44 protein-coding genes (1 of these 44 cut by a window edge) are annotated in these 43,898 nt (G+C 40.6%); 15 read left to right on the top strand and 29 right to left on the bottom strand.

Annotated elements, in window-relative coordinates; translation table 11 throughout:
- On the top strand, nt 1-612 hold the final stretch of the coding sequence (rsmF, locus tag L2735_RS09145) for a 16S rRNA (cytosine(1407)-C(5))-methyltransferase RsmF (protein WP_248984406.1). 840 nt of this gene lie to the left of the window's left edge; 612 of the gene's 1,452 nt are visible here — the last part of the coding sequence; its start codon lies off the left edge, out of view; the stop codon is at nt 610-612.
- 386 nt (nt 613-998) lie between these two features.
- Here the strand turns inward: rsmF and L2735_RS09150 are convergent, their stop codons facing one another.
- The 8 genes from L2735_RS09150 to apbC all read right to left on the bottom strand — a co-directional run bounded on the left by L2735_RS09150 (nt 999) and on the right by apbC (nt 7,683).
- Nucleotides 999-1,787: a TatD family hydrolase gene (locus L2735_RS09150; protein WP_248984407.1), complete on the bottom strand. Its 789-nt coding sequence runs from the start codon at nt 1,785-1,787 to the stop codon at nt 999-1,001.
- A gap of 44 nt (nt 1,788-1,831) precedes the next feature.
- Nucleotides 1,832-2,158, bottom strand: coding sequence for a PilZ domain-containing protein (locus L2735_RS09155; protein WP_055024454.1), 327 nt, complete (start codon nt 2,156-2,158; stop codon nt 1,832-1,834).
- A gap of 12 nt (nt 2,159-2,170) precedes the next feature.
- Nucleotides 2,171-3,130 (bottom strand): DNA polymerase III subunit delta', encoded by a 960-nt coding sequence (gene holB / locus L2735_RS09160; RefSeq protein WP_248984408.1) that lies wholly within the window; start codon nt 3,128-3,130, stop codon nt 2,171-2,173.
- 35 nt (nt 3,131-3,165) lie between these two features.
- Complete coding sequence (gene tmk, locus L2735_RS09165; RefSeq protein WP_248984409.1) at nt 3,166-3,795, bottom strand: dTMP kinase; 630 nt, start codon at nt 3,793-3,795, stop codon at nt 3,166-3,168.
- On the bottom strand, nt 3,792-4,802 hold the full coding sequence (gene mltG, locus L2735_RS09170) for an endolytic transglycosylase MltG (protein WP_248984410.1): 1,011 nt from the start codon (nt 4,800-4,802) through the stop codon (nt 3,792-3,794). Before mltG ends, tmk begins: the two co-directional genes overlap by 4 nt.
- 19 nt (nt 4,803-4,821) lie before the next feature.
- Nucleotides 4,822-5,667 carry an aminodeoxychorismate lyase gene (gene pabC / locus L2735_RS09175; RefSeq protein ID WP_248984411.1) on the bottom strand — a complete coding sequence of 282 codons (846 nt, stop codon included), beginning with the start codon at nt 5,665-5,667 and terminating at the stop codon, nt 4,822-4,824.
- Between the two features lie 252 nt (nt 5,668-5,919).
- Nucleotides 5,920-6,558, bottom strand: coding sequence for a uridine kinase (udk, locus tag L2735_RS09180; RefSeq protein WP_248984412.1), 639 nt, complete (start codon nt 6,556-6,558; stop codon nt 5,920-5,922).
- Nucleotides 6,559-6,567: 9 nt separating this feature from the next.
- The gene (gene apbC, locus L2735_RS09185) at nt 6,568-7,683 is read right to left on the bottom strand and encodes an iron-sulfur cluster carrier protein ApbC (protein ID WP_248984413.1); all 1,116 of its coding nucleotides are present in this window, start codon (nt 7,681-7,683) and stop codon (nt 6,568-6,570) included.
- Between the two features lie 155 nt (nt 7,684-7,838).
- Between apbC and metG the strand changes: the two genes are divergently transcribed.
- A complete protein-coding gene (metG, locus tag L2735_RS09190) occupies nt 7,839-9,881 on the top strand; it encodes a methionine--tRNA ligase (protein ID WP_248984414.1) in 2,043 nt (680 codons plus the stop codon).
- A gap of 70 nt (nt 9,882-9,951) precedes the next feature.
- Here metG and L2735_RS09195 read toward each other — a convergent pair whose 3' ends face one another.
- Entirely contained in the window at nt 9,952-11,910 is a 1,959-nt protein-coding gene (locus tag L2735_RS09195; protein WP_248984415.1) for a monovalent cation:proton antiporter-2 (CPA2) family protein, read from the bottom strand.
- 29 nt (nt 11,911-11,939) lie between these two features.
- The gene (locus L2735_RS09200) at nt 11,940-12,707 is read right to left on the bottom strand and encodes a Nif3-like dinuclear metal center hexameric protein (RefSeq protein WP_248984416.1); all 768 of its coding nucleotides are present in this window, start codon (nt 12,705-12,707) and stop codon (nt 11,940-11,942) included.
- A gap of 197 nt (nt 12,708-12,904) precedes the next feature.
- Here L2735_RS09200 and L2735_RS09205 point away from each other — a divergent pair, with 197 nt between their 5' ends.
- Nucleotides 12,905-13,270, top strand: a complete 366-nt coding sequence (locus L2735_RS09205; RefSeq protein WP_248984417.1) for a hypothetical protein — start codon at nt 12,905-12,907, stop codon at nt 13,268-13,270.
- Between the two features lie 95 nt (nt 13,271-13,365).
- Here L2735_RS09205 and L2735_RS09210 read toward each other — a convergent pair whose 3' ends face one another.
- On the bottom strand, nt 13,366-13,800 hold the full coding sequence (locus L2735_RS09210; protein ID WP_248984445.1) for an outer membrane lipoprotein: 435 nt from the start codon (nt 13,798-13,800) through the stop codon (nt 13,366-13,368).
- Between the two features lie 110 nt (nt 13,801-13,910).
- On the opposite strand from L2735_RS09210, the gene aat reads away from it, so the two are divergent.
- The 3 genes from aat (at nt 13,911) to infA (ending at nt 15,624) form a co-directional block, all read left to right on the top strand.
- Nucleotides 13,911-14,618 (top strand): leucyl/phenylalanyl-tRNA--protein transferase, encoded by a 708-nt coding sequence (aat, locus tag L2735_RS09215; protein ID WP_248984418.1) that lies wholly within the window; start codon nt 13,911-13,913, stop codon nt 14,616-14,618.
- Complete coding sequence (locus tag L2735_RS09220; RefSeq protein WP_248984419.1) at nt 14,608-15,321, top strand: arginyltransferase; 714 nt, start codon at nt 14,608-14,610, stop codon at nt 15,319-15,321. Before aat ends, L2735_RS09220 begins: the two co-directional genes overlap by 11 nt.
- 84 nt (nt 15,322-15,405) lie before the next feature.
- Complete coding sequence (gene infA / locus L2735_RS09225) at nt 15,406-15,624, top strand: translation initiation factor IF-1 (protein WP_011496276.1); 219 nt, start codon at nt 15,406-15,408, stop codon at nt 15,622-15,624.
- 144 nt (nt 15,625-15,768) lie between these two features.
- On the opposite strand, the gene clpA is transcribed toward infA, so the two are convergent.
- Both clpA and clpS read right to left on the bottom strand, forming a co-directional pair.
- Nucleotides 15,769-18,027 carry an ATP-dependent Clp protease ATP-binding subunit ClpA gene (gene clpA, locus L2735_RS09230; RefSeq protein ID WP_248984420.1) on the bottom strand — a complete coding sequence of 753 codons (2,259 nt, stop codon included), beginning with the start codon at nt 18,025-18,027 and terminating at the stop codon, nt 15,769-15,771.
- Nucleotides 18,028-18,087: 60 nt separating this feature from the next.
- Nucleotides 18,088-18,396 carry an ATP-dependent Clp protease adapter ClpS gene (gene clpS, locus L2735_RS09235; protein WP_102528713.1) on the bottom strand — a complete coding sequence of 103 codons (309 nt, stop codon included), beginning with the start codon at nt 18,394-18,396 and terminating at the stop codon, nt 18,088-18,090.
- A 195-nt stretch (nt 18,397-18,591) separates the two neighbouring features.
- Between clpS and cspD the strand changes: the two genes are divergently transcribed.
- A complete protein-coding gene (cspD, locus tag L2735_RS09240) occupies nt 18,592-18,798 on the top strand; it encodes a cold shock domain-containing protein CspD (protein ID WP_055024439.1) in 207 nt (68 codons plus the stop codon).
- Between the two features lie 239 nt (nt 18,799-19,037).
- On the opposite strand, the gene L2735_RS09245 is transcribed toward cspD, so the two are convergent.
- Nucleotides 19,038-21,263: an NADP-dependent isocitrate dehydrogenase gene (locus L2735_RS09245; protein ID WP_248984421.1), complete on the bottom strand. Its 2,226-nt coding sequence runs from the start codon at nt 21,261-21,263 to the stop codon at nt 19,038-19,040.
- Nucleotides 21,264-21,547: 284 nt separating this feature from the next.
- On the opposite strand from L2735_RS09245, the gene L2735_RS09250 reads away from it, so the two are divergent.
- The 6 genes from L2735_RS09250 to L2735_RS09275 all read left to right on the top strand — a co-directional run bounded on the left by L2735_RS09250 (nt 21,548) and on the right by L2735_RS09275 (nt 27,335).
- Nucleotides 21,548-22,207, top strand: coding sequence for an rRNA large subunit pseudouridine synthase E (locus tag L2735_RS09250; RefSeq protein ID WP_248984422.1), 660 nt, complete (start codon nt 21,548-21,550; stop codon nt 22,205-22,207).
- Nucleotides 22,208-22,298: 91 nt separating this feature from the next.
- Entirely contained in the window at nt 22,299-22,778 is a 480-nt protein-coding gene (locus L2735_RS09255) for an NUDIX hydrolase (protein ID WP_248984423.1), read from the top strand.
- A gap of 180 nt (nt 22,779-22,958) precedes the next feature.
- On the top strand, nt 22,959-24,077 hold the full coding sequence (gene mnmA / locus L2735_RS09260; RefSeq protein ID WP_248984424.1) for a tRNA 2-thiouridine(34) synthase MnmA: 1,119 nt from the start codon (nt 22,959-22,961) through the stop codon (nt 24,075-24,077).
- Between the two features lie 3 nt (nt 24,078-24,080).
- Entirely contained in the window at nt 24,081-24,701 is a 621-nt protein-coding gene (gene hflD / locus L2735_RS09265) for a high frequency lysogenization protein HflD (protein ID WP_248984425.1), read from the top strand.
- Nucleotides 24,702-24,741: 40 nt separating this feature from the next.
- Nucleotides 24,742-26,112: an adenylosuccinate lyase gene (purB, locus tag L2735_RS09270; RefSeq protein WP_248984426.1), complete on the top strand. Its 1,371-nt coding sequence runs from the start codon at nt 24,742-24,744 to the stop codon at nt 26,110-26,112.
- 92 nt (nt 26,113-26,204) lie between these two features.
- On the top strand, nt 26,205-27,335 hold the full coding sequence (locus L2735_RS09275) for a ribosomal protein uL16 3-hydroxylase (protein WP_248984427.1): 1,131 nt from the start codon (nt 26,205-26,207) through the stop codon (nt 27,333-27,335).
- Nucleotides 27,336-27,504: 169 nt separating this feature from the next.
- Here L2735_RS09275 and lpxM read toward each other — a convergent pair whose 3' ends face one another.
- From lpxM to pheS, 4 genes are all read right to left on the bottom strand, one after another.
- Nucleotides 27,505-28,440, bottom strand: a complete 936-nt coding sequence (lpxM, locus tag L2735_RS09280) for a lauroyl-Kdo(2)-lipid IV(A) myristoyltransferase (protein WP_248984428.1) — start codon at nt 28,438-28,440, stop codon at nt 27,505-27,507.
- A 181-nt stretch (nt 28,441-28,621) separates the two neighbouring features.
- Nucleotides 28,622-28,921, bottom strand: coding sequence for an integration host factor subunit alpha (ihfA, locus tag L2735_RS09285; protein ID WP_055024430.1), 300 nt, complete (start codon nt 28,919-28,921; stop codon nt 28,622-28,624).
- A 4-nt stretch (nt 28,922-28,925) separates the two neighbouring features.
- On the bottom strand, nt 28,926-31,313 hold the full coding sequence (gene pheT / locus L2735_RS09290; RefSeq protein ID WP_248984429.1) for a phenylalanine--tRNA ligase subunit beta: 2,388 nt from the start codon (nt 31,311-31,313) through the stop codon (nt 28,926-28,928).
- Between the two features lie 15 nt (nt 31,314-31,328).
- Nucleotides 31,329-32,312, bottom strand: a complete 984-nt coding sequence (gene pheS / locus L2735_RS09295) for a phenylalanine--tRNA ligase subunit alpha (protein ID WP_248955343.1) — start codon at nt 32,310-32,312, stop codon at nt 31,329-31,331.
- 382 nt (nt 32,313-32,694) lie between these two features.
- Between pheS and L2735_RS09300 the strand changes: the two genes are divergently transcribed.
- Nucleotides 32,695-34,203: a methyl-accepting chemotaxis protein gene (locus tag L2735_RS09300; protein ID WP_248984430.1), complete on the top strand. Its 1,509-nt coding sequence runs from the start codon at nt 32,695-32,697 to the stop codon at nt 34,201-34,203.
- Between the two features lie 141 nt (nt 34,204-34,344).
- Here L2735_RS09300 and L2735_RS09305 read toward each other — a convergent pair whose 3' ends face one another.
- From L2735_RS09305 to yceD, 10 genes are all read right to left on the bottom strand, one after another.
- Nucleotides 34,345-35,217 (bottom strand): NAD(P)-dependent oxidoreductase, encoded by an 873-nt coding sequence (locus tag L2735_RS09305; RefSeq protein WP_248984431.1) that lies wholly within the window; start codon nt 35,215-35,217, stop codon nt 34,345-34,347.
- A 139-nt stretch (nt 35,218-35,356) separates the two neighbouring features.
- On the bottom strand, nt 35,357-35,842 hold the full coding sequence (locus tag L2735_RS09310) for an acyl-CoA thioesterase (RefSeq protein WP_248984432.1): 486 nt from the start codon (nt 35,840-35,842) through the stop codon (nt 35,357-35,359).
- Between the two features lie 287 nt (nt 35,843-36,129).
- Complete coding sequence (gene fabF / locus L2735_RS09315; RefSeq protein WP_248984433.1) at nt 36,130-37,374, bottom strand: beta-ketoacyl-ACP synthase II; 1,245 nt, start codon at nt 37,372-37,374, stop codon at nt 36,130-36,132.
- 198 nt (nt 37,375-37,572) lie between these two features.
- Nucleotides 37,573-37,806, bottom strand: a complete 234-nt coding sequence (gene acpP, locus L2735_RS09320) for an acyl carrier protein (RefSeq protein WP_011496723.1) — start codon at nt 37,804-37,806, stop codon at nt 37,573-37,575.
- A 160-nt stretch (nt 37,807-37,966) separates the two neighbouring features.
- Nucleotides 37,967-38,713, bottom strand: coding sequence for a 3-oxoacyl-ACP reductase FabG (gene fabG, locus L2735_RS09325; protein ID WP_248984434.1), 747 nt, complete (start codon nt 38,711-38,713; stop codon nt 37,967-37,969).
- A gap of 9 nt (nt 38,714-38,722) precedes the next feature.
- Nucleotides 38,723-39,649 carry an ACP S-malonyltransferase gene (gene fabD / locus L2735_RS09330; RefSeq protein ID WP_248984435.1) on the bottom strand — a complete coding sequence of 309 codons (927 nt, stop codon included), beginning with the start codon at nt 39,647-39,649 and terminating at the stop codon, nt 38,723-38,725.
- Nucleotides 39,650-39,810: 161 nt separating this feature from the next.
- A complete protein-coding gene (locus tag L2735_RS09335) occupies nt 39,811-40,770 on the bottom strand; it encodes a beta-ketoacyl-ACP synthase III (protein ID WP_248984436.1) in 960 nt (319 codons plus the stop codon).
- A gap of 9 nt (nt 40,771-40,779) precedes the next feature.
- Nucleotides 40,780-41,808: a phosphate acyltransferase PlsX gene (gene plsX / locus L2735_RS09340; protein ID WP_248984437.1), complete on the bottom strand. Its 1,029-nt coding sequence runs from the start codon at nt 41,806-41,808 to the stop codon at nt 40,780-40,782.
- Between the two features lie 15 nt (nt 41,809-41,823).
- Nucleotides 41,824-41,994 carry a 50S ribosomal protein L32 gene (rpmF, locus tag L2735_RS09345; RefSeq protein WP_011496728.1) on the bottom strand — a complete coding sequence of 57 codons (171 nt, stop codon included), beginning with the start codon at nt 41,992-41,994 and terminating at the stop codon, nt 41,824-41,826.
- Nucleotides 41,995-42,011: 17 nt separating this feature from the next.
- The gene (gene yceD / locus L2735_RS09350) at nt 42,012-42,536 is read right to left on the bottom strand and encodes a 23S rRNA accumulation protein YceD (RefSeq protein WP_248984438.1); all 525 of its coding nucleotides are present in this window, start codon (nt 42,534-42,536) and stop codon (nt 42,012-42,014) included.
- A 240-nt stretch (nt 42,537-42,776) separates the two neighbouring features.
- Between yceD and L2735_RS09355 the strand changes: the two genes are divergently transcribed.
- Nucleotides 42,777-43,439, top strand: a complete 663-nt coding sequence (locus L2735_RS09355) for a Maf family protein (RefSeq protein WP_248984439.1) — start codon at nt 42,777-42,779, stop codon at nt 43,437-43,439.
- A gap of 80 nt (nt 43,440-43,519) precedes the next feature.
- Here the strand turns inward: L2735_RS09355 and L2735_RS09360 are convergent.
- Nucleotides 43,520-43,898: integrase core domain-containing protein (locus L2735_RS09360; protein WP_248984440.1), on the bottom strand; the 379-nt coding region annotated here is incomplete at its 5' end.

Below are 43,898 nucleotides of genomic sequence, written 5' to 3' on the forward strand. Positions count from 1 at the left end.
GAAAAAGTCTGTACGTCAGAAGGTTTCTTGCATGTTTGGCCTCAAATATTTGATAGTGAAGGTTTCTTTGTCGCTAAAATTCATAAGAAAACCTCTGTGCCACGATTAAAGAAGTGCCCTAAACAACAACGCAACTTTCCTTTTGTTTCAGCCAATGAAAAGCAAACTAGTGCTGTCGCTGAATATTTACTCAAAACTTTCAATATAACGATACCCGAACAGTTTAACGTTATGATCCGTGACGAGGAATATTGGTTATTTCCAAAAACATTCAGTCAATTCATAGGACTAATGCGCTTTCAGCGGATAGGTTTCAAACTCGCTGACGTGCTTAAAAAAGGCTTTAAGGTCAAACATGAAGCCATCATTGCATTGAGTGATTCCATTGAGGATCAAGACAGAGTTATTGAGCTGAGTCGTCAGCAAGCGATTGAGTTTTTAATGGGCCGTGACATACCAACCAATGAGATTGTAGGTTTAGATGTGAAACCTGCAGGTGAAATGATTGTGAGCTTTCACAATAAGCCACTTGGCGTCGTAAAACACCTTGGGCATCGCCTTAAAAACAACCTTCCAAGGGAATTGGTAAAAGATAAAATTGAAACGAAATAACAAATTAATACGAAAGTTGAACCTAAGATAAGTTACTAAGTTAAGTCACTAAAATAAGTCTCTAATATAAGTCACTTAGTTTGTTAAATATTTAGCACGAAAAACTTAAGCTAGAACAGCCAACAAGCTTTAAACACCAGTTGCCGAGCATTAAATGATCGATAAATGTGCAATTTTTCAATTGACAACTATAATTTGTGCAGACGATTTAGTTTCGAGAATAAAGCCCTGTGACGCTTTATTCTCATTCATGTTTACTGAGAATAGCCTCTCAACAGTAGCGCAGGGCTCTTTTTATTAAGAGCCATTCCCCTAGACCCAGAACAATTGGATAGTTTTGGGTCTTTTTTTGGCTTTAATAAGGGGAATTAAATATTTTACAGGCTCTATCGACCTATCAGTTTGGCTGCATCAGTGAATAAATTAAAGAAGTTTTCTGAAGTGTAATGTGCCAAATCTTCATACTTTTCGCCGCGTAACTCAGCCACAAACTCAGCAACATCACGAACGTAGGCAGGTTGGTTTTCTTTACCCCGGTGCGGCACTGGCGCTAAATATGGCGAGTCTGTTTCAACCAATAGTCTGTCTTGCGGAACTTGACGAATAACGCTGCGAAGCTCCCCTGCATTTTTAAAAGTGACAATGCCCGATACTGAAATGTAAAAACCTAAATCAATCGCTGCTTTAGCCATTTCCCAGTTTTCAGTAAAACAATGTAATACCCCACCGACTTTATCTGCACCGCCGGCTTTTAGCATTGCTATGGTGTCTTCACGAGCATCACGAGTATGCACAATTAACGGTTTGTTCACTTCAACAGCTAACGCTATTTGTTGTTCAAAACATTGTTGCTGTAGGGTTTTAGTTTCTGGGGCGTAAAAATAATCAAGGCCTGTTTCGCCAATGGCTACCACTTTGCGGTCAGTAGCAAATTGTTTTATTTCATCAACATTTAAACCGTCTTGAACATCTAACGGGTGAACACCAGAAGAAAGGAACACATTATCAAACTGCGCCATTTTCTCACGCATAGATTCGAAACCTTGCTGGCGTACATTGACGCACAGCAGGTAATCTACACCACGAGATTTAGCGCCATCAATAATGGCTTGTAAGCTAGGTTGATCAGGAGCCGCTTTTAAACGGTCTAAATGGCAATGAGAGTCGATTAACATTGGAATTCTATCTAAAGCTAAAATAAGCCAGCAAGAATACCTAGCTACATTGTGCAGGTCAAATCACTTGAAGAAAGTTCACTCGAAAGTAATTTTTCTATGTGATGTTTATGACTCTCAGGATCGGTTTTAATTTTAACCCCAATACCAGCGGGTCTGCCACCAGAAGCACCTAGTGGATTAATCCAAACAACGACACCTTTAAAGTCTGTCATTTGCGACGTACCTGGTAACTTATATGATATCGACAGCTCTTGACCTAAAAAATGGCTTTCTGTAGTCGAGATAAATAAACCTGCAGGTTTAATAAATGGCATATAAGCTCTGTACAATTGGTGCAGAGTATCAAAATTTACAACAAGATCGGTCATAATCTCAGTCTATTATTTAAGATGAATAAGTTGTCTAAATTCAAGTATATAATCTTGGCATAAAGCCGGAGCATTAATACTCGCCATTGTTGCTAGTCGTTGACACATTTGTGCCACTTTCGAAGACAAACCAATAATGTTACCTATAGCTAAAGCATCTAGCTCTTTACTTTTTAACACATATTGTCTTAAGTACAAATATAAAACATTAAGCGCATCAACAATTTGATGTTCAGAAACCTTAATTAAACTACCGGTCAAATGGCCTGATTTTATACTCAACGCCCAATCCGTACGAAACTGTATTAACTGCTGATAATGATTACTGCTGAGGCTTTCGGCTAATTTCAGCGGCCCCCCAATCATACTCAAACACCAAGTGACATCATGGGGCTTTTCACCTGGATTAACAGTCGGCAACATCTGGTATGTTTGCAGCCAGTCATACACTTGTCTTCTATCTGGTGTATGAAAAGCCACTTGTTGGCAGCGACTTTTAATCGTTGCTAATAATCGAGACGGAACATCTGTCTGTAAAATGATTAAAATATTATTGCCAGGTTCTTCTAATGTTTTTAGTAACGCATTGGCTGATGCTAAATTAAACTGCTCACAATTTAAAATAATAGCAACTCGTTGACCACCTTGCTGAGCGGTAACGGTAAGCTTTTGGCATAAATCACGAATTTGATCAACTTTAATTTGAGTGCCATCGGCCTTAACCACATGACAATCAGGATGCGTGCCCGCCTTAAATAGCAAACAACTTTTACATTGGCCACAAGCACCCACAGGGGTTAACACTGTGCACATTGCCGCTTCAGCCATTTCATTCGCTAAAATTTGACCACCTAAGCCTTGGTCAATACTGACAAGTTGAGCATGAGCACTGTGGCCACTATTGCGCTCATTGATAAAGCGCTCAAATGGCGCTTGTAACCAAGGTAATTGATGTAAACCAAATGCTTGCATTATAAGCTCGCTCTAATCATCTGTATTAACATGGCTTAGCCTAACCTAGCCGTTAATTCATGAGTAATTTGCGCATGCACTTGCTCAATGGTTTTACTGGCATCTATAACGATAATTGTGTCGTCTTCTGCTGCAAAAGATAAAAATGTCGCTCTCGCACGCTCAAAAAACGCTATCTTTTGCGTTTCAATTCTATCTAATTCACCACGATTAGCTGCTCGTGTCAGCCCTATTTGCGGGTCAATATCAAGATACAATGTCAAGTCAGGTTTAAACCCTTTCAAGGTAATATCACTGATTGATTTAACCAAAGGCATTAAGCCTCTGCCACCACCTTGATAGGCTAATGAAGATAAGTTGTGACGATCGCCCAATACCCAAGTGCCTTTCGCTAAGGCTGGTTTAATCACATTGGCAATCAACTGAGCTCTAGCCGCATAAAATAATAAGCATTCGGCTTCATCACAAAGCGGGTCCGTTTCATCGGCTACCTTTACTAAATCACGCATTTTTTCAGCGAGGGGCGTACCGCCAGGTTCTCGAGTACATACTGGTGCTTGATGAATATGTTGAGTAATGATTGCTTTAACTAATTCAATAGCGCTTGATTTACCTGCGCCTTCTAATCCTTCAATAACAATAAACTTAGCTTGTTCTTGGGTCATTTTCTATTTCTCTGGTATTCGTTCACTGCGCGGTTATGTTGCGCTAATGTCTCTGAAAACACATGACTGCCATCGTTACGTGAGACAAAATATAAGTAATTTACATCTGCAGGTTGTGCTGCGGCAAAAATAGCCGCTTTACTTGGCGCAGCAATGGGAGTTGGCGGTAAGCCATTTATTCGATATGTATTAAACGCAGTATGTTCACGTAAATCGCTACGGGTAATATTACCTTGGTATCGGTCACCCATTCCGTAAATAACCGTTGGGTCTGTCTGCAAACGCATACCTAACTTCAATCGGTTGTTAAATACAGCCGCCACCCAATCACGCTCAGAAGGTTTACCGGTCTCTTTTTCAATAATCGACGCTATGGTGAGTAATTCATAAGGTGTTTTTAACTTAAGATCGGTATCTCGCTCACTCCAAGCGGCTTCTAGTGTTTTTTGCATCATTAGATAGCTACGATTTAAAATCGATTCAAGAGTGTCATTTGCTTGATATTGATAAGTCTCTGGGAAAAATTTGCCTTCTGGCAAGCCTGATTTATCACCATTTTTAAGCAACACCCGGTTAAAAACTTCTGCATCAAAAGTTAAATGAGGTAAATCCACTAACGATTCATGCCACTCTTTAATCGTCTTACCTTCAATTAAGGTGACTGAGAATGTCATTTCGTCGCCACGATTTAACTTGGTCAGCAAACTACCAACGGAGTCACCTGGGCTAATTTGATATAAACCTGTGCGAATATGAGCATATTCTGGCTTGATTTTAAGTAAGTATTTTAGCTTCCAACTGTCAGTAATGATTTGCTTAGTTTCTAAATCAGCACCCAACTTGGTGACATTCATGCCTTGAGCTATGGTCAACTCTGTTGGTTCATCAATTGCTAGCATTTGCTCTGGATAAGCAATAATCTGCTGATACCCTAAAAAACCAATGACACAGACTACTGTCGTCAGAGTCATCAAGGATGTAAGTAAAATTGTGATGGTTTTTTTCATATTATTTTAAATAAGGGCTCTAGTATAAAAGGTTAAGCTGAGTTAATACGTTATGGGTCATAGCCCACGGTTTATAATGATGGTTCGAGCTTAAATTTGAATTAATCACACCCAAATTAATACTGTTGATATTCACCATACCTAATAAACTATTAGTGATAAATACATGTTCAGCATTTTGTAAATCACTCAAGCTTATCGTTTTCGCCATGACCGCAATATTGCTCGTTAATAAGGCATCAATCACTTGTTCACGCATCACTCCTGATACACCACATTGATTCATCGCAGGCGTTGTGACTTGATTATCTTTAACAATAAATATATTCGCCATAGAAGACTCAACAACATGGTTGTCAGCATCTAACACTAACCAGTCATCAACGCTTTCAGGTAGTGTTTGTTGTTTTACCAGCACTTGCTCAAGGCGATTAAGGTGTTTCATGCCTGCAAGTAATGGCTGTTTGCCTAATAAAACTGGCGAAAGTGTTAAAGATATTCCACAAGCTTGCCAATGGGCATAAGAAGCAGGTAAATCATGCAAAGAGATCACTTCAGAAATATTTGGTGATTCAGGAGCAGTATAACCTCGCCCACCGACTCCACGGCTAAGCAGTAGTTTAATACAGCCTTGTCCTAGCGTTTGAGCATGAACGTTTAAACGCTGAGATATTGAGTCAATATCTGCAATGCTAAACCCTAATCTTTGACAGCTTTGTTGCAGCCTTAGTAAATGTTCAGGCAAAAATAATATTTGACCTTCACAGACACGCATAGTGGCGAATGCCCCATCTCCATAGGCAAGTCCCCTATCGAGAGCTTGAATCGTATTATCAGATTGTCCATTCACAAATACCGAAGACATGACTTCCTTAACTCATGGTTAAATAAACTCGTTTAATAATTTAGGCTGGCTTATTTATTCTTAACTAACTATTTAATTCAATATTCGCAGCTAATAGCTAACATTGCAAAATAGTGATTAAAGATACTGGCAAGCGTGAATAAAAAAGAATATAGACACTGATGCCAGAGTGGCCTCAGTTAAGAATTGAGGCTCCATAAGAATGGAGCCCTTTTCTAGCAAATCTGAGATCACATCCTTGTTATCTTTAGATTATCTCGCTAACAGATGTTGAATTCTTGCTTTAAGAATATCTGTAGCAATGCGGTTTTTACCACCGCGAGGAACGATAATATCAGCGTGCTGTTTTGATGGTTCGATGAACTGTAAAAACATAGGGCGAACAGTGGCTTTATACTGAGCAATCACTGATTCCATAGTACGACCACGTTCAGCTACATCACGTGTTAAACGACGTAAGAAACAAATATCCAATGGCGTATCCATAAATACGCTGGCATCCATTAATTCACGTAGTTTCGGGTCAGTTAGTAGTAAAATCCCTTCTAAAATAATGACCTTTTTAGGTTGCATATCAAGGGTTTTGCTAACACGAGTATGTTCTTTGTAGCTATAACAAGGAATGTTAACCTGTTCACCTTTCTTCAATTGCTTAAGGTGTTCAGCCAATAGCTGATGGTCTAAAGCTTTAGGGTGATCATAATTGGTTTTAACACGGTCTTCCATTGTCATATGACTTTGGTCACGGTAATAAGCGTCTTCATTAATCACACCGATTTGGTCGGTGCCTAGGTCGCGCTTGAGCTCTTCAAAAATCGTTTGGGCAATTAAACTTTTGCCTGATGCTGAAGCACCTGCGATACCAATAATGACACATTGCTGAGAATTCATTACTTAACCTTACTCGTCGTCTGAAATACTGATTGAAACTGTGTTTTTATTTTGCTGCTTCGCAAGTTGAGCACCTACTTTACGGGCAATCTCACGATATATTGTAGCAACTTCTGAATCAGGTTGACTTGCAACCGCAGGGTTACCTTCATCCATTGATTCACGAATATTAATATTAAGCGGCAATGCACCCAATAAAGGTACATTATAACGTTCAGCAATTTTACTGCCGCCGTGAGTACCAAAAGGATGTTCTTTATGACCACATTCAGGACACAGGTGAAAACTCATGTTTTCGATAATGCCTAAGACTGGGATATCCACCTTTTCGAACATAGTGATACCTTTTTTGGCATCTTCAAGTGCGATATCTTGTGGTGTGGTAACCACGACAGTGCCGCTTACAGGAAACTTTTGTGACAAGGTTAATTGGATATCACCTGTTCCAGGTGGCAAATCAATCACTAAGTAATCCAATTCTGGCCACTGGGTTTCTGTTAATAATTGGTTTAACGCACCTGCTGCCATCGGTCCACGCCAAACTGCCGCTTCACCGTCACCTAGCATAAAACCAATTGACTGAGCAGAAATGCCATGAGCCGAAGCGGCGGTCATCATTTTGCCATCTGGTGATGTCGGTTTAAAACCTTGTAGGCCAAGCATCATTGGAATTGATGGGCCATAGATATCGGCATCTAAAATACCCACTTCAGCGCCCTCAGCTTTTAACGCTAACGCTAGGTTAACGGCTGTGGTTGATTTACCCACACCGCCTTTACCTGAAGCGACTGCAATCACTTGCTTGATATTCGGAATAGGTTCTACTGAAGCAATAGCTGAAAATACGCGAGGTTGGAAGTCAATTTCACATTCTACTTCGTCGATAGCATCTAAAACGGCGAGTTTTTTTGTCACATCCATGACGGTATCTCGGTACTGCGTCATACAAGGGTATGGATAAACCAAGCCTAATAACAAACGTTTGCCCTCAATGGCAAGTTTGTTAACACAACCCGCAGACACTAACCCTTCGGCTAAATACGGATCTTGGAATGCATCTAAAATACTCAATACTGGACCAAGAAGGTCATCACTTAATTGATAATCTGTATGCGAAGTAGACAAAAGCAGAACTCCCAGCGAAAAATTTGCCCAAGTGTACCAGAATTAGAGAAAAATGAGCGCTAATTTAGCCGTTTTTGTTGTTGTTTGATGAAATAATCACTTTGATCGGTTAGTATCTTGACCATATATTTAGTGTAATCGATTGTTGAGACAAAATGACAAATTCACAACGTAAAATCCTGGTGACAAGTGCCCTCCCATATGCCAATGGTCCTATCCATTTAGGTCATATGCTTGAGTATATTCAAACTGATATTTGGTCTCGCTACCAAAAGCTTCGTGGACATGAATGTCACTATATTTGTGCTGATGATGCCCATGGCACACCAATCATGCTCAAAGCTCAACAAATGGGTATTACTCCTGAAGAAATGATTGCACAAGTTCAAAAAGAACATGAACAAGATTTCGCTGATTTTAATATCCAGTTCGATAACTTCCACAGCACGCACAGTGATGAGAACCGGGAACTCTCGACTCAGATTTATCTAAAACTGAGAGAAGGCGGCTACATCAAAAGTAAAACTATCTCGCAGTTATTTGACCCTGAAAAAGAAATGTTCTTGCCAGATCGCTTCGTTAAAGGCACTTGCCCAAAATGTAAGAGTGAAGATCAATACGGTGATAACTGTGATAACTGCGGTGCGACATACAGCACAACTGATCTAATCAACCCATACTCTTCTGTTTCAGGCGCGACACCTGTCATGAAAGACAGTGAGCATTTCTTCTTTGACTTACCTGCATTTGAAACCATGTTAGGCGAATGGCTTTCATCAGGTTCTATGCAACCTGAAATCGCTAACAAATTAAGAGAATGGTTTGAACAAGGTTTGCAACAATGGGATATCTCTCGTGATGCACCTTACTTTGGATTCGAAATCCCTGATCAGCCAGGCAAATTCTTCTACGTTTGGTTAGATGCGCCTATCGGCTATATGGGCTCATTTAAAAACTTATGTGATCGTAGAGATGACATCAACTTTGATGATTTTTGGGCTAAAGATTCAACTGCAGAACTTTATCATTTCATTGGTAAAGATATTGTCAATTTCCACGGTTTATTCTGGCCAGCTGTACTTGATGGTGCAGGCATTCGTAAACCGACAGCAATTTTTGCCCACGGTTATGTCACAGTCAATGGCGCTAAAATGTCTAAATCAAAAGGGACGTTCATTAAAGCACGTACTTATTTAGACAACTTAGATCCTGAATACTTGCGTTACTACTACGCTGCAAAACTGAATAACCGTGTTGATGATTTAGATTTAAATCTTGAAGACTTTGCTCAACGTGTTAATTCTGATTTAGTCGGTAAATTAGTTAACCTTGCATCACGCACGGCAGGTTTTATTAGTAAGCGTTTTGATGGCAAGTTAGCAAAAATTAACGATACATCGTTAACCGAAGCCTTCCTTGCTAAACAAGAGACTATTGCAGAGCTATACGAAACTCGTGAGTTTGGTAAAGCGATGCGTGAAATCATGGCACTTGCTGATTTAGCCAACGCATACGTTGCAGAAGCTGCGCCATGGCAGTTAATTAAACAAGAAGATAAGCAAGAAGAAGCGCATCAAGTTTGTAGTAATGCACTTAACTTGTTCCGCATTCTAGTAACTTACTTAAAGCCAGTATTGCCAACACTAGCAGCTAACGTTGAAAGCTTCCTTCAAATCACGCTAACTTGGGATAATTTAGACCAAGATTTAGCAGGACATGAGATAGCTAAATTCAAAGCGTTAATGCAGCGTATTGAAATGAAGAGTATTGAAGCTATTATCGAATCTTCAACTGAAAACCTTCAAGTCACGCAAACTGAAGCGCCGAAAGAAGAAGCTGTTCAAACAGAACTTGAAAAAGAGCCTTTAGCGCCTGAAATTACGTTTGATGACTTTGCTAAAATCGATTTGCGTATCGCGCTTATTGCTAAAGCAGAACACATCGAAAAAGCCAACAAACTACTAAGGTTAGAACTTGATTTAGGCGGTGAGACTAAACAAGTATTTGCAGGTATCAAATCAGCTTATGCGCCTGAAGATTTAATCGGCAAGCATACTGTCATGGTAGCCAACCTTGCACCACGTAAAATGAAATTCGGTGAATCAGAAGGTATGGTATTGGCAGCTGGTCCTGGTGGCAAAGACATCTGGATTTTAGAGCCTCATGCAGGCGCTAAACCTGGAATGCGAGTGATGTAATTAATGTAATCACTCATTGATAATAAAAAAGCCGTCATATGACGGCTTTTTTATCTTCAATAAATCTGTATTAAGACATCAACTTACTCTTTGAATGCTCGCTTTCGTGGTCATGAGCTTGACCACACTCACCTTTGTCAGGGTCGCAAGGGGTTTCTTGCGCGAACCGTTGGCTTTTATAGGCTTCAGTGTCTGCTTCAATAGCTTCCTTCAAACGCTCTTCATATTCAATGAATAGATTAATGAAGTCACCGCCAAACTTCTCTCCATCAGAACGACCAACCCATTCGTTATACAGCACTTCTGAAGCTTCTTTTTCTACCTTCATATAAGTCTGCTTTTGCCTTTCTACTAACTCTGAAGAGAACCCCATGGCTTTCATTGACTCAGCGCCGACTTTCAATGCTGACCTAAAGGTTTCAGACTCAACATAATCCGCTCCAGCTTGACGTAATAAATGACCGTGGCCACGGTCAAAAGCACGACTAATGACTTTTAAATTAGGATATTTATGTTTGAGATGTTTTACCAATTCAACACTACTTTGTGGGTTATCAATCGCGACAACAAATGCCGAAGCCGTAGCAACTCCGGCCGTTTCAAGTAAGTCAGGTCGAGTGGCATCGCCATAATAAGCTTTAGTATTGATCTTTCGTAAATTATCTACCTGAGTAGCTTGGTGATCTAACACGACCGTTTTAACACCGTTAGATAGTAATAAACGGTTAACAATCTGACCAAAACGGCCAATTCCCGCAATAATGACAGTGCCTTGATCATCCACTTCATCTTGCTCACGGTCATTAGATGTTTGCTGGTATTTTGGTAAGATAACTTTCTCATAAAAAATGAATAAGCCCGGTGTAAGGAACATAGATAAAGCAACCACTATCGATAGTGGTTGCGCTATTTCAGGGGAAATAACCAAGTTCTGTTGGCTAAAGCTTAATAATACAAAGCCAAATTCCCCTGCTTGCGCCAAACTTAAGGTATATAACCACCTATCGCTGCCTTTGATGCGAAATATAAAGCTCAATATGAGTAAAACCAACGCTTTTAACATCATCACTGCAGCTGTAATACCTAATATCGCCCCTAAGTAATTCCACAGAATTTCAAAGTCGATCCCTGCCCCAACTGTAATAAAAAATAAACCTAGTAACAGGCCTTTAAATGGACCAATATGAGTTTCAAGCTCATGTTTAAATTCACTATTAGCGAGTACCACACCCGCTAAAAAGGTGCCGAGTGCAGGAGAAACTCCGACTAAGCTCATTAGAACAGCAATACCAATCACTAATAATAATGCTGCAGCAGTTGAAATCTCACGCACACCAGAATCGGCAATAAATCTAAAAATAGGACGACTCAAATAATGTCCACCAAAAACCACTAAACCGATTGAAAGCACTAATACAAGCGCATATAAGCCGCCATGTAAGTCAGCAACCAAAGAAAGCTCTTCGTGATGGTCAGCAGCGGCTGACACCGAGGATTGTGCAGCCTCAACTAACTCAGGAAGGGCTAAAAGAGGAATGAGCGCAAGCATAGGGATGACGGCAATATCTTGGAATAACAGCACTCCAAACGCATTATTGCCCGCTGTTGTTTTGGTTAACCCCTTTTCATTTAAGGTTTGCAGTACAATTGCTGTTGAGGAAAGAGAGAAAATTAAACCAATGGTTAACGCCACAGTCCAAGGCATATCAAACATCAATGCGATGGCCATCACAATACCAGCCGATAAGCCAACCTGCAGGCCGCCCATGCCCACTAATCGATGCCGCATAGACCAGAGCATTTTAGGTTCAAGCTCTAGACCTACTAAAAATAACATCATGACCACACCAAACTCAGCAAAATGCTGAATGGTGTTAGTTTCGCTGCCAACTAGCCCAACGATCGGTCCAATGACAACCCCAGCAATTAAATATCCAAGCACTGAGCCTAAACCCATTCTTTGTGCTATCGGAACTGCAATAACTGCAGCTGATAGGTAAATAAATGCTTGGATAAAATACTCTGTCATAATGCTATTCCTTAAGCGGTATCAGAAAGTTAAACTGGATTAACAATATCAATAAAATGATGCGTAATGCCGAATTCTTGCGCTAAATGTTGCCCTAAAGCTTGTATACCAAACTGCTCAGTCGCGTGATGACCTGCTGCAAAATAATGGATCCCTTGCTCCATGGCACAATGATAAGTTCGCTCTGATACTTCACCACTAATAAACGTATCGACACCGAGTGATGCAGCATGATCGATATAATCTTGCGCGCCGCCGGTACACCATGCAAGTGTAGAAATAGGCTGCGTTTTATCACCGATATGAAGTGGTTGCTTATTCAGTTTTTCAGTTAGCAGCTCATTCATTTGCGAAACGCTTAACGGCTTAGGCAGTTTTCCCTTCCATAGTAGGTTTTGCGGTATATCAGCACACACTTCTACATCGATTAAACCTAATTGATTGGCAAGTTCTGCATTATTACCCAAGGTTTGATGTGCATCTAAAGGTAAATGATAGCCGAATAAATTAATGTCGTGAGTCATTAAGGCTTTAATTCGATTGTATTTCATCCCTGTTATCACTTCAGGCTCATTTTTCCAAAAGAATCCGTGATGAACTAAAATAGCATCGGCATTCAGCGCTGCAGCTTGCTCAATCAAGGCTTGGCAAGCTGTAACGCCAGTTACAATAGTTTTTATCTCGTCAGTTCCCTGCACTTGTAGCCCATTGGGTGCATAATCTTTAAATTGGTTTACATTAAGGAAATCATTTAGATATTTGGATAATTGTTGGCGAGATACAGACGTTAATGACATAAAACTAACCCTAAAATTTTTGATACCAACAGTGTAACGTAGTCCAATACTTATTGAAAAACCCTTGTTAAGATTGATTGTTTGCTAGGCTATTTTTGCTTAAATTGGACTTTTGGGTGCATTAAACACTAAAATTAGGCCTAAGGGATGTTGAAAACATTAAATAAACTATTCATTACAGAAAAATAGGTCTCAAAATGTCAAACTTGACTAAAGAAGCGCTTATCGCCGAATTAAAAGCTGCTCTTGAAAAGCAAACTTCAAAAACTGTTGAAATTGAACAGAAAGGCAGTTGGTATAAAATTGATGGCGGCAAGTCTTTACGCTTTAGCGATCTTGAGCAAATGCACCTTGAAGCGACTCAAGGTCAGCCAGCAGCAGAAGCTCCTGCCGCTAAAAAAGAAGTGGCAAAAAAGCCTGCTGCTAAATCAGTAGCTAAGAAAGCAGTAGCTAAAAAGCCAGTTACTAAGAAAGCGAACACTTCAGGTGGTAAAACACCTAAAGAGTTATGGCGTGAAAAATTAGCAAATGCGGGTAAGAATACTCTACCACGCGGTTTCTAATATTCGCTAAATCTATAAAAACTAAAAAGGAGCCTCTGGCTCCTTTTTTATTATCGCATTTGTTTACTTGTTAAAGCCTTAAGCGCAAGAGCAAACTACATAGCAATATCGACTCTTACATAACCTGTAAGGTAAACCACTCGAACTTCATCACCAGCCACGAACGTCATACCTGGATCTAGGTCCTGGATCACCATGACTTGTGTTCCATCATCTAAGTTAATCATCATCTCAATTAACTGGTACTCAAGAGTGCGAGTTGAATTGCCGTATCGATTCGCAGCAGCCCCGCCTAACAAAGCCCCAAGAACCGTAGCAACATCTTGACCTGAACCGCCACCAAACTGATGGCCAATAACACCACCAATTAACGCCCCGCCAAACGTTTTCCAACCAAGGTTTCGGTCTTCGACTAATTGGGTTTCTGTGACATGTTTAATGGAAGTAACATGCCCATAGATGACTTTTTCAACAGGTACGGCTTGATTTCTATCGTAAGCAGCCATAGTAGAAGTGCTAACAAGCGACATTAATAAGGCTAAAAGCGCACTAAATGCCACCACTGAGGTGTTTGTGAGTTTCAACATAAGCAAAATTCCGCTAACGTATGCATAAGGTTTAGTAAATAATATACTTAATTGTGAACTCACTGTCTTATTTAAATCATCTTCCGCACTTCCCAGATCCGCAGCAAGCACTTGATGAACCCAATGGCTTACTCGCAGTTGGTGGCGATTTATCACCTCAACGTTTAGTTGAAGCTTATTATCAAGGCATTTTCCCATGGTTTAACGATGATGACCCAATTCTGTGGTGGTCTCCTGAGCCTAGGGCTATCTTTTTGCCAAAGCCTCAGCCGTTAAATAAAACCATGAAGAAATTTATTCGTAAGAGCCAATGGCGCTTCACCATTAACCATGCTTTCTCCCAAGTTATCAAAGCTTGCTCCGAGCCAAGGTTAACCCAAAAAGAAACATGGATTTCATCAGACATTCAAGATGCATATATTCAGCTACATTTATTGGGTAAAGCCCATTCAATTGAAGTTTGGGACGACAACCAATTGATAGGCGGTTTATATGGCATTGCAGTTGGCGGGGTATTTTGCGGCGAGTCTATGTTTCATCGTCAAACTAATGCTTCAAAAGCGGCTTTTGCGATGCTGAATCAACACCTCGTGAAACATGGTTTTAAATTGATTGATGCGCAAATAATGAATCCGCACCTTGAAACCTTAGGCGCTCAACCTTGTCCCCGTGAAGATTTTTTATCGACACTCAAACAATTACGTAATCAGGTTATCGATAGCAAGGCCTGGATAGCACAAGAGGTATATTTTGAGCTCTAGAAGTATCAGTGTTGGTATTAGCCATCCTTTTGATTGTAGTTATATCGAAGGACTAAAGGAACAACTGCTTATCATCCAAGAACCGCAATTGGATAGTGCTCTATTCGAGCAACTTTTAGGGATGGGTTTTAGACGAAACGGCAATTCTATTTATAAACCAAGATGCCCTAGTTGCTCAGCATGCCAATCTATTCGAGTTATAGTACCTGAGTTTACAATATCAAAAAGACAAAAACGTACACTTAAAAATAACCAAGACTTACATTGGAAAGTCACCAATAAAGTCACTGAAGCGCATTATGCTTTATACGAAAAATATATTATTGGCCGCCATTCGGATGGTCCCATGTATCCGCCTAGCGAAGATCAATTCAATGATTTTTTATTATGTGACTGGTTAGAGGCTACTTACATCGAAGTGTACCAGCAGGATAAGTTAATTGGTGTGGCTGTTACCGATAAGATGAATAACAGCCTCTCAGCCATATACAGTTACTTTGACCCTGATTATGCCAAGCGATCGCTAGGTGTTTATATGATATTGGTGCAATGCGAATTGGCTCAACAGTTAGGTAAACAATTTTTGTATTTAGGCTATCAAATTGATGAAAATAGAAAAATGAATTACAAACGTTTATATCGCCCATATCAAATATTAACAGCAAATGGATGGCAACATATTGAAAAAGAACCCACGCTATAGTGTTTCAATCCTTTACAGCAAGCGCTTTTTGGGGCATGATACGGCGAATTTTTTTATATTTGAAGGCATAAAGGTAACCAATTAATGGCGAAAGAAGACAACATTGAAATGCAGGGCACAATCCTTGAGACCTTGCCAAATACAATGTTCCGCGTTGAACTTGAAAATGGTCATGTTGTGATTGCACACATTTCTGGCAAGATGCGCAAAAACTACATCCGTATTTTAACGGGTGATAAAGTTACGGTTCAGTTGACTCCTTACGATTTAAGTAAAGGTCGTATCGTCTTCCGCGCACGTTAATACTGCCTCATCTATTTAAAAACCCGGCTTGATTGTCGGGTTTTTTATTGGCTAACGATTAACGTCGATACAAAAATGGCTATCTGATTTCAGATAGCCATTTTTATTGAACGATTAGCACTTAAGCGTTAACACGATTGTAAGTTATGAAACCTTTTCTTCGCATTCACAGTTAATGACAATCTCATTGTCCTTAACATCGACTTTGGCAGTACCACCCGCTTCCAATTTACCAAACAGTATTTCGTCAGCTAAAGGTCGTTTAATCAGTTCGGTGACCACACGTCCCATAGGTCGTGCACCCATATTTTTATCGTAACCTTTCTCAGCAAGTAAAGTGCGCGCTTCATCAGTAACTTCCAATGTCACACGTTTTTCGTCGAGTTGAGCTTGTAATTCAATTAAGAACTTATCAACCACTTTGGCTATAATGGTCAAATCTAAATGATTAAACCAAATAATCGAATCTAAACGGTTACGGAACTCTGGGGTAAATACCTTATTGATTTCTGACATAGCATTAAGACTATTATCTTGCTGCTTAAAGCCAATTGAGGTGCGAATAGTTTCTTGCACACCGGCATTGGTGGTCATCACTAAGGTGACATTTCTGAAATCAGCTTTACGACCATTATTGTCGGTTAGCGTACCGTGATCCATCACTTGTAGTAGCAAGTTATAAACATCTGGATGCGCTTTTTCGATTTCATCTAATAACACCACACAATGAGGATTTTTAATCACAGCGTCAGTTAATAAACCGCCCTGCTCATAACCCACATAACCCGGTGGAGAACCAATAAGACGCGAAACCGCATGACGTTCCATGTATTCAGACATATCAAAACGAATCAGCTTCATGTTTAAGCAAGAAGCCAACTGATTGGTCACTTCAGTTTTACCTACACCGGTAGGTCCTGCAAATAAGAAACTACCAACGGGCTTTTTCTCTGCACCTAAACCGCTACGAGATAGTCTAATTGCAGAGCTAAGCCCCTCAATCGCCTTATCTTGGCCAAACACCAACATTTTAAGGTTACGCTCAAGGTTTTTAAGTAAATCCTTATCAGTCGACGATACCGACTTCTCAGGAATCCGAGCAATTTTAGCAATGATGGCTTCAATTTCTGGCTGACCAATGGTCTTCTTACGCTTGCTTTGCGGCAACATCACCATACGAGCGCCAGCTTCATCAATAACGTCAATGGCTTTATCAGGTAAATGACGGTCGTTGATGTGTTTAGCAGACAAACTCGCCGCTGAACTAATCGCAGCTTGGGTGTAACGCACCCCATGATGTTCTTCGTATTTGGATTTAAGTCCTAAAAGAATTTTGGTGGTCTCAGCAACTGAAGGCTCATTGATGTCAATCTTTTGAAAACGTCTAGCAAGAGCTCGGTCTTTTTCAAAAATACTTTGATATTCTTGGAAGGTCGTTGAGCCCATACAGCGAAGTGAGCCATTAGACAGTAATGGTTTTAACAGGTTAGATGCATCCATGACGCCACCAGATGCAGCACCAGCGCCAATAATGGTGTGGATTTCATCAATGAACAATATCGCATGCTCATTCTTACCTAATTCTTTAAGCAGCCCCTTGAAACGTTTTTCAAAGTCACCGCGATACTTAGTACCAGCAAGTAATGAGCCCAGGTCTAATGAGTAAACGGTTGCATCTTTAATGACATCAGGTACCTGATCATTAACGATACGATACGCAAGTCCTTCCGCAATGGCAGTTTTACCCACGCCCGCTTCACCCACTAATAATGGGTTGTTCTTGCGGCGACGACATAAGGTTTGAATCGCTCGCTCAACTTCATCGTCACGGCCAATCAATGGATCAATCACACCATCTTTAGACATTTGATTTAAGTCAGTAGCAAATTGCGATAAAAGGCTTTTGTCTTCAGCTGACTCGCCGCCTTCTTCTGATGCTTCAGGATTATTAATTTCCGCGTCGTCGTCATCTTTTGGTAAGCCGTGAGAAATATAGTTCACCACATCTAAACGGGTGATTTCACAACGGCGAAGTAAGTAGACAGCTTGGGATTCTTGTTCGCTAAAAATAGCCACCAGCACATTGGCGCCAGTCACTTCGTTACGCCCAGAAGATTGCACATGAAAAACGGCACGTTGGAGTACACGTTGAAACCCTAATGTGGGTTGGGTTTCACGTTCTTCTGTGCTTTCGGCGATTAATGGGGTTGTTTGTTGAATGAAGTTAGATACTTCCTCGTGGAGACGAGTAATATCCGCGCCACAGGCCAATAATGCTTCTTTGGCCGATGGATTATTGATTAATGCTAATAATAAATGTTCTACCGTCATATATTCATGACGTGAATCTCTAGCTTGTTGAAACGCTAGGTTCAAGGTGACTTCGAGATCTTTGTTTAGCATAAGCACCCCCTAAAAATACTCATAAACTGCAGAGTTACCGTTAGATAATCAACAAATTCATTATGCTGTTTCTAATGAACACAATAATGGATGTTGATTTTCTTTGGCAAATTGATTTACTTGTAACACTTTCGTTTCAGCAATGCCAAACGAATAAACACCACATATTCCCTTACCTTGGTGATGGATAGCCAACATAATATCGGTGGCTTGTTGTTCATCCTTATTAAAAAAGCGTTGTAACACTTCTATCACGAAATCCATCGGAGTGTAATCATCGTTATTTAATACGACTTTGTACATTGAAGGTGGTTGTAGCTCCGATTCAACACGTTCTTCTGTGTGCTCTACGCTGCCTAATCTACCCATGAGTTAATACTAGCCTCTAGTTTGGTACAAGACCAATTGATATTATTAAATTAATTAAATGTTGTCATATTGTTAATTTTTACTTGACATCTTTTCGTACAAATTTCATTCTGTTTGGAGGCGGCAAAAGAGACCGCTGATAAAAATAAGTTTTACTATCTTACTGGTAAGTAGACAACAGAAGGAAGTGGAAGTATGGCAAGCGGAACTGTTAAATGGTTCAACAACGCCAAAGGATTCGGGTTTATTTGCCCAGATCAGGGTGGCGAAGATGTATTTGCGCATTATTCAACAATCGAAATGGAAGGCTACAGAACGCTAAAAGCGGGCCAACCAGTGGATTTCGAAACTGAGCAGGGCCCTAAAGGGATGCATGCTTCAGCCATTTCACCAACTAAATAGTCGGTGAAACTATAAAACAAAAAGGCAGAGATTTTAATCTCTGCCTTTTTTATTTATCAAAAATATTGTAATTAGTAATTCGTTTGCTCAAAAAACGCACAGCACGTCCACATTATTGACAAATTTACTTACACAAATCCGCATAGTTTCATAGTAAAAATATTTTATTTTCAGCAAAAACAAAAAAACAGAGACAATTGTCTCTGTTTTTATAATGGGATTTTACTTTTTCTAGAGCGTTATGCAGTAATGAACGAGTTCAATAATGCACTTGGGCGCATAGCCGCTTCAGCTTTTGCAGCATCTAAACGGAAATAACCGCCTAAATCAACTGCTGGGCCTTGTGAATCATTAAGCTCAGCAACGATTGCAGCTTCATTGGTGGTTAATGCTTCAGCTAATGATGCAAATTCAGCAGCAAGTTCTTTATCTGTAGTTTGTACTGATAATGCCTGAGCCCAGTACATTGCTAAGTAAAAATGGCTACCACGATTATCAAGTTCACCGACACGACGTGAAGGAGACTTGTTGCTATCTAAGAACTGTCCAATAGCCGTATCAAGCGTATCCGCTAATACTTGTGCTTTCGGGTTATTCTCAGTTTGGCTTAAATGCTCTAAAGAAGCCGCTAACGCTAAAAACTCACCTAATGAATCCCAACGTAAGTGCCCCTCTTTCTCAACCTGTTGAACATGCTTTGGCGCACTACCACCTGCGCCCGTTTCAAATAATCCACCGCCATTCATTAACGGAACAATTGAAAGCATTTTCGCACTTGTGCCTAGTTCAAGAATTGGGAACAAATCAGTTAAGTAATCACGTAATACGTTACCTGTAACTGAAATTGTATCCAGCCCTTCATGAACGCGGGCAAGTGTTGCACGAGTTGCTTCAACTGGCGCTAGGATTTGTAAATCAAGACCTGTTGTATCGTGATCTTTTAAGTACAATTCAACTTTTTTGATTAGTTGTGCATCGTGGGCACGATTGCTATCTAACCAGAAAATTGCAGGCGTGTTGCTTAAACGAGAGCGTTTGACAGCTAGTTTAACCCAGTCACGAATTGGTGCATCTTTAACTTGGCACATTCTGAAAATGTCACCCACTTCGACGTTGTGGCTCATCAGTACGTCACCCGCACTATTGATTACCTTAACAACACCCGCTGATGCAATTTCAAATGTTTTATCATGGCTACCGTATTCTTCCGCTTTTTGAGCCATTAAACCAACGTTTGGCACACTGCCCATAGTTGTTGGATTAAATGCGCCATTGGCTTTACAGAAAGAAATCGTTTCTTGGTAAACACCGGCGTAACAACGATCTGGGATCATTGCTTTGGTGTCTTTTAGTTGACCGTCTGGTCCCCACATTTTACCTGAAGAACGAATTGCAGCAGGCATAGACGCATCAATAATGATGTCGCTAGGTACATGCAAGTTGGTGATACCTTTATCAGAATCAACCATCGCAAGTGCAGGACGCTTGGCGTAAACAGCTGCGATATCCGCTTCAACTTCAGCGCGTTGTGCTTCTGGTAAAGATGCAATTTTAGCGTATACGTCGCCAAAACCATTGTTAACATCAACACCTAGCTCATCAAATAGTGCTTGATGCTTAGTAAAGACGTCTTTGAAGAATACTTTTACTGCATGACCAAATAGGATTGGGTCAGACACTTTCATCATGGTCGCTTTTAAGTGAAGAGATAATAAAACATCTTCAGATTTAGCTGCTTCAATCTCACGCTCATAGAATGCTTGTAATGCTTTATTGCTCATTACAGCAGTATCAATAATTTCACCAGCAAGCAAAGGTAGACCTTGCTTTAGGGAAACTTCTTGGCCATCAGCTTGAGTCAGTACGATATTAACAGTGTCAGCATCAGATATTGTTACTGACTGCTCACTACCGTAGAAGTCACCTTCTGACATATGCGCAACATGAGACTGTGAATCACTTGCCCATTTACCCATTGAATGTGGGTTTTTCTTAGCATAGTTTTTAACCGATGTCGGTGCGCGGCGATCTGAGTTACCTTCACGTAATACAGGGTTTACTGCACTACCTTTAATTTTGTCATAACGGCTTTGAACTTCACGCTCAGCATCTGTTGCAGGCTCATCCGGGTAATTCGGAATGTCATAACCTTTAGCTTGAAGCTCTGCAATACAGGCTTTTAATTGAGGGATTGAAGCACTGATATTAGGTAACTTAATAATATTGGCTTCAGGAGTCCCAGCCATCACACCTAATTCAGTTAATGCATCAGAGATTTTCTGTTCAGCAGTTAACTTTTCAGGGAAATTTGCAATGACACGGCCTGATAAAGATATATCTCGGGTCTCAACTTTTACACCAGCGGCATTGGTAAATGTGCGGATGATAGGGAGTAATGAAAGCGTTGCTAATGCTGGCGCTTCATCAGTTTCAGTATAAATGATCGTTGGAGAGTTATCTTTCATGCTTTTTCCTACATTATTGAAATAAAAAGTTTTTATAAATTATTATTGTAATAAGTAACTACCTAAAATAGCTTCAATCTTGTTGTCGAAGTCTATTTATTTGCGGCACACATCCATATGAAAATAGAAAAATAAACTGTGGCTGTGGTAACAAAAGTGGGCACAGATCACATTTTTTAGGCCAACATCATAGATCATTATCTCGCAGATTCAAATTCCACTAAGGCCCAATGCCAAGTAAACTATGCAAAATAATTCAATTTCGCCCATAAAAAGGCTTATGTATGCCAGCAAATGACAAAGCAAAACGATTTAGTACTAAACCGGCATTTGCCAGAACAACTAAAAAGCCAGCCAACAATAACAGAAAAATGGCAAAGCGCCCTGTAAAAAAAGCGGTAGAAAATCCAATAATAGTGTTATTTAACAAACCGTTTGATGTGCTATGTCAATTTACTGATGAGTCAGGAAGGCAAACCTTAAAAGATTTTATTCCGGTAAAAGGTGTTTATGCTGCAGGCAGACTGGATAGAGATAGCGAAGGATTATTGTTACTCACTAATGACGGTAAGCTGCAAGCTCAAATTACCCAGCCCAAAAAGAAAACATTTAAAACCTACTGGGCTCAAGTCGAAGGGGTTCCGAGTGAACAAGCGATAAAAGATTTATGCCAAGGTGTTGAATTAAAAGATGGAATGACTCTACCAGCTAAAGTTACCATTATGGATGAACCCAAAATATGGGACAGAACGCCACCAGTACGCGAACGAAAATCAATTCCAACAACTTGGTTAGAGATTCAAATTTGTGAAGGTCGCAATAGACAAGTTAGAAGAATGACAGCCCATATTGGCCACCCTACTTTAAGATTAATTCGCTATAAAATAGGTCAATGGAGTTTAGATGATATTAAAAATGGCCAGTACAAGACGATTGCTCAATAATTTTCATATTAAATAAACTGACTAATGAAGTGGCCCCAAAGTGCTTCAGCGTGTTTGGGATTAGTGTTCACAACTAAAATAGGATAATTCAATGACTCAGCAACGCTACAAACCCAATACCACTGTGGCTTGTGTGATCCATTGCCAACAGAAGTTTTTATTAGTCGAAGAAATCATTGAAGGTGAAGTTCGTTTCAATCAACCTGCCGGTCATATTGAGGCTCTAGAATCAATTCCACAGGCTTGTAAACGAGAAGTTAATGAAGAGACTGGGTTAGATATTGAATTAGCAGGCTTGATTGGTATCTATCAATTCAGTGCAGATGAGCAATTGGCTTTTGTACGGTTTACCTTCGCAGCAGAGTCTGAAAACTTGATAGATTGCCAGCCTTTAGATGAAGCGATTAAGGCTTGCCACTGGTTTACTTTAGATGAAATAAAGTCTCGTAAACATCAACTTAGAAGCCCTTTGGTGATTAAATGCATCGAGGACTATTTACATAAAGCTCACAGCCCATTATCACTGATTAATAGTGACCTGCAGATGATAGCCGACAACAACAATGCGTGATAGAATATGCGCCGCACATTTTTGAGATTTTCGTGATGTTTTTCATCGATTTTAAAGGTCTATTTTAAAGGTCGAGTTTTACATTTATTTATGGCGGCAAATACCTAGCGACTTGAAAAGCGCTATCGTCGACCACATGATCATCTCTTGTATCCGTAAATTCACTGGTTTTTAGGTTTTATGACATCAATCAATCCCAATTCAAATGGTAAAAAAGTCATCGTAGGCATGTCCGGCGGTGTAGATTCTTCAGTTTCAGCTTATTTGCTTATGCAGCAAGGCTATCAGGTTGAAGGATTATTTATGAAGAACTGGGAAGAAGATGATACGGATGAATATTGTCTTGCAGCTGAAGATTTAAAAGACGCACAAGCAGTCTGTGACAAACTCGGCATCAAATTGCACACGGTTAACTTCGCATCAGAGTACTGGGACAATGTGTTTGAGCATTTCCTTGAAGAATACAAAGCGGGTCGTACACCGAACCCTGACATCATGTGCAACAAAGAAATCAAATTCAAAGCATTTTTAGAATTCGCTGATGAAATTCTAGATGCTGACTACATTGCTATGGGCCATTACGTTCGTCGCCGCGACAACGAAGATGGCACCACTCAAATGCTACGTGGTATTGATGGCAATAAAGATCAAAGCTATTTTCTTTATACGTTAAGTGACAAACAAGTTGCTAAAAGCTTATTCCCAGTTGGCGACTTAGAAAAATTCCAAGTTCGCGATATCGCTAAAGAAATGGGTCTTATCACCCACGACAAGAAAGACAGCACAGGTATTTGCTTTATTGGTGAACGTAAGTTTACTGATTTCTTAGGCACATACTTACCTGCGCAACCTGGTGATATTGAAACAGCTGAAGGTGAAGTGATTGGTACTCACCAAGGTTTGATGTACCACACTCTTGGACAACGTAAAGGTTTAGGGATTGGCGGCTTAAAAAATAGCAATGACAACCCTTGGTATGTGGTTGAGAAAGATTTATTACGTAATGTTCTTATTGTTGCTCAAGGCGGTAATCACCCTCGCCTGATGTCACACGGCATGCTTGTGAGCCAATTACACTGGGTTGACCGCAAAGGCCCTATTTCGCCAGCAACCATTACCGTTAAAACTCGCTACCGCCAGCAAGATGTCAAATGTACTGTCACAACAGAAGGCGAAGACAACATTAAAGTGATATTTGATGAGCCAGTTGCAGCGGTAACGCCAGGTCAATCAGCAGTTTTCTATGATGGTGAAGTCTGTTTGGGCGGCGGCATTATCGATACGTTAATTAGAGGATAGAGCGTGAGCCAAGTATTATTTGAACGCACAATGGCGTTTGCAGGTATTTTACAAGCTATTGCTCAAGTTCAACACCTCGCCCGTCATGGTGAGTCAGACGAGACAGCCATGGCGGCAAGTTTGAACACCATCATGGTGACAGATCCAGAATCAATTTCTGATATCTATCAAGATAAACAAGCGCTCAATAAAGGCTACCAGCTAATTGAAAATCAATTAGGCGACGGTAATAGCAAAGACGTTGAAACAACACGTTATTTGGTTGGCATGCTCGCACTAGAACGTAAACTAGCACGTTCTGCCAACGGCCTAGGCATGCTAGCTGAGCGTATTAACCAAGTTCACCGACAATTGCATCATTTTGCCATTACTGATGAGCAAATCGTTGCGAGCTTAGCAAGCATCTATAGCGATGTGATCAGTGAGCTTGGCCCTAAACTACAAATTTCTGGTAATCCAGCTTGCTTGCAACAACCGCAAGTACAACAAAAAATCCGTGCTTTACTTCTATCAGCTATGCGCAGTGCTGTTTTATGGCGTCAATTAGGTGGCAAACGTCGTCATCTGGTTTTTGCCCGTAAAGCCATTGTGGATACTGCTATTAGCAGCCGTAAAAATAATTAATCGTATCACCCTACAACAAAAGTTCATCAAGGAGCTTCAAATGGATCTTTCTGCACTGACTGCTATCTCTCCGATAGACGGTCGTTATGGTAGCAAAACCACCTCTTTACGAGGTATTTTCAGCGAATTCGGTTTAACTAAATACCGTGTTCAAGTTGAAATTAACTGGTTAAAACTACTTTCAAGCTGCCCAGAGATTGAAGAAGTTCCGCCATTCAGTGAAGAAGCATTAATCTTACTGGATAGCATCAAGGATAACTTCAGCGAAGAAGACGCATTACGCGTTAAAACAATTGAAAGAACCACCAACCACGACGTTAAAGCGGTTGAGTATTTCATTAAAGAACAAATTGCCGATAACGCTGAATTAGTTGCGATCGACGAATTTGTTCACTTTGCTTGTACTTCAGAAGACATTAACAACTTATCTCACGCACTAATGCTTAAAGAAGCGCGTGAATTAGTGTTAGCACCACAGTGCTTAGAAATTGTTGATGCTATTAAAAAGTTAGCTGCTGATAACAAATCAGTACCGCTAATGTCTCGTACTCACGGTCAACCTGCTTCACCGACTACCTTGGGTAAAGAGATGGCAAACGTTGCAGTTCGTTTAGAACGTCAACTAAACCAAATCAACGCTGTTGAAATCATGGGTAAAATCAATGGTGCAGTAGGTAACTACAACGCACACATCTCTGCTTACCCAGAAGTTAACTGGCATGAGTTGTCACAACGCTTTGTGACAAGTCTTGGCATTAACTGGAACCCTTATACAACTCAAATTGAGCCGCATGATTACATTGCTGAACTTTTTGATGCTGTAGCACGTTTTAACACCATCCTAATCGATTTCGATCGTGATATTTGGGGTTACATCGCAATGGGTCACTTCAAGCAGCGTACTATTGCTGGCGAAATTGGTTCTTCTACCATGCCGCATAAAGTAAACCCTATCGATTTTGAAAACTCTGAAGGTAACTTGGGCATTGCGAATGCACTTATGCAGCATTTGGCCGCTAAATTACCGGTTTCAAGATGGCAGCGTGATTTAACGGATTCAACCGTTTTACGTAACCTAGGTGTTGGTATGGCTCACTCATTGATTGCTTATCAAGCGACAATGAAAGGCATCAGCAAACTAGAAGTTAACGAAGCGAACCTTTTAGCTGAATTAGACAAAAACTGGGAAGTATTGGCTGAGCCAGTACAAACCGTTATGCGTCGTTACGGTATCGAAAAGCCATATGAGAAGTTAAAAGAACTGACCCGTGGTAAGCGTATTGATGGTGAGCAACTTGCTTTATTCATCGATGGTTTAGCGCTTCCGGATAGTGTTAAAGCTGAACTTAAAACAATGACACCAGCTAACTACATTGGCCGTGCTGAAGCGTTTGTTGACGAATTAAAGTAATTCAACAATCACTTTAGAGCAGTAACTTACATACTTGCTCACTGAATAAGGAATGGCGACACCTCGTATGAGCTGTCGCCTTTTTTAATACTATGTATACATTAAATTTTGATACCGTAAAATTCACCCGTGAATATTGGCAAAAGAAACCAATAGTCATTAAAAATGCCTTTAATGAATTTGAAGATCCGATTTCCGCCGATGAGCTTGCGGGTTTAGCAATGGAAGAAGATATTTCTTCACGTATTGTGCAAACACAATCTCAGGGTTGGAATGTGGTTCAAGGACCATTCGAAGATTTTGATGAATACGGTGAAGATGGCTGGCAACTGTTAGTTCAAGCCGTTAACCATTGGTACCCTGATTCTCAGCCATTAGTTGAAGCATTTCGCTTCTTACCAGACTGGCGTTTTGACGATTTGATGGTGTCATTTGCAACGCCTAAAGGTGGTGTTGGGCCTCATATTGATAATTATGATGTGTTTATCATTCAAGGCGAAGGCGAGCGTCGCTGGCAAGTAGGTGATATTGGCAATCACCAACAACGAGGCGGCGATAAAAGCAGCCCATTAGTCGATGATTTTGAACCCATTATTGATGTGGTATTAACTAAGGGCGATGTGCTGTATATCCCGCCGGGTTACCCACATTGCGGCGAAACGTTAACACTTGCGTTAAGTTATTCAATTGGTTTTAGAGCGCCTAGTCAGCAAGAGCTATTAACAGAAATGGCTGACTCACTGATTGATAACAACCTCGGTAAGCAACGTTTCACATCCACTGAAGAAGTGGCCAATAAAGGTTTAGTTAGCCAACAACAGCAACAAGGCATGATGGAGTTGCTATCACAATTAGCACAAGATCCTGCTCAATACCAAACAGTATTAGGCAAACTTCTCAGCCAAAATCGCTTCGAATTAGACCTTAATCCCTTTGAACAAGCCATTTCAGAAACTGATATTATTGAAGCCATTGAAGATGGCGCGAATATTCAGCGTATTGGTGGTTTGAAAGTACTGAAACTAGAAGCAGACAATCAGGCACAATTGTATGTTAATGGTGAGGTTGTCAGTGTCGAAGGTATCGATGCTGAAATTGTTGCAATGATTGCTAATGAACATTTTATTGAACAAGCGATTTTATCAACTTGGCGTCAACAACCTGCTCTAATGACATTGTTAACTCAGTTTATCAATCAAGGGTGGTATTATTTTTCTGAGTAAGTCTTCATTGAAGTGACCCTAAACAAAAGGTATTAATATAAAGGGACTAATATAAAGAAACTAATATAAATAAAGGCAATTATATTAAGTATTAAGGCACTAAGGTTATCTCTTCTTAACTTTAGTGCCTTTTTGTCACTGTGAACAAAACCATTTCATTCATTAAAAATTAATAGAGTTTAGGCTCACCTGCTGGACGCGTTTTTAAAAATTTCAAAAACCACATGTATTGCTCAGGATATGCGTTAATAACTTGCTCAACCATTTTGTTAAGTGCAATGGCTTCGTTATCTTTTCCCTGCATATCTTCAGGTGCTACCGCTTCCATAATCGTCAACTTAAACTGGCGAGCCTGTTTATCATATCCAATCTTTACCGGTAAAACCCTCGCCTTTCCAGCTTGAGCCAAACGGCCAACCACTGGCAAAGTGGCTTTAACCGTCCCAAGCAATGGCGCGAACACACTTTGCTCAGGGCCTAAATCTTCATCTGGTAAGTAAAAAAAACTGTTATCTTGTCGTAATTCACTGATTAGAGCGCGTATACCGGCCTCTCGCATGTAAACACGGCCGTTTTGACTACTACGTAATCGATTACTAAACCAGTTAAACAGACCATTCCTGTGAGCTTTAGCCATGGTAACCATTGGCAGTTCGATATTAAGTCTGATCCCAGCATAATCAATCGGCCACACATGAGGCATAATGAATATCATCGGCTGCCCTGCTTGTCTTACAGCTTCGACATGCTCAAACCCGTCGATGGAAACGCGGCGTTTAATATGTTCGTTAGATCGCAATAACAACTCGGCTTGCGACATTAATGTTAGAACAAACATGTCGACATTGTCTTTAATCAAGGCATCAATGTCAGCTTCCGACTTATCTGGGAAACAAGTACGCATATTAATTCGTGCGATATTAATTGGTTTTTTAGCAATCGACATAACAAGCTTGGCAAGCAGCCGCGAGATGGGGTCGCGCAGCCAAGCTGGCATAATACCAAATGAAAATAAAATCAGAATGACAAACCAAGTGCCCCAATATCTAGGGTGTAACAAAGAAAGAGTAAATCGACGATCGAAATGTTTTGCTTGTCTAGCCAAAAGAAACCTCAAAATTACATCAGCGTAGTGAAATGAATAGCGGTGCCAAAGAGATATAATAACAATTTTCTGCTACTCACAGCACGATATTTTTAACCCGCCCTGTAGAATGGGCATGGATTAATTAACCTTAGAAAACAAAAAAGCCACTCAATTGAGTGGCTTTTTAAATAAAGCGAAACTATTTCTTAGCCGAGTTTGATTCTTCGACTCGAGTTTTCAACTTTTGTCCTGGACGGAACGTCACAACACGGCGAGCTGAAATTGGAATATCTTCACCAGTTTTTGGGTTCCTTCCCGGTCTTTGATTCTTGTCGCGCAGATCAAAGTTTCCAAAGCCAGATAACTTGACCTGCTCACCACTTTCAAGTGCTTCTCTAATTTCTTCAAAGAAAGACTCAACCATCTCTTTGGCAACACGTTTGTTAATGCCTAGCGTTTCAAAAAGATGTTCTGCCATTTCGGCTTTGGTAAGTGCCATACTTTTAGTCCCTCAACGATGCGTTGAACTCGGTCTTAAGTGCAGATACAACTGAATCAACAGTTTCAGTTATGTCCTTTTCTTCAAGCGTACGAGTAATGTCTTGTAATGTAAGTGCTATTGCTAGGCTCTTTTTGCCTGCTTCAACACCTTTACCTCGGTATACGTCGAACAAGTTTAAGCCAACCAACTGATTTTCGCCAACTTTTCTTATCAAATTCATAACATTAGTTGCAGAAACTTCTTCTTCGACAACAACAGCAATATCACGTCGATTTGCAGGAAACTTAGATACAGTCTGGGCTAGCGGCAAACTGGCATGCAGTAAAGCGTCCAGTTCTAACTCAAAAATAATTGTTTTACCATTCAGTCCAAAAGGCTTTTCCAAACTAGGATGGACAGCACCAATGATACCAATGACCTGATTATTTCTTAATATTTCAGCACATTGCCCCGGATGAAGAGCTGAATGTGTTGCACTTCTAAAAGTAAATTCAGAAGTCGAAACTGTCAAGCCGATAATTGATTCTAAATCGCCTTTTAAATCAAAGAAGTCGACAGTTTTTGAATCCATTGACCAATGTTCATCATTTTGAACACCAGAAATCACCGCACCAATCATCGCTTCTTGTCTAACACCAGAATCTGCTTTTGCATCAGGTACAAAGCGTAAACCAGTCTCAAATAAACGTACACGACCTTGCTGACGGCTTTGGTTATAACCTACCGACGTCAATAATCCAGTGAACATAGAAAGGCGCATAGCTGACATTTCTACCGAAATTGGATTTGGTAAAATCATTGCTGGCGCATCTGGGTGAATAAGATTTTGTTGCTTAGGATCAACAAAGCTATAAGTGACAGCTTCTTGAAAACCACGAGCAACTAGCACATTACGTACTTTACGTAACGAAATATCAGCTTCTTTATGATCAGACATGGTTAACGAAGCAACAGGAGCGATATTTGGGATATTGTTGTATCCGTATATACGTGCTACTTCTTCAATCAAATCTTCTTCAATCGCCATATCGAAACGGTAAGTTGCAGTCACAACGTCCCATGTTTCTGCATTGGCAGTTACAGCAAAACCTAAACGTTCAAGGATTTCAGTCACATCAGTATCAGGAATATGATGACCTAAAATCTTATCTAGTTTACTACGACGAAGCGTTAAGTTAACTGGCTTAGGTAAATTAGCTTCAGTTACAGCTTCTTCTACAGGGCCTGCTTCGCCGCCACAAATATCTAATACAAGGCGAGTAGCGCGATCCATTACCTTGTGTTGTAATTCAGGGTCAACACCACGCTCAAAACGGTGTGAAGCGTCTGTATGTAGGCCTAAACGACGTGATTTACCCATAATCGCAAGAGGAGCAAAGAACGCACACTCTAACAAAATATCTTGAGTCTTCTCAGTCACACCTGTTTTTTCGCCGCCAAACACACCCGCAAGCGCAATAGAACCACTGTCATCAGCGATAACTAAAGTGTCATCAGGCACAGTAACTTCGTTACCGTCTAATAAGGTTAGCTTTTCAACGCCATCGCTCAAACGAACTTGAATAGCACCGGTTAAGGTGGCTAAGTCAAATGCATGCATAGGCTGACCGTATTCAATTAATACGTAGTTCGTGATATCAACGATTGGGTCAATTGAACGAATACCGCTACGACGTAGTTTTTCTTGCATCCATAATGGCGTTGGCGCAGCAAGGTTAACGTTTTTAACTACTCGGCCTAAGTAACGAGGACAAGCTTGTGCATCGATAACATTAATCGCAACTTTATCGTCGATGGTTGCTGTCACGGCATCCCAAGTTGGCTCAGTCACCGCTTCGCGGTTTAACACACCAACTTCACGAGCAAGACCTGCCATACCAAGACAATCCGCGCGGTTTGCAGTTAAATCAACATCGATAACTGCATCATTTAGGTCTAGATATTCACGAACATCTTTGCCAATTGGTGCGTCAGTAGGTAATTCGATGATGCCATCGCTTTCGATGTCGATACCTAGCTCACCGTATGAACACAACATACCGAATGATGGTTGACCACGTAGTTTGGCTTTCTTAATTTTAAAGTCACCAGGAAGGACTGCGCCAACCATAGCAACTGCAACTTTAAGGCCTAAACGACAATTTGGCGCACCACAAACAATATCGATGAGCTCATCAGCGCCAACATTGATTTTAGTAACACGTAATTTGTCTGCATCTGGGTGCTGGCCACATTCAACCACTTCACCCACAATCACACCGCTAAATTCACCCGCTACTGCGTCTACGCCGTCTACTTCAAGACCAGCCATAGTAATTTGGTGAGATAACTCGTCACGGCTTACTGAAGGATTAACCCACTCGCGAAGCCAAGATTCACTGAATTTCATCTTTATATTGCTCCGTTATTTGAATTGCTTAAGAAAACGTAAATCGTTTTCGAAGAAGGCACGTAAGTCATTCACGCCATAACGCAGCATTGTTAGACGCTCAACACCCATACCAAAAGCAAAACCAGAGTATTTTTCAGGGTCGATACCGACACTGCGAAGTACATTAGGGTGCACCATGCCGCAACCTAATACTTCTAACCACTTACCGTTTTTGCCCATTACATCAACTTCGGCAGAAGGTTCTGTAAACGGGAAGTAAGATGGACGGAAACGGACTTCTAAATCTTCTTCGAAGAAGTTACGTAAAAAGTCATGCAAAATGCCTTTTAACTCAGCAAAGTTAACTTTCTCATCAACTAATAACCCTTCCACTTGGTGGAACATAGGTGTATGAGTTTGATCATAATCATTACGGTAAACACGGCCAGGAGAAATAATGCGTAAAGGCGGTTTTTCGTGTTCCATAGTACGAATTTGAACACCTGAAGTTTGCGTACGAAGCATCACTTTAGGGTTAAAATAGAAAGTGTCATGATCAGCACGAGCCGGATGATGCTCTGAAATGTTTAATGCATCAAAGTTATGAAAATCATCTTCAATTTCAGGGCCGTTCTTAACAGAAAAGCCTAATTCACCAAAGAAAGTTTCAATACGTTCGATAGTACGCGTCACTGGATGTAAACCACCCAATTCAATTGTACGACCAGGTAAGGTCACATCGATTTGTTCAGCGATAAGTTGTGCTTCTAATTCAGCAGACTTTAAGCCTTCAATACGCTCAGAAAGTTCTTTCTGAACCGCTTGTTTAGCTTTGTTGACTGCTTGTCCGAAAGCAGGTTTTTCTGCTGGACTTAAGCTACCCATCAATTTCATCATGTCAGTGATCTTACCTTTCTTACCAAGGTAGTCGACACGGATATCATCCAATGTCTTTAGATCACTGGCCTTAGCGATTACTTCTAAGGCTTGTTCTACGATCTCAGTTAACTGCTGCATTATATCTTCCACTGCATTCTTGCATATCAAATGCGTTTGGGCGTCTAGATTCAGACGACATATTAGTTTAGGTGTTAATGTTAGATTACACCTAAAGCTTGGGGTTAAAACAAAAGATGGGATTTTACGTGACCTAGGCTAATTTTACTAGCATTTATTGCAATTAAAGCCAGTAAACTCCTGCATTATCATGAGTTAGCTTCATTTTGTTAAAACATTAAAATATTCAAACGATATTCAACACCCATCATCAGTGATTAAGCGGAAATGGCTCAGTTTGAAAGTAAGTCAGAACTTGTATCAGAACTGATACAAATCAATCTAAAGTTTATCGATTTATATCCGATACAGGCTTAAAGCAAGAATAAAATATGAGGCAAAAATGAAAGAAGTAAAATTTAGGTGGGTTGATCAGTATTTGATTAAGTTATCCATTAAAGCAAAGTTTACCATCCTAGCAATTGTTCCTATTACACTGATTTTATTACTTACATTTTCGTTAACATCAAGTTTTAAAACTACCTTAGCCAAAGCTGAGGTAGAAGAAGCTGTCTCGCTAAATAACACCTACAACCATGCGGTTGAAGTCGCATTTAATCTGTTAGAAGAGGATAAAAAGCAAGCCTTTCTTTCAGATTTAGATGGCTCAAGTCGAGTTGTCAATATCAACTCGCTTAGTCGACAAGAACAACAAATTGCTCGCCAAGGTGGTGGCTCCATCGAGTCAAACTCAGGCTATACTGTACTCAGTTCAGTTAATGCTCACGACATTGTTATAACAACTAAAATCCCACACCAATTGATTGATGACAAAACCAGCAGTGATAACAATAACGCTTATTTGCTGATGGTTATTATCATTCTGATTATCTTATTATTTTCTTATTACATTTCTACTTTTATCGGTGGCGCACTTTATACCACTGTAATGGCCCTTCGTAGAGCAACCAGCGGTGACTTGACCAGTCGTTTAAATTTCTTCGAAGTGCCTGACGAGTTCAGTTTACTTGCCATTAGTGTTGATGAATTAGTAGATAGGCAGCACAAACTTGTCTTGCAAATGACTCAAGCAACTGAACAAATCAGGCATGTTGTGCAAGGCTTTAGAGCCACTGCTGAAGATGGACAAACCGTCGCAGTGAATCAACGTCAGCATTTAGACTCACTAGCTACCGCAATGGAAGAAATGACAGCAGCTGTGAAAGAAGTTGCTCGCAACGCGGAACAATCATCATCAGAAACTCAAGAAGCTAACAATCAAGTGACAGCAGGCTCTAATGATATTGAAACCACTGTTCAAGCAATTGATTTACTCTCAACTGAAATTGCTGGCGCATCTGATGCAGTCAATGAACTCAATGATAATGCCAGTAAAATTGATGCTGTGGTAACGACCATTAATGCTATTTCTGAACAAACTAACTTATTAGCACTCAACGCGGCTATTGAGGCTGCGCGCGCTGGTGAACAAGGCCGTGGTTTCGCTGTTGTGGCAGACGAAGTTAGAACCCTTGCTGGACGCACTCAATCAGCAACCGTTGAGATTAAAACCATGATTGAAGCATTACAATCAGGCACTCAAAATCTTACCCAAGTCATGTCACGTACAGTTGATCAAGCTGAGGAAGGCAAGAAACATGTACTGCAAACCGGCGAAGATTTAGCTAGCATTGCCCATCACAGTGGCAAAGTGTTTGAAATGAGTGTGTTAATTGCCACATCGGCAGAAGAACAGTCAGCAGTGGCTAACGAAATCGCTTCTAATTTAATGGAAATTAGAAATCAATCTCACAATGTTGAAGAAGCGGCTAATCTATCTGTGTCGGGTTGTAATGAGCTCAATAGCACTGCTGAAGAACTTGATAAGTTAATGATTGGATTAAAAATATAGTCAAATACTAATTTGAGTTTCACGTTAATTCTGATCTTAAAATCTAGTATTAAAAAAGCTAAAAGTTAATACTAAAAAGCTCGTCACTGATGTGACGAGCATTTTTAATTCATAGCAAAAGTACAACTAATAACGCAATTATTAACGATTCTTTTCAAGTCGCGCCAATAAACTAGAGGTATCCCAACGATTACCCTTCATCGCTTGCACTTCTGAGTAGAATTGATCGACTAACGCGGTGACAGGCAAATGGCTACCGTTACGTCTGCCCTCTTCTAAAGCGATACCTAAATCTTTACGCATCCAATCTATCGCAAAACCAAAGTCATACTCGCCTTGCCACATAGTTTGATAACGATTCTCCATTTGCCAGCTTTGTGCAGCCCCTTTGCTGATCACTTCAACGACTTTTAAGCCATCAAGTCCTGCACTTTTAGCAAAATGTAGTCCTTCAGCTAAACCTTGCACAACACCTGCAATGCAAATTTGATTAACCATTTTAGTTAACTGACCAGCGCCAACATCACCTAATAACTCTGCGCAGCGACTGTATGATTCAATAACAGGTTTTACTTGATTAAATACACTCTCTTTACCGCCCATCATCACAGTCAACACGCCATTTTCAGCACCAGCTTGGCCACCAGATACTGGCGCATCCATAAACTCAATGTCTTTATCAGCAAGTATTGCAGCAACTTCACGGGCAACATCAGCTGATGCCGTAGTATGGTCAACTAAAACCGCACCCGATTTAATTCCGTGGATAACACCGTTATCACCAAGAATGACTTGTCGTAAATCATCATCATTGCCGACACAGGTAAACACAATATCTTGTCCTTGTGCGGCTAACGCAGGTGTTAACGCGAACTCTCCTTGGTAATCTTTTGCCCATTGTTCTGCTTTTGCAGTGGTGCGATTGAAAACAGTAACTTGATGACCTTGTTTTACAAGATGTCCCGCCATAGGGTATCCCATCACGCCAAGTCCGATAAATGCTACCTTCGCCATAATTTCCTTCTTATTATTTTAAGGCCTGTTGAGCTTTGCTAAAAATGCTTGAAAATTAGCAGGCCTTCATTAAATGCGATTTAACTCTCAAAAATTAGCACTCTGAAAATTTACGCCCTAAAAATACGTTAGCTACAAATTAAAGTGCTGGTTTAACATGGGCTTCCATTTCAGCGCCAATACGCTTACGCATGTCCATTAATCTCAATGCAGAATCTCTTAAACGAACATCATCTTCATTTTGAGGGATCCATTCAGGTACTGAAGTAGGCTTGCCATCGTCATCCACTGCAACCATGATCACAATACAATGGGTTGTTAAATGACGCTCTGGTTCTTTAGGATCGCCAGCTTTTACATCAATGCCTAAATGCATTGACGAAGTACCGGTATAAATGACTTTGGCACTCACTTCGACAATATTACCCACATGGATAGGCTTAACAAAACGAATACCGCCAGCGTAAACCGTAATACAATATTTGCCGCTCCATCCTGCTGCACCAGCATATGCCGCTAAATCGATCCACTTCATTACCGCGCCGCCATGGACCTTACCGCCAAAATTAACATCTGCAGGTTCAGCCAAAAAACGTAACGTAATCTCTCTATCTACACCGGCCATAATGCCTCCTAAATGACTTATATCGCCTCAGTTTACGGTATTTTTAAACTTAAAACGTTAAAAACATCAGCTTTGTAATAAATTAGTCATAACATTAGCGAATATCTATTTATATTAGAATATATCGCAGTATCGACAATTTACTATTGAGCAATAATTAAAATTAAACACTAGAATACGTCAATATTTAAACATAAAAAAAGCAGTAACCTAAGTTACTGCTTAAGCATTGTGAAACGCATGTAAATGCTGATTTCAACTTTTAAGACGCATTGCTAGAGCAATGACTATGCATCGCCTTTCTTAAATAAAAGCGAGCCATTTGTGCCACCAAAGCCAAATGAATTACACAAAGCGTAATCGAACGTATGTTCTTTTGCTTTATGAGCTACAAAATCTAAATCGCAACCTTCATCAGGATTATCTAAGTTGATAGTAGGAGGTACAATTTGATCACGTAAAGCCAATATCGTCACAATCGCTTCGACTGAGCCTGCTGCGCCTAACAAATGACCAGTCATCGATTTTGTTGAACTCACTAATAAATCATAAGCATGAGCGCCAAATACAGATTTAACCGCCGCAGCTTCTGCTTTATCACCTGCTGGCGTAGATGTGCCATGAGCATTAATATAGCCCACTTTTTCATTGGCAATTTGAGCATCATTAATGGCATTCACCATTGCTGCTGCAGCGCCTGCGCCATCAGCTGGAGGCGATGTCATATGGAATGCATCACCACTCATACCAAAGCCAACCAATTCAGCATAAATCTTGGCGCCACGTGCTTTAGCATGCTCGTATTCTTCCATGACCATCACCCCTGCACCGTCACCAATAACAAAACCATCGCGGTCTTTATCCCATGGGCGACTTGCAGCAACAGGGTCGTCATTGCGAGTTGATAAGGCTTTAGCCGAACCAAAACCTGCAACAGCTAGAGGGCAAGTCACATCTTCTGCGCCGCCAGCAACCATCACATCTGCATCACCATAAGCGATTGTACGTGCTGCAAAACCAATATTATGTACGCCAGTAGTACACGCGGTAGTAACGGCAAAGTTAGGCCCCGTCATACCGTATTTAATGGATAAATGACCAGAAATCATATTAATAATGGTACTAGGAACAAAAAACGGAGACACTTTGCGAGGGCCACCTTTTATTAAAGCCGAATGATTTTGCTCAATCAAAGGCATACCACCCATGCCTGCACCAATCGCGGTGCCAACACGTGAAGGATTTTCATGTTCCATATCCAAGCCTGAATCATTCATAGCTTGAATACCAGCTGCCATGCCGTATTGGATAAATAAATCCATCTTACGAGCATCTTTGCGAGATAAGTACTGCTCGACGTCAAAATCTTTAACAGAGCCACTGAAACGTGTACCGAATTCAGTTGCATCAAATTTAGTAATGGGTGCGATACCACTTTTACCAGCTAATAAAGACTGCCAAGAAGAATCAACATCGTTACCCACTGGAGTAACTAGTCCTAGGCCTGTAATCACAACACGACGTTTAGACACAGCATTCACCTTTGAAATAGATAGGCATAAGCCAAAAATAAAGAATAGGGTTAATCCATCACCAATGGCTAGTTGCATTGGGCAGATAAGGTTCGAACTGAAGGATTAACGCTTTGGAAATTAAGTCTAGTCGAAAAGTATCGACTTCAGAAACAAAAACAGGCGGCATAAATGCCACCTGTTTTTGTGAATCTGGGATTACTGATTTTTTGAAACGTAATCGATCGCTGCTTGAACAGTAGTGATCTTTTCAGCTTCTTCATCAGGGATTTCGGTATCAAACTCTTCTTCTAGAGCCATAACCAATTCAACAGTGTCCAGAGAATCTGCACCTAAATCGTCTACGAATGATGCAGCTGATTTAACGTCTTCTTCTTTAACGCCAAGTTGCTCAATGATGATTTTCTTTACACGTTCTTCGATGTTGCTCATTAGTTTTCTTTCCTATTCAAATTACACACTTGCGTAAGATTGCGAGTAGTTTATTCGATCCAGCTGACAATGCAAGCTTAGTTTTCGTGGTCTAACCACGAAAATTATCATACTTTGATATCAAACCAGATTCAATAAAAGTCGTTGCCTTTGGAGGCGATTAAACCATGTACATTCCGCCATTTACATGCAGGGTCTCACCTGTTATGTATGCTGCAGAATCAGATGCTAAGAATAAAACAGCGTTAGCAATCTCTTGTGCTTGCCCTAAACGCTCCATTGGCACTTGTGACATGATAGCTTGCTGTTGTTCTTCATTTAGCTCATCTGTCATGTCAGTTTGAATGAAACCTGGTGCAATAGCATTCACTGTTATTTGACGAGATGCAACCTCTCTTGCAAGAGATTTTGTAAATCCGATCAAACCAGCTTTAGCAGCTGAGTAATTCACTTGGCCTGCATTGCCCATGGTTCCTACAACTGAACCAATATTGATGATACGACCATTACGTTTTTTCATCATAGAGCGCATAACAGGTTTTGATAATCTAAATAGCGACGTTAGGTTGGTATCAAGAATATCTTGCCACTCATCGTCTTTCATACGCATTAATAAATTATCACGCGTGATACCTGCACTGTTAACTAGAATATCAACATCACCGGCTTTTTCTTTGATCTGAGCGAATAATTGCGCAACTGATTCTTTATCAGTCACGTTTAACACTAAACCATGACCTTTATCGCCGAGGTAGTCTTGAATAGCTGCAGCGCCTTTCTCACTCGTTGCAGTACCAATAACCACTGCGCCGGCTTCTACTAAGGTTTCAGTAATTGCGCGACCAATACCGCGACTTGCACCAGTAACTAATGCTACTTTACCGGTTAAATTAAAGCTAATGCTCATGACAATTCCTTATTGGATTAAAGCAGATAAAGACGCAGCGTTGTTTACCGCCTGCCCCTTTAATGATTTATTAATTCTTTTTGTTAAACCCGTCAATACTTTACCTGGGCCCATTTCTACTAAATCTGTAATATCTTTGGTTGCCATTAATTCAACAGTTTCACTCCAGCGTACTGGGCAATAAAGTTGACGAACTAATGCGTCTTTAATGTCGCTTGCTGCAGTTGGCATAGCAACATCGACATTATTAATCACATTGATTTTTGGCTCATTAAAAGTCAGAGCATCTAATGCTAACGCTAATTTATCAGCAGCAGGTTTCATTAATGCACAGTGAGATGGCACACTAACTGGCAATGCTACAGCCATTTTAGCGCCAGCAGCTTTACACGCTGCTGCAGCATTTTCGGTGGCTTCTTTTTCACCTGCAATGACAACTTGACCAGGACTATTAAAGTTAACAGGGCTGACAATAGCGCCATTTGCAGACTCTTCACATGCTTTAGCAATGGCATCATTGTCTAAACCAATAATAGCAAACATCGCGCCAGTACCTGCAGGTACTGCTTGTTGCATAAGTTGACCACGTAATTCAACTAATTTAACCGCATCAGCAAATTCAATAACTCCTGCACACACTAATGCTGAATATTCACCTAAACTGTGCCCAGCCAATAAAGCTGGCTGCGATGCTCCACTTGCTTGATAAGCGCGGAAAATAGCAACACTTGCTGTTAATAATGCAGGTTGCGTTTTATCAGTTTCATTTAGCTTTTCTGCTGGTCCATCCTGGGTTAATGCCCATAGGTCATAACCCAACACTGCGCTTGCTTCAGCAAACGTTTCAGTCACTATCGGAAAGTCTGTAGCTAAGTCAGCTAACATGCCAACGGCTTGCGAGCCTTGTCCAGGAAAAACAAAAGCCATATTTTCCATTATATTAATTACCTTTATTCGTTCATAAAAAATGAAATTTTCGTCAGTTATAAATACGCTAAACTTTGAGAACAGTTAGTTAAAGATGACTCTGTTCAAAAACTAAAAATATACTACTGACGTTTTTACAATAAATCTAGAATCTTACCCGTGCACTAAAACTAAAAACGCACAAGTGCGCTGCCCCAAGCAAAACCGCCGCCAAATGCTTCTAATAAAATCAGTTGACCACGTTGAATGCGACCATCTCTTACCGCTTCATCTAATGCAATAGGCACAGATGCAGCTGAAGTATTACCATGCTTAGCAAGGGTTAACACCACTTTGTCTAAACTCATATCAAGCTTCTTAGCAGTCGCTTTAATGATTCTAAAGTTCGCTTGATGTGGAACTAACCAATCAATTTCTGACTTATCGATATGATTAATGCGCAGGGTTTCAGTCACCACATGAGAAAGCTGGGTAACGGCAAACTTAAATACATCATTACCTTTCATCGTCATAAAGCTAACAGCTTCAGATGACTCAGCAGCACGAGGAGGAAATGAACACTTTAATAAATCGCCTTGGCGACCATCAGCATAAATGTGGGTAGAAATAATACCTGGCTGCTCGCTTGCGCCAATAACAGCGGCACCTGCGCCATCACCAAATAAAATCACTGTTGTACGGTCATCAGGGTCACACAGGCGCGAAAGCACATCAGCGCCAATAACTAAGACTTTTTTGGCTGCCCCAGTTTTGACAAACTGATCAGCAACTGACAAAGCGTAAACAAAGCCCGAACAGGCCGCCGCAATATCAAAAGCTGGAATAGTATGAATGCCGAGTAGTTTTTGAATTTCACAAGCTGCAGCAGGGAAAGCATTACTGGCACTAGTAGTACCACAGACAATCATGTCTAGGTCACCGGCTTCAATACCTGCCATTTCTAATGCTTTTAACGCTGCTTGATAACCCATTGTGGTAACGGTTTCGTCTTCTGCAGCAATGCGACGTTCAGAAATACCTGTACGCTCCACAATCCATTGATCTGAAGTTTCGACCATTTTTTCTAGATCGTGGTTACTACGAACTTGCACCGGTAGATAACTACCAGTTCCGAGAATTTTTGTTTGCATATAATGAGATCAGCTATTGATGTCTAAAAGAATCGTCTCCAGACGATCTTTAATCATTTCCGGAAGACGACGTTTTGCTTCTGTTGCAGCTAAATTGATTGCTTGTAAGTAAGCCGCTTCATCAGCGTTTCCATGACTCTTTACTACTATTCCGCGCAATCCTATCAGACTTGCGCCATTGTAGTGGTCGGGGTTCATCTTACTGAGCACTGATTGTATACGTGGAGCGAGGAGTTTAGACAACATCCGAATGAACAAACCTTGCGTCAGACCACGTTTTAATTGGTGCACTAACAGCTTAGCAATGCCTTCAGATGTTTTTAAAGTGATGTTGCCAACAAAGCCATCGCAGACAATTACATCGACTGTTCCAGTGAATATTTCATCACCTTCAACAAACCCTGTGTAATTGACTTGTTCAGTATCCATTAGATACTGCGCAGCTTGTTGGACTTGATCGTTGCCCTTAACGTCTTCAATACCGACGTTCAATAATGCAACTTTAGGTCTAGCGCGTTTATGGACAGCTTCACATAAAACTGAGCCCATGACAGCAAACTGAAATAAGGTTTCAGAGTCACAGGAAACGTTAGCGCCTAGATCTAATAAATAAACAGGTTTACCTGTAATAGCAGGTAACCTACTCACCAAAGCGGGCCTATCAACGCCAGGAAGCGTTTTAAGCAAAATCTTAGCTAATGCCATTAGCGCACCCGTATTACCGGCACTAACACACGCTTGCGCTTTACCATCTTTAACTAATTCTAACGCCAAACGCATTGAACTTTGTTTGCGAGAACGAATAGCTTGGATAGGTCTATCACACATGGTGATAACTTCAGTGGTATGAATAATTTGAATGCGTGCACGAATGGCACTGTCAATATCAACTAGAAAAGGATCTATTTCAGCTTGATTGCCGACTAGAATAATGGATAGTTGAGAATTGAATTTCAGTGCCTGCAAGGCTGCAGGCACTGTGACGAGGGGGCCATTATCGCCCCCCATCACATCTAACGCGAGCGTCAGATCCGTCATAAGATTAGCAACAAATTACTTGTTGATAACCTTTTTACCGCGGTAGAAACCATCAGCAGTCACGTTGTGACGTAGATGTAATTCACCGCTAGTAGCGTCTACAGATAATTGAGCAGTGCTCAATGCATCGTGTGAACGGCGCATGCCGCGCTTTGAACGTGATTTTTTATTCTGTTGTACAGCCATTTGACTTGTCTCCTAGATTACTTGCTCTTCAGTTTTTCTAACACTGCAAACGGATTTGGACGCTCCTCTTGAGAGGGCTCGATTTCGCCTACAGCTATGTCACTTGTTCCTAAGTTGCAATCAGCATTCTGATGCATAGGAATAATTGGCATAGCGATTATCAATTCATCTTCGACCAATTGATGCAGACGAACTTCACCAATTTCATTGCACTCAATCGGCTCATACGCATCCGGGAGCTCATCGATTTCTTCTTGTGTCTTACAAAGACCAAAGGAGAAGTCGACCGTAACCTCTGTGGTATATGGTGTCATACAACGTTGACATAGCAGAGTGAGCTCCGTCACAGCCTTCCCGCGAAGGTAGACTATCCCCTGAATATCGACGCCACATTCTAACGACACTGTCACATCGGAACAATCGCCAGCACTTAATTCGTTTAATCGCTTATTCTGTTTGCCTGGCACAACACCTTCATAACGAAGACCGCTGGCAGCAGTTCGAATAGGATCAATTGATACTGGTATCTTTACTGTTTGCATAAGGCGCGCATATTATAGTTTGAAAACGCTAGAGTCAAAGGAAATTTATCCAAATTGTGGTTAATTGCTTAACCAAACAAAATGAACAATTTGCTAAAACGCCAACATTAAAATTGATCGAAGCGAAATATTACCTGTGACAGCCTGCGATCACAAGCGCGATCCGACTAAATTTACTGCATTTGAACCCAATTTTGACTTATTATAGTCGTAAATATCTAAATACATGAAAGACGTAACATGAATAGTAAAATCATCTTGGCTTCTACCTCTGTTTATCGCAAACAAATTCTAGAAAAATTACAACTTCCCTTCGATTGTTTATCACCCGATATCGACGAAACGCCGTTAGCAGATGAAACCGCATCAGCATTAGTATTGCGACTAGCTGAACAAAAAGCCCGCGCCGGCGTAGCGTTATATAATAACCAAGCTGCAGAGAACTCTACTACTAATATTAATACTACTAATACTAATACTACTAATACTACTAATACTAAAGAACGGTCAGCTGTGGTTATTGGTTCTGATCAAGTCGCTGTTATTGATGGAAACATCATTGGCAAGCCACACACAACTGAAAAAGCAATTAAGCAATTGCAGCAAGCCTCAGGAAAAGCCATTACCTTTTATACTGGTCTGAGTGTCGTCCATAACCAAACCATGCAAGCATTTAGTCTAGTTGAACCCTTTACCGTTCATTTTAGACATTTAACCTTGGCTGAAATTAGCCACTACGTTGAATTAGAACAGCCTTTATATTGTGCTGGCAGTTTTAAAGCAGAAGGATTGGGGATTGCGTTATTTGAAAAACTTGAAGGAGACGATCCCAATACGTTAATTGGGTTACCATTAATAAAGTTAATAAAATTACTTAAGCAGCATCAAATTAATGTTCTTTAAATTGCGGGTTATACTAACGCAAAGAAATAGCAGGGCTCTTAAACTTATTGTCCCGTCCTGAAATAGGTTGACGGTTTATATTAGACCAGTAGCGTTTGCTGCTGGTCTTTTTTATGCACTTGATTTGGCGTTTTCATTCCTAAGCTCAAGTGTGGCCTCAATTCATTGTATATAAAAATCGACTCTTCAACGAGCTGCTTTAATTCATTTAGAGTACTGCACGCAGATAACAAAAACTCCTGTTTTAAAATCCCATTTATACGTTCTGCCAGTGCATTTTGATAACAATCATAGCCATCTGTCATTGAGGCTCGGATGTCACCTTTTTGCAATGCTGCTTGATATACTGCAGAGCAGTACTGCAATCCTCGGTCAGAATGATGTATCGCGCAATGTCGATATTGCCGATTGTTTATTGTCATGTCTAACGCTTTGACGACGTCGGTTGCTTTCATCTCA

It is taken from the genome of Shewanella olleyana, from assembly GCF_023283825.1.
GTDB lineage: Bacteria > Pseudomonadota > Gammaproteobacteria > Enterobacterales > Shewanellaceae > Shewanella > Shewanella olleyana.

Excerpts from the sequence above, each read along its gene's own strand:
- metG (WP_248984414.1), top strand. The coding sequence starts at position 7,839 with ATGACAAATTCACAACGTAAAATCCTGGTGACAAGTGCCCTCCCATAT.
- L2735_RS09200 (WP_248984416.1), bottom strand. The coding sequence starts at position 12,707 with ATGTCATTAACGTCTGTATCTCGCCAACAATTATCCAAATATCTAAAT.
- fabG (WP_248984434.1), bottom strand. The coding sequence starts at position 38,713 with ATGAGCATTAGCTTTAATTTAACCGGTAAAGTAGCATTAGTTACTGGT.
- infA (WP_011496276.1), top strand. The coding sequence starts at position 15,406 with ATGGCGAAAGAAGACAACATTGAAATGCAGGGCACAATCCTTGAGACC.
- tmk (WP_248984409.1), bottom strand. The coding sequence starts at position 3,795 with ATGACCCAAGAACAAGCTAAGTTTATTGTTATTGAAGGATTAGAAGGC.
- pabC (WP_248984411.1), bottom strand. The coding sequence starts at position 5,667 with ATGTCTTCGGTATTTGTGAATGGACAATCTGATAATACGATTCAAGCT.
- clpS (WP_102528713.1), bottom strand. The coding sequence starts at position 18,396 with ATGGGTAGATTAGGCAGCGTAGAGCACACAGAAGAACGTGTTGAATCG.
- plsX (WP_248984437.1), bottom strand. The coding sequence starts at position 41,808 with ATGACGGATCTGACGCTCGCGTTAGATGTGATGGGGGGCGATAATGGC.
- L2735_RS09155 (WP_055024454.1), bottom strand. The coding sequence starts at position 2,158 with ATGACCGATCTTGTTGTAAATTTTGATACTCTGCACCAATTGTACAGA.
- L2735_RS09205 (WP_248984417.1), top strand. The coding sequence starts at position 12,905 with ATGTCAAACTTGACTAAAGAAGCGCTTATCGCCGAATTAAAAGCTGCT.
- L2735_RS09150 (WP_248984407.1), bottom strand. The coding sequence starts at position 1,787 with ATGTTAATCGACTCTCATTGCCATTTAGACCGTTTAAAAGCGGCTCCT.
- L2735_RS09335 (WP_248984436.1), bottom strand. The coding sequence starts at position 40,770 with ATGCAAACAAAAATTCTCGGAACTGGTAGTTATCTACCGGTGCAAGTT.
- pheS (WP_248955343.1), bottom strand. The coding sequence starts at position 32,312 with ATGCAGCAGTTAACTGAGATCGTAGAACAAGCCTTAGAAGTAATCGCT.
- rpmF (WP_011496728.1), bottom strand. The coding sequence starts at position 41,994 with ATGGCTGTACAACAGAATAAAAAATCACGTTCAAAGCGCGGCATGCGC.
- mnmA (WP_248984424.1), top strand. The coding sequence starts at position 22,959 with ATGACATCAATCAATCCCAATTCAAATGGTAAAAAAGTCATCGTAGGC.
- L2735_RS09305 (WP_248984431.1), bottom strand. The coding sequence starts at position 35,217 with ATGGCGAAGGTAGCATTTATCGGACTTGGCGTGATGGGATACCCTATG.
- clpA (WP_248984420.1), bottom strand. The coding sequence starts at position 18,027 with ATGCTAAACAAAGATCTCGAAGTCACCTTGAACCTAGCGTTTCAACAA.
- pheT (WP_248984429.1), bottom strand. The coding sequence starts at position 31,313 with ATGAAATTCAGTGAATCTTGGCTTCGCGAGTGGGTTAATCCTTCAGTA.
- L2735_RS09275 (WP_248984427.1), top strand. The coding sequence starts at position 26,205 with ATGTATACATTAAATTTTGATACCGTAAAATTCACCCGTGAATATTGG.
- L2735_RS09245 (WP_248984421.1), bottom strand. The coding sequence starts at position 21,263 with ATGAAAGATAACTCTCCAACGATCATTTATACTGAAACTGATGAAGCG.
- L2735_RS09250 (WP_248984422.1), top strand. The coding sequence starts at position 21,548 with ATGCCAGCAAATGACAAAGCAAAACGATTTAGTACTAAACCGGCATTT.
- L2735_RS09300 (WP_248984430.1), top strand. The coding sequence starts at position 32,695 with ATGAAAGAAGTAAAATTTAGGTGGGTTGATCAGTATTTGATTAAGTTA.
- udk (WP_248984412.1), bottom strand. The coding sequence starts at position 6,558 with ATGAATTCTCAGCAATGTGTCATTATTGGTATCGCAGGTGCTTCAGCA.
- L2735_RS09355 (WP_248984439.1), top strand. The coding sequence starts at position 42,777 with ATGAATAGTAAAATCATCTTGGCTTCTACCTCTGTTTATCGCAAACAA.
- holB (WP_248984408.1), bottom strand. The coding sequence starts at position 3,130 with ATGCAAGCATTTGGTTTACATCAATTACCTTGGTTACAAGCGCCATTT.
- L2735_RS09310 (WP_248984432.1), bottom strand. The coding sequence starts at position 35,842 with ATGGCCGGTGTAGATAGAGAGATTACGTTACGTTTTTTGGCTGAACCT.
- mltG (WP_248984410.1), bottom strand. The coding sequence starts at position 4,802 with ATGAAAAAAACCATCACAATTTTACTTACATCCTTGATGACTCTGACG.
- purB (WP_248984426.1), top strand. The coding sequence starts at position 24,742 with ATGGATCTTTCTGCACTGACTGCTATCTCTCCGATAGACGGTCGTTAT.
- L2735_RS09210 (WP_248984445.1), bottom strand. The coding sequence starts at position 13,800 with ATGTCGCTTGTTAGCACTTCTACTATGGCTGCTTACGATAGAAATCAA.
- fabD (WP_248984435.1), bottom strand. The coding sequence starts at position 39,649 with ATGGAAAATATGGCTTTTGTTTTTCCTGGACAAGGCTCGCAAGCCGTT.
- L2735_RS09255 (WP_248984423.1), top strand. The coding sequence starts at position 22,299 with ATGACTCAGCAACGCTACAAACCCAATACCACTGTGGCTTGTGTGATC.
- yceD (WP_248984438.1), bottom strand. The coding sequence starts at position 42,536 with ATGCAAACAGTAAAGATACCAGTATCAATTGATCCTATTCGAACTGCT.
- acpP (WP_011496723.1), bottom strand. The coding sequence starts at position 37,806 with ATGAGCAACATCGAAGAACGTGTAAAGAAAATCATCATTGAGCAACTT.
- cspD (WP_055024439.1), top strand. The coding sequence starts at position 18,592 with ATGGCAAGCGGAACTGTTAAATGGTTCAACAACGCCAAAGGATTCGGG.
- ihfA (WP_055024430.1), bottom strand. The coding sequence starts at position 28,921 with ATGGCACTTACCAAAGCCGAAATGGCAGAACATCTTTTTGAAACGCTA.
- L2735_RS09195 (WP_248984415.1), bottom strand. The coding sequence starts at position 11,910 with ATGACAGAGTATTTTATCCAAGCATTTATTTACCTATCAGCTGCAGTT.